This is a genomic window from Sinorhizobium sp. 7-81 (genome assembly GCF_030124405.1).
GTDB classification, from domain to species: Bacteria; Pseudomonadota; Alphaproteobacteria; order Rhizobiales; family Rhizobiaceae; genus Sinorhizobium; species Sinorhizobium psoraleae.
The window spans coordinates 57,672-101,481 of sequence record NZ_JASKLT010000014.1 but is presented as its reverse complement, the minus strand read 5'-3'; the positions used below and the strand labels follow the sequence as shown (position 1 = coordinate 101,481).

General features: G+C 57.5%; 33 protein-coding genes and 6 pseudogenes (1 of these 39 running past the window's edge). 17 read left to right on the top strand and 22 right to left on the bottom strand.

From position 1 onward, the window contains the following. Positions 1-162 precede the first annotated feature (162 nt). A pseudogene (locus tag QN224_RS28395) lies at positions 163-294 on the bottom strand (IS6 family transposase); the annotation flags it as partial. 921 nt (positions 295-1,215) lie between these two features. After that, the gene (locus tag QN224_RS28390) at positions 1,216-1,506 is read right to left on the bottom strand and encodes a hypothetical protein (protein WP_283979362.1); all 291 of its coding nucleotides are present in this window, start codon (positions 1,504-1,506) and stop codon (positions 1,216-1,218) included. Between the two features lie 897 nt (positions 1,507-2,403). Between QN224_RS28390 and QN224_RS28385 the strand changes: the two genes are divergently transcribed. Continuing rightward, entirely contained in the window at positions 2,404-3,666 is a 1,263-nt protein-coding gene (locus QN224_RS28385) for a Gfo/Idh/MocA family oxidoreductase (protein ID WP_283979361.1), read from the top strand. A 323-nt stretch (positions 3,667-3,989) separates the two neighbouring features. Here the strand turns inward: QN224_RS28385 and QN224_RS28380 are convergent, their stop codons facing one another. Next, positions 3,990-4,439, bottom strand: a complete 450-nt coding sequence (locus QN224_RS28380) for a hypothetical protein (RefSeq protein WP_283979360.1) — start codon at positions 4,437-4,439, stop codon at positions 3,990-3,992. A gap of 587 nt (positions 4,440-5,026) precedes the next feature. Here QN224_RS28380 and QN224_RS28375 point away from each other — a divergent pair. The 4 genes from QN224_RS28375 (at position 5,027) to QN224_RS34115 (ending at position 9,236) form a co-directional block, all read left to right on the top strand. Continuing rightward, on the top strand, positions 5,027-5,407 hold the full coding sequence (locus tag QN224_RS28375; RefSeq protein ID WP_283979359.1) for a DUF2867 domain-containing protein: 381 nt from the start codon (positions 5,027-5,029) through the stop codon (positions 5,405-5,407). A 452-nt stretch (positions 5,408-5,859) separates the two neighbouring features. After that, a complete protein-coding gene (gene hisC, locus QN224_RS28370; protein WP_283979358.1) occupies positions 5,860-6,966 on the top strand; it encodes a histidinol-phosphate transaminase in 1,107 nt (368 codons plus the stop codon). A 399-nt stretch (positions 6,967-7,365) separates the two neighbouring features. Further along, positions 7,366-8,394 carry an LLM class flavin-dependent oxidoreductase gene (locus QN224_RS28365; protein ID WP_283979357.1) on the top strand — a complete coding sequence of 343 codons (1,029 nt, stop codon included), beginning with the start codon at positions 7,366-7,368 and terminating at the stop codon, positions 8,392-8,394. A gap of 707 nt (positions 8,395-9,101) precedes the next feature. Then, positions 9,102-9,236 carry a hypothetical protein gene (locus QN224_RS34115; RefSeq protein WP_369292617.1) on the top strand — a complete coding sequence of 45 codons (135 nt, stop codon included), beginning with the start codon at positions 9,102-9,104 and terminating at the stop codon, positions 9,234-9,236. 24 nt (positions 9,237-9,260) lie between these two features. Here QN224_RS34115 and QN224_RS28355 read toward each other — a convergent pair whose 3' ends face one another. The 6 genes from QN224_RS28355 to QN224_RS28330 all read right to left on the bottom strand — a co-directional run bounded on the left by QN224_RS28355 (position 9,261) and on the right by QN224_RS28330 (position 14,277). Next, on the bottom strand, positions 9,261-10,304 hold the full coding sequence (locus QN224_RS28355; protein ID WP_283979356.1) for an AbrB family transcriptional regulator: 1,044 nt from the start codon (positions 10,302-10,304) through the stop codon (positions 9,261-9,263). 698 nt (positions 10,305-11,002) lie between these two features. After that, the gene (gene nifT, locus QN224_RS28350) at positions 11,003-11,245 is read right to left on the bottom strand and encodes a putative nitrogen fixation protein NifT (RefSeq protein ID WP_283979355.1); all 243 of its coding nucleotides are present in this window, start codon (positions 11,243-11,245) and stop codon (positions 11,003-11,005) included. Then, a complete protein-coding gene (locus QN224_RS28345) occupies positions 11,242-11,568 on the bottom strand; it encodes a nitrogen fixation protein NifZ (RefSeq protein ID WP_283979354.1) in 327 nt (108 codons plus the stop codon). Before QN224_RS28345 ends, nifT begins: the two co-directional genes overlap by 4 nt. Positions 11,569-11,650: 82 nt before the next feature. Continuing rightward, a complete protein-coding gene (locus tag QN224_RS28340; protein ID WP_283979353.1) occupies positions 11,651-11,845 on the bottom strand; it encodes a 4Fe-4S dicluster domain-containing protein in 195 nt (64 codons plus the stop codon). A gap of 34 nt (positions 11,846-11,879) precedes the next feature. Next, positions 11,880-13,361 (bottom strand): nitrogenase cofactor biosynthesis protein NifB, encoded by a 1,482-nt coding sequence (gene nifB / locus QN224_RS28335; RefSeq protein WP_283979352.1) that lies wholly within the window; start codon positions 13,359-13,361, stop codon positions 11,880-11,882. 772 nt (positions 13,362-14,133) lie between these two features. Further along, on the bottom strand, positions 14,134-14,277 hold the full coding sequence (locus QN224_RS28330; protein ID WP_283979351.1) for a hypothetical protein: 144 nt from the start codon (positions 14,275-14,277) through the stop codon (positions 14,134-14,136). Positions 14,278-14,815: 538 nt separating this feature from the next. Between QN224_RS28330 and QN224_RS28325 the strand changes: the two genes are divergently transcribed. Continuing rightward, positions 14,816-15,949 carry an MFS transporter gene (locus QN224_RS28325; RefSeq protein ID WP_283979350.1) on the top strand — a complete coding sequence of 378 codons (1,134 nt, stop codon included), beginning with the start codon at positions 14,816-14,818 and terminating at the stop codon, positions 15,947-15,949. Between the two features lie 552 nt (positions 15,950-16,501). Here QN224_RS28325 and QN224_RS28320 read toward each other — a convergent pair. Both QN224_RS28320 and QN224_RS28315 read right to left on the bottom strand, forming a co-directional pair. Continuing rightward, positions 16,502-16,606 (bottom strand): annotated as a pseudogene (locus QN224_RS28320) (IS481 family transposase); the annotation flags it as partial. Positions 16,607-16,664: 58 nt separating this feature from the next. Continuing rightward, positions 16,665-17,078 carry a helix-turn-helix domain-containing protein gene (locus tag QN224_RS28315; protein ID WP_283979349.1) on the bottom strand — a complete coding sequence of 138 codons (414 nt, stop codon included), beginning with the start codon at positions 17,076-17,078 and terminating at the stop codon, positions 16,665-16,667. Between the two features lie 158 nt (positions 17,079-17,236). Here QN224_RS28315 and QN224_RS28310 point away from each other — a divergent pair. The 7 genes and pseudogenes from QN224_RS28310 to QN224_RS28280 all read left to right on the top strand — a co-directional run. Further along, positions 17,237-17,687: pseudogene (locus QN224_RS28310) on the top strand (transposase); the annotation flags it as partial. A 748-nt stretch (positions 17,688-18,435) separates the two neighbouring features. Further along, positions 18,436-19,070, top strand: a pseudogene (gene nodS / locus QN224_RS28305) (nodulation methyltransferase NodS). Positions 19,071-19,105: 35 nt separating this feature from the next. Continuing rightward, positions 19,106-20,845: a nodulation protein NodU gene (gene nodU / locus QN224_RS28300; RefSeq protein WP_283979347.1), complete on the top strand. Its 1,740-nt coding sequence runs from the start codon at positions 19,106-19,108 to the stop codon at positions 20,843-20,845. Between the two features lie 346 nt (positions 20,846-21,191). After that, positions 21,192-22,214 carry an ABC transporter substrate-binding protein gene (locus tag QN224_RS28295; RefSeq protein ID WP_283979346.1) on the top strand — a complete coding sequence of 341 codons (1,023 nt, stop codon included), beginning with the start codon at positions 21,192-21,194 and terminating at the stop codon, positions 22,212-22,214. A gap of 85 nt (positions 22,215-22,299) precedes the next feature. Further along, positions 22,300-23,127 carry an ABC transporter permease gene (locus QN224_RS28290; RefSeq protein WP_283979345.1) on the top strand — a complete coding sequence of 276 codons (828 nt, stop codon included), beginning with the start codon at positions 22,300-22,302 and terminating at the stop codon, positions 23,125-23,127. Further along, complete coding sequence (locus tag QN224_RS28285; RefSeq protein WP_283979344.1) at positions 23,124-23,903, top strand: ABC transporter permease; 780 nt, start codon at positions 23,124-23,126, stop codon at positions 23,901-23,903. The genes QN224_RS28290 and QN224_RS28285 overlap by 4 nt, the downstream gene beginning before the upstream one ends. Continuing rightward, the gene (locus QN224_RS28280) at positions 23,896-24,924 is read left to right on the top strand and encodes an ABC transporter ATP-binding protein (RefSeq protein ID WP_283979343.1); all 1,029 of its coding nucleotides are present in this window, start codon (positions 23,896-23,898) and stop codon (positions 24,922-24,924) included. The genes QN224_RS28285 and QN224_RS28280 overlap by 8 nt, the downstream gene beginning before the upstream one ends. Positions 24,925-25,121: 197 nt before the next feature. Here the strand turns inward: QN224_RS28280 and QN224_RS28275 are convergent, their stop codons facing one another. The 8 genes and pseudogenes from QN224_RS28275 to QN224_RS28240 all read right to left on the bottom strand — a co-directional run bounded on the left by QN224_RS28275 (position 25,122) and on the right by QN224_RS28240 (position 34,054). Then, positions 25,122-25,610 carry a MaoC family dehydratase gene (locus QN224_RS28275; RefSeq protein WP_283979342.1) on the bottom strand — a complete coding sequence of 163 codons (489 nt, stop codon included), beginning with the start codon at positions 25,608-25,610 and terminating at the stop codon, positions 25,122-25,124. 942 nt (positions 25,611-26,552) lie between these two features. After that, positions 26,553-28,223 (bottom strand): nif-specific transcriptional activator NifA, encoded by a 1,671-nt coding sequence (gene nifA, locus QN224_RS28270; RefSeq protein WP_283979341.1) that lies wholly within the window; start codon positions 28,221-28,223, stop codon positions 26,553-26,555. Positions 28,224-28,438: 215 nt separating this feature from the next. Then, entirely contained in the window at positions 28,439-28,732 is a 294-nt protein-coding gene (locus QN224_RS28265; RefSeq protein ID WP_283979340.1) for a ferredoxin family protein, read from the bottom strand. A 14-nt stretch (positions 28,733-28,746) separates the two neighbouring features. After that, complete coding sequence (locus tag QN224_RS28260) at positions 28,747-30,054, bottom strand: FAD-binding protein (RefSeq protein ID WP_283979339.1); 1,308 nt, start codon at positions 30,052-30,054, stop codon at positions 28,747-28,749. Between the two features lie 10 nt (positions 30,055-30,064). Beyond that, complete coding sequence (locus tag QN224_RS28255; RefSeq protein ID WP_283979338.1) at positions 30,065-31,174, bottom strand: electron transfer flavoprotein subunit alpha/FixB family protein; 1,110 nt, start codon at positions 31,172-31,174, stop codon at positions 30,065-30,067. A 17-nt stretch (positions 31,175-31,191) separates the two neighbouring features. After that, on the bottom strand, positions 31,192-32,043 hold the full coding sequence (locus tag QN224_RS28250) for an electron transfer flavoprotein subunit beta/FixA family protein (RefSeq protein WP_283979337.1): 852 nt from the start codon (positions 32,041-32,043) through the stop codon (positions 31,192-31,194). 197 nt (positions 32,044-32,240) lie between these two features. Continuing rightward, positions 32,241-32,609, bottom strand: a pseudogene (gene nifW, locus QN224_RS28245) (nitrogenase stabilizing/protective protein NifW); the annotation flags it as partial. A gap of 482 nt (positions 32,610-33,091) precedes the next feature. Continuing rightward, positions 33,092-34,054, bottom strand: a complete 963-nt coding sequence (locus QN224_RS28240; RefSeq protein ID WP_283979336.1) for a glycoside hydrolase — start codon at positions 34,052-34,054, stop codon at positions 33,092-33,094. Positions 34,055-35,181: 1,127 nt separating this feature from the next. On the opposite strand from QN224_RS28240, the gene QN224_RS28235 reads away from it, so the two are divergent. After that, a complete protein-coding gene (locus QN224_RS28235) occupies positions 35,182-35,727 on the top strand; it encodes a hypothetical protein (RefSeq protein ID WP_283979335.1) in 546 nt (181 codons plus the stop codon). A gap of 311 nt (positions 35,728-36,038) precedes the next feature. Here QN224_RS28235 and nifS read toward each other — a convergent pair whose 3' ends face one another. After that, positions 36,039-37,202 carry a cysteine desulfurase NifS gene (gene nifS, locus QN224_RS28230; RefSeq protein WP_283979334.1) on the bottom strand — a complete coding sequence of 388 codons (1,164 nt, stop codon included), beginning with the start codon at positions 37,200-37,202 and terminating at the stop codon, positions 36,039-36,041. A gap of 121 nt (positions 37,203-37,323) precedes the next feature. Continuing rightward, positions 37,324-37,644: an iron-sulfur cluster assembly accessory protein gene (locus tag QN224_RS28225; RefSeq protein ID WP_283979333.1), complete on the bottom strand. Its 321-nt coding sequence runs from the start codon at positions 37,642-37,644 to the stop codon at positions 37,324-37,326. Between the two features lie 537 nt (positions 37,645-38,181). Here QN224_RS28225 and QN224_RS28220 point away from each other — a divergent pair. Both QN224_RS28220 and QN224_RS34110 read left to right on the top strand, forming a co-directional pair. Continuing rightward, positions 38,182-39,132, top strand: a complete 951-nt coding sequence (locus QN224_RS28220; RefSeq protein ID WP_336621131.1) for a DMT family transporter — start codon at positions 38,182-38,184, stop codon at positions 39,130-39,132. 279 nt (positions 39,133-39,411) lie between these two features. Continuing rightward, a pseudogene (locus tag QN224_RS34110) lies at positions 39,412-39,600 on the top strand (dihydroxy-acid dehydratase); the annotation flags it as partial. 600 nt (positions 39,601-40,200) lie between these two features. On the opposite strand, the gene QN224_RS28210 reads toward QN224_RS34110, so the two are convergent. Beyond that, complete coding sequence (locus tag QN224_RS28210) at positions 40,201-42,555, bottom strand: S9 family peptidase (RefSeq protein ID WP_283979332.1); 2,355 nt, start codon at positions 42,553-42,555, stop codon at positions 40,201-40,203. Between the two features lie 642 nt (positions 42,556-43,197). Here QN224_RS28210 and QN224_RS28205 point away from each other — a divergent pair. Next, on the top strand, positions 43,198-43,810 hold the 5' portion of the coding sequence (locus QN224_RS28205; protein WP_283979331.1) for a cytochrome-c peroxidase. Its footprint extends 485 nt past the window's final position; only the first 613 of its 1,098 coding nucleotides appear in the window; it begins with the start codon at positions 43,198-43,200; the stop codon falls past the right edge of the window.

Sequence of the window (43,810 nt, the reverse complement as noted above, 5' to 3'; positions counted from 1 at the left end):
ACACCGTTGGCGACATCGTCAAGCTCTTCGAGCCGCAAGAGTGTGCGAACTACTTCGCAGCAGCAGGATATGACCCGGATTAAAGTGGACGTGCTCTAGCGCAACCCTCCTCATGCTGAGCGGGAAACTCCAAGCTGTCGTTTGGCTGCTCCGTATGCAGGGCAGCTTGCCGGTCACGACTACGCTCGGAGCACGCCCCTGCTTCCTCAGCAGGACACGCATCAGCTTCAGAGCGACCTGATCCCGTCCGGGCTCAACGAGAATATCGAAGATCTCACCCTCGCTTTCGACCGCTCAGTGCCGCTGAACGCAGCTTCAGACGGAAGCGACACTCCGGCCATGTCGAATGAGGAAAGAAGGATCATCTTCGTCGCATGGACCATCGCGGAATATGCGGTGACTTCTATACGCTCCGCCGTCCAGACGACGCTGATGGGCGCCGCCGTCCTCATCCGCAAACTGGGGTCGGACCGGTTGCACGGCCAGTCGATGAAAGAGGGCGTCGCGGCTCGCAAGCGGGCAGAACCAACAACGCGTAGCCGCGAACTATTGCAGACTCCCGAGGGCCGCAGTTTCTATAACAGTTCATCCGTATTAAATCTGAAGCATCGAAGCTTGCCCCCATGTTCTCCACCTCGAACCGTTCTTGTCGACTATGGCGGAAGCTGTAGCTACAAATGCCAGGGTCAAAGGAATTCCCAAAAATGCCGCAATGCCAAAAAATGGAAATCCTGAGGCTTTGGCAGTGAAATCGGCGGTGTGAACCTCTGAAAGGAGCGCCATTGACGGTTGCAGCTGGCCAGCTGGAACCGCTGCAGCTCTCATGCGCCCGAGTTTGCTTGTGGGATGCGGGACAGCGAAGACCGACTCGTTAATGTGCACCATGGCTGTTCGATGGGATTGTGGCGCGCGCGCTCCCTTCAGCGAGGAGAAGATCATGCCTGGTCGTAGGCGCTCGTTGCTGGTGCACAAGACCTTCCCCTCGCGGCAAGTAACAGATGAGGAGAGCGCCCCCTGGGGTGGCGGGGTCCGGCTCCATGCGCGTTTTTGGGGAACTGGAGATGCCATCAGGTAGTCGGCGCTACGTTTCAATTCTCGCTACTTGCCCCGGAGTGACGGCGGAGCCGCTGCAACAACTGAGCTTACTGCCGCCTTGAAGCACACAAATGCAATGGCCACGATCGGCTTAAGTTCGAGATCAGTGGCGTGAGCAACTCACTCAGTCCGGTCCAACACAATCTTTAATGACCTCAGGACGTCAGCTGCGTCGACGAGAGCGTCCCTGACTTGTTCCGCGGACAGGTCCTGAACGCGCTCTGACGATAGCCGGAGATCAACCAGAACGTCCCGCACACTGTGGATACCTGCGTCGCCAGTGTGCCTGCGCATGTCCCGGATGGTATCGATCGAGCGGTCTAAGAGGCGGCTTACCTCATAGTGCGTGAGTTTTTCAATGTCGTTTACCGCCCTAATCAGCTCTGCAATGAAATCCGTCGTTGTGCTCATGGTTCGATCCTGCAGGCTCGTTTTTGAACAGTGACTGCCTGATGATGACTTCTATGCCGATTCGTGCCACGCCGCGGTTTCCTTCGGCTACACGCCAGCTGTAGTTTTGACATTAAGGCCGAGTGGTCAAGTTCGTTATCCGCATGGGACAATCCGCGCTCTGCATAAATCGTGCCATGAGTTCAGGCGGGGATGACTTGGCCTTATCGCACATGTTGAGTTATCGAATACCGCTCCCATCCGCGCAACTATAAGTACGTCAATATGAAAACAATCATAGCTATGGTCCCCGCAGTGGCCGGTCTGCTTTAGCCCCGCAGAGCCGGAATACAGAGAGGGAGCACGTGCCTCACGTATCCAAATGCGATTGCTTCGGCGCCCACCGCAATTGCCACATTCGTGCACTAACATGATAAGCGCGCCTATATCAGAGGTTCTCCGCTCTAAATAGCCAGCGCGACCCCACCTGTGACCATACTAGCGCCAGAGGGTCCCACGTAGACTTTTCAGCAACCTCATAGTGCAGGGTTTCCAATTCCATGCCGTAATTCGCCACACGCACTTTGGTGCGATGGCCTTCCGCGGCCTCATTCAGCCGCCCAGCATCGATTGCACACGACGTGTCGGATGTCGGATCCGGCGATGTCCAACATCCGACATGGCATATTAGAGCTACTCCATTGTTTTAAAAGAACCTTCTCCTTTGGCACGGTGCATGCTTCCAATCCCGCAAACTCGCAAACACATGAGCAGGAGCAATGCTAGATCAAAACCGCCAAGAAGCTCTGAGCCGTGATGACAGCACCTTCGCGAGCCGCCGAGGTGTTCGACGCGGCTCTGGGGCGGCACCAAGAAGCAACGAGCGACTTACAAGCGGCATCGTAGTTGAGAGGAGTGGTGAAGCTCTCGGTCTGGCGCAGAAGCATGCCGCTATTGATTTCGTTGAAGACACACTATGGAGAACATTCAATGACCTCTGTCGGAAAATGCAATTTAAAGAACCCGCTGCTCGGTCGGCGATTGCGACTGGGCTTCGTCGGCGGCGGAAGAGGCGGGCTTGTTGGACAATGGCACTCCGCTGGCGCGAGGCTGTCGAACCACTGGGAAGTCATTGCGGGAGCTCTATCATCAGACCCCGAAAACGCACACGCATCAGCCGCAGAATGGATGATTGCACCCAACCGCTCGTACAGTGACTGGAACGAAATGGCAGAAGCGGAAGCGGAGCGCGACGACGGTATAGAAGCCGTCTCAATCGTCACGCCAAACTGGACACACCATCGGATCGCGGCGGCCTTTCTCAAGGCCGGTATCGACGTAATACTGGACAAGCCTATGACCACGACGGTTTCCGATGCTCGAGAACTTCTGGAGCTTCAAAGGGCTACGGGTCGCGTGGTCGTCATGACTTACCCCCATGCACACCACGCAATGGTTCGTCAGGCTAAGCACATGATCCGAAACGGAGCCGTTGGGACCATCCGGCAGGCACACGTGGAGTATGCTCAGGAGTGGGCGACAGGTCCAGTTCCCGATCGTGGGAAGGGTGCCATTTGGCGGCGGGATCCGGAGAAGGTCGGCCGCGCGTCAACGACCGCGGATGTTGGTACGCATGCCTATCATCTTCTGCATACGATGACGGGACAGGATATAGCCAGTGTCAGGGCTGAGTTTCACAACTGCGGAGCTCCACAGCCGATGGAAGACACGGCCTTTGTCAATTTCCGTCTCGAGAACGGTGCCCCTGGCATTCTTTGGGTGACGCAGGCTGCGCCGGGCCAATATTGCGGTCTCCGCATTCGTGTGTGGGGCGACAAGGGCGGGCTAGACTGGGATCAGGAAAAACCGGAAGTGCTGCGTTATGTACCCCTAGGCGAGCAGGAGCAGATTTTCATCCGCGGTCGTGGCAATGGCATCTTACCCGAGGCGGAACGCCTGACACATCTTCCGCGAGGGCACGGTGAAGCTGCAGTGGATGCATGGGCAAATCTCTATGCCGAAGCTGGCGTTGCAATCGCCTCGCGCCGCGCGGGATATGCTCTCCCGGAAGGTAGCGTCGAGCTTTCCGGAGCCGAAGATGGGCTTAAAGGTATGCTATTCATTGACGCTTGTGCCGACAGCCACGAATCCGGTGGCTCTTGGGTTGCGTTGAAGCAGTGAATTCGTTTCCAGGTTCCTCTCGTCCGCGGCTTCGTCGGGGCGGCAACTGGGGATGAGTTCGACACTCGTGGTCTCGTCATCGAGTACGTCCGCCGACGCCGTCCTTTCTTGTGTGCTGACGGCAGTCCCCTGTATCATCAGGTTCCGTTGGTTCGAGGCTGACGAGACAAAGCGGAGCCGTCGATCCTGGTCGTGGAAACCCGACCGGCCTCGTCTCCTCGAAGATGAATCATTGTTGGAAAGTCAATCCTGATCGTTTCGCCGGAACTTTCCGGCGAACGTCCCTGTGATAATATCGAGATTCTTAATTCCGAAATTGAATCTCAGGCGCTTCCATGCACGGGAATTGGGGGGCGCCTCTCGATCCGCACTTTCAAATCCGCCAAAGCGCCTGCCAGTATAAGGCCCTTTGACTGCACATCATGAGGCGTAACAAGAACCGGATCAATTACCGGTCGGCAGCACTGGAAATGTGCGGCAGCGTCCTCAATTGTTATCGATGGGGAATGATAATACTCGCTTCCGTCACCTCGGGCGAGAACAATTTTCCCCCCGAGAGGCTGTGGGTAGCGATCAAAGAAGGTGAAGGCGGTTAGGCCATCCCGTAGTCCTTCTTCATTTAGGAACAGCCAATGCAACTCGTCAAAGCGGACCATCTGAGTAAGCTTACAACCGAGCAAGTCACTGATCGATGCAGGGCCGATGTCTCCGGCAACCTCAACAGCCCGAAAGAGTGCTGCTTCCGGATCCAATAGGTACACGACATTCTCCATCTTACTCCTTTCCATCACTAAAGCGGTCTCACGCCCTGTCGATCCGATCAAGCTGGTTGTGATCGGTGAACGTCCGCTGCTTGGCTATGCAGCATTCGGTGAAATTGGCAAAATGCAATTGTTCTATGGCAACCATCCGCGAAATGGATGTGCCACAAGTTTCCCGCCGCTTGCGAAGGTGGACTTCGGGCTTTAGCGCCTCCAGTTTGGGTGGGCTGCTCCTCAACGCAACAGGTCTGACGTGGACTGCAGTCCGCTACAAAGGCAGTGCACTGCTTTTCACGGATTAGCTCCTAAGGCCCCTGCAGGACGTACAAACACGATTGCTGGCGCTGTTTCCGCCCGCGCCTGCCCCTGTGCGACAAATGTCCCTGAACTGCGGCAACCGGTCCCCTACCTCGCAGCGCTTTCCTGAGCAAATATGTGAAGGCCGAAAGCAACAGTAACCGCACTGATCGGCGGACAAGGTAAAGAGTGAAAGGTAAGCGCTCGTGAAACCACGACGGGTTGTTGTAAGACTGCCGAATGCTTGGCTTCCAGGAGCGGATTGGGCTGATCGCTACGAAGTCCTCATCTTGGTCGAGCCAATGACAGCGGCTGAGGCGGCGCGGCGAGCGCTTGGGAGCGCACCCCGCTGGGTGCGAAACCTTGTGAGTTTTCGAAACCGTCTCGCGCCTTTGGTCGGTCTGAACGCGACCGCGGACCCGGGACATGCGGACAACCTGGTCGCCAGCTTGCCGCTATTGCACAGCGACGATCGCCAAACAATATTCGGCTATGATGACCGTCACCTGCTTTTTCGTATGGTCGTGGATGTCAGGGACGGACCGGCTGATGGCCAGATTGTCGGAATGACCACCCTGGTGCGGCGCAGGAGTCTTGTGGGCTGGCTCTATCTTGCCGCCGCCATTCCCTTTCATAAGGCGGTTATCCCGTCCTTGCTGACAGCGGTTGATCGACCCGGCTAAACACTTCACGGACGAAGTGATACTGGCGACGGAGGAACATCGCCCAGCGGGAAAGCGAGGCGAGATTCCGAACAAGCTCTCAAAGGTGCCCGCCTTGCTCGGCCGGTCGAAGCGCCTCCACAAGCTGCCGCAGGGGTAGCCCTCGTTCAGGCTCTAAATCGCGCCGCCCAAGACCCCTATCGGCGTTGAGACGAGAACTCCCAATTCACTGGCTCGAGCGCACCGGCCCGGGCGCCACTCAAGAAGAGCCACGGCAGTCTTCGAGCCCCACAGAGATGCCTAGATCAATAGCATCGATGGGTGCTATGCAAAGAAACAATTTCACTGAAGTAACAGGACTCGAATAGAAGAAAGTCCACCGAGTCGCAGCCAGTAAATGCACGTTAACTGGTAATGGACCCCGTCGTCTGTCGGACAAAGCGAGGATCCTATGTGACTGAAGGAGAAGAGCTATGTCTGATAATAAATTGCAAAGCGTACTTTCGTCTCTTTCGCAAGTGTACAGACAGCTGAATTGCCTACCGTCCAGTCCAACGCCGGATGCTAGTTGTGTCAAACTAAACACAAATGAGAATCCATTTGCATTGCCGGCAGCGGTAATGCAAAGCGCTGTTGCTGCTCTCGAGCGGCAGTATTTATATCCAGAGGACGACAACATCAGCTTGAGGGAAGCGGCTGCCGCGTCCTACAGCCTGTCGACGGATCAGGTTATCGCTGGTAACGGATCATCTGAACTTCTTTCGCTCATCTACAAAGCATTTCTTGACCCGGGTGACAGTGTGGCAATGGTGTCGCCCGGTTTCGCGTACAACCGCAAACTGGCCCTGTTGCAAGGCGCTCAATTGCTCGAAATCGGATGGGGCGAATCTGGCTCATTGCCGATAAAGGAACTGCTTTTCGGTCCCGCAAAAGAAGCCAAGTTCATTCTCTTGGCTAATCCGAATAACCCGACCGGAACATTTGTCCCGATTGCCGATATTGAAAGCCTCGTAGCACGATCTGACCGGTTGATCGTGCTAGATGAAGCCTATGTGGACTTTGCGCCTGATAGCGCTCTGCGTCTCGTCAATCGGTATTCGAACCTTCTGGTCTTAAGAACATTTTCGAAGAGCTATGCGGTCGCCGGAATTCGCGTTGGCTTCGGTTACGGGCATCCTGAGGTGGTAGGGAGACTGCGCAATATCCAGAATCTCTTCAACATGAACGTGATCGGCCATGCGGTTGGCGTCAGCGTCCTCGCCCATCGCGCCGCCTATAATGAGAATCACAGACATATCAAGTATGAGCGAGCGCGAGTGAGTTTCGCACTGTCGCAACTTGGTTTCTCTGTGACACCCTCCCACGCAAACTTCTTGCTGGCCCGTGTGCCAGCAGGACGAGACGGGACCTGGTGGCAAGCCTGCTTGGAACGAAAAAGGATACTCGTGGCCGTCATCCCTGAGAAAGGTCTGGAAGATTGCATTCGTGTTAGCATCGGGACAACACCGCAAATGGACGCGTTTCTTGCAGCTGCCGAAGATATTTTGGGAGCTGATACGTCTCAAAGATCGGCCGTATAGCAGCTTCAGTCTCTGCTATTTTGCGTCCGTAACAGGACAGAGGGGAACGATTCTCCCGAGAGCTTTGACCGTCCTGCCGCTCCCGTGGGGATGAAGCCAAGCAGCATAGCCCCGCCGGTTGCACGTGTTTAGTTCACGGCGTCCCTCCATCCAACTGCAAACCCTGGACAATGCCGCTGAGACCAGGAAGCTTTCGCCGGCAGGAACCTGTGAGCTCTTCAGCGATCAGCCGAGTGTGCAAGAACGTGTGCGCGCAATGGCGATAAGCTTCGATAATCGGGCTCCCGCGGCCACCTGATGGCAGATTCACCGCGATCAGTGACGTTCAGCCAAGAAACACCCCAGTCTTAATTCGCTTGATCAAGATCCGGCTCCCGGACGAAAGTTGGAGACAGTTGAATGAGAAAAACCTTTCCCTCCAAGCTAGCTTTCGGCATCTTCGATCATTTGGACGAGGACGGTAGCGCCATTGGACGACAATACGCAGATCGCCTCAGGCTGGCAGAAGCCTGTGATCGGCTCGGTTTTTATGCTTATCACCTGGCGGAGCACCATTGTTCTCCGCACGGGAGAGGCCCATCGCCGAATCTGTTCTTATCGAGCGTCGCACAGCGCACCCGGGAACTTCGTATTGGCCCCCTAGTCATGCTGCTTAGCCTTTGTCATCCGCTACGTGCGTTTGAGGAGATCTGCATGCTTGACCACTTGAGCGGTGGTAGGGTCGAGTTTGGTATAGGGCGTGGCTCTCTTCCGATCGAGCTAACTTACTTCGGGATAGATGCCGACGCGGTGCCAGAACGCTATCTCGAAGCCAGCGAAATTCTAATGGAGGCGATGAGGGGCGGCACCCTTTTCTATCAGGGTCACCATTTTCAGCTAGACAATGTCCCTTTGACACTGAGGCCTCATCAACGTCCGCACCCGCCGACATGGATCGCCACCAACCGACCAGAGTCTGCGCGCTGGGCCGCTGCAAACGGCGCAAACATCGCATGTGTGGGACCCGCGTCGTTTGTTCGCAAGATTACTGACGCATACCGTGCCGAGGGAGGACACAACATGCACACGGACGACCAAGTGTCACTTCTCGGATTGCTTCGCATGATTGTGGTCGGGCAGTCTGCAAGCCATGCATACTCGCTCGCGGCTCCTGCTTTCGAACGATGGCTTGAAAGCTTCAAATTCCTGTACGACCTCAATGCAATCCCAGTTCCACCAAATCTGCCCCTGACCTTCGATGCAGCAGTCGAGAGTGAATTGTGCGTGGTAGGGACGGCGCCTTTTGTGCGACGGACTCTGCTTGATCAACTGGAAGAGGCGGGTGCCAACTATCTCCTTTGTCAGGTCGCGTTTGGAGATCTGCCTCTGGACGCTTCGCTGTACACCGCAACGATCATTCAATCCGAATTGATGGATCGACTTGCCTAACTGCGATAATTCCCGACGAAGTCAGCTACGTGGAAAGACGACGTCTCCGCTGCCAGCGCGTACCGCCGCCCTGACCTAGGTCGAGATCGAGGCCCTTAATGCGCAAACTCTAACATCCACTACGTTGAATGGGTGGAATCTAAAGTTTTTGTTATCTTTCCGAATCCCGCATTTAAGGTGCGAATTTGACCAGGAGAAGTGTAGGAGGCCGGGAGCTCATCTCGCTACCTAAACAGCGAGAATGTTGATGGGGCCGTACCCCAACCGAGGACGAAAAATCCACGGTGGCGGAAAGCATTGCCGGGTCGAACGCGTCGCCTGCCTCCTTCTTCGGCGCATTTATTGCGTTTTCCATTAACCTGCTAAGCCGAGTTCGCGGGGATTGCTTGTGCATCATACCTTCGGCGAACTCTGCCAGGTCCAACTCGACGGGAGAAGAGCAATGACCAGATCGCGCTTGGACGCCATGAGCGAACCCTCGAGCTCACCGGCCGCCTTGTCGCGGCTTATCTGATCCCAAGGAGGAGCGTGTCGTCGAAGAGCGGCGGCCCGCAGTGCCGGTTAGGAAGTCCGTCACCGAGGATTTCATCATCTGCTTCCGCCGCAGCAACTTGAACTTTTTTGCCGTCTTCCACACCTGATGGCGAAACTCGGCCTCACGCCCGAACAAATATCGCCGTAAATGGAGACTCCCGGCCGATTACCCGATGATCGCCCCGAGCTATGCCCGTCAGCGCTCCGAGCTTGCTCGCGCGTCCAGGTTGGGGAGGACACCGGCGACGGCGGCGCCCACCCTCGACCCGCAAGGCCCGTCCCTTCAGCTACCACTGGAGTCTATATAGTCCTGCCAGGAGATTTCAGAATCTTTAGCGCTTTACCCACCGAAACACGGCCGCCGCCCCTACCATCACGAGAATGAGACGAACGATGTGATGGAGGACAACGAAGGGAACCTCGACACCGAGCGACAAAGCAATGAGGCTCATCTCGGCAACACCCCCCGGTGAATAGGCAAGCACGAGAGCGGTGAACGGGTCTCCTGTGAGGTAGGAAAGAACGCCCGCGAAGGATAGCGTCATGGACAGAAGCAGGCCTGTCGAACCGAACGACAGGCCAACGACTTCCATGATCTTCCTTGGCGGCGCCATTGCGAAACGGCAGCCGATGGTTGCTCCGATGACGATCTGCGCCGCGGCGCTCGCCGAACTCGGCAGCTGGAAGTGCGTCAATCCCATAACATGCATGATGGCACTTGCCGACATGGGACCGAGCAGGTAGCGCGCTGGCAGGCGCAGCAGTATTCCGGCACCCGCTCCGATGAAAACAGCCAGGGAGAACCATAGAAGATCATTGGCGCCGATGCTCGCGAGCGGAACAAAACCGGCCGCCGTGCGATCCAGCGCGACGCCGGTAAAGCTCTGAATGAGGAACGGCAGCGACAGTGCCACCAGGAAGATCCGCACGGCATGGACGAGTGCGATCATCTTCTCGTCGCCGCCCTCTTCGATGCCGAGTGTCACCATATCGACGAGACCTCCCGGCATTGCCGAGAAGTAGGCCGTGGCGTGATCGAAACCCGCCACACGCCGGAAATAGATGTAGAACAGTGCGCCTGCGGCCGCGATAAACACCGCCAGACCGCCGAGCGACAACAGCCATGAACCCGTGTGCTCGAACATCGCAGGCGAGAACGACGTTCCGAGCATTGCACCAAGAGCAGCGGTCATTGGCGGTCGAGCGAAGGGAGGCATCGCCACTGGCAGTCTTAACAGCCCGCCGACGCCGGTCGCGATGATTGCGCCGGCGAGCCACGCAAGCGGCATATCGAAATGCCACATTGCCCAGCCGCCAAGCGCTCCCAGCGCGAGAGTCAGGGCAAATTCGACAACGGGCGCACCCGTCTTACGCATTATCGGCCACGGAAACCGCCCTCGTTATGTTACGTTTGGCGACACCGTTGAAGTAGATACGTTTCGATTCCATCGTTGATGAAGCGGTGCGGCAGGTTCGGCGGGATCGAGGCCGCATCATTTGGGACAAGTTCGCATTGGATCCCGTCGATCCGTAAGATCGCATGGCGTCAAGAACCGTCACGCTGTCTTCGCAATTAGTCTTGTTCAGGCCAATTGGAACGCCGAGAGCGAACACAGTGATTCTTTCGAACAGCCGGTCAAACCTTCGCGCGTGACAAGGGGCGTCGGCGCGCCGCTGCGTTTCTCGGACCCCGTTTCCCTGGGGCGCAGGATAGCTGCCTTTGCAGTCGTCATGGTGAACTCCTTCACTGGCGGGCTTTGGGCGCCGTGGGGGCTCTCGTGCGACTGATTGGGCCGACGGCTCGGAAGGTCTCTCCGGCAAGCGTTATTGCCCCTCGATCGCCTGGGCGCGACCGCGGCAAGTCGTTATGCTTGAGAATCGCCCACGCAGCCTTCAATGATCGGGGGCGAAGGCGAACGGTTGCTCCACGGCACGATGCCAAGAACGACGCCCAGCAGATCGGAGGCGACAGCGCGATCCGACACATTCGAGCCACAGGTTCGTACGCGGCAGGTCAAGCCACTTTCGGCATGGCTGTTCCGAACGACAGCGCGCTTGGAAGTCAGTGTCGTATTCATGATGTTTCTCTTTGCACCGCGATACCAGCTCCATCAGTCATTATCTTCTTTGCCTCGACGGTGACCGGCAGGCAGGTGTCCTTCGGAAGGTCGGGCAGTTGGAGCCACCAGCCGTTCCTGAGTACTACAAAGCCGCCCCACAGGCTTTCATGCTCAACCTGGATGATCGGCTCTTCGAGATCCTTCTTGGGAACATAGGCTGACAAGACGCTGCCGCTCCTGCGGATCGTTACTTTCATCTGGCTTTTCCTTCGTTGAGACTAGTGGCGCATTCAGTAGTTTTCAAAGTTGGGGCCTCGTCGAGACTCATCAGTTCACGCGTCCGCATCCCAACAACGGTACCGCGATCAACCCATTCGACGGCATAGATGTAGAACTGCTGCAGAAAGGTCCCTACGTCGCGCACAAAACCCGCGTCGCCCTTCCTAACGAGGCTTTCTCCGATTTCCTTGCCGGGATAGGTGCCGTCATTTCTTATGTGGCGTGTGGCACAGACCCGCTCACCCGGCATAAATCGTGGGGGATTGTTGATTTCGACTTCCTCTTCGCGTCCAAGACCCATCGAAATTCCTATTTCATCGTTGGGGTTACAGAGGGGGAACTCAGGCCTGCAGCGGCTGAAAGCCCGACGAGTTGAATGGAGGTTAATCCGGCACGCAGGTGTTCGGCATCGGGCATACCGAGGCGCATTGCTGAAGCTCGAAAACTCCCTGGCATTCGGTACATATGTTAGGATCGATCACGTAGTTGTCACCCTTGAACCCGATCGCGCCGGAAGGGCATTCGAACTCGCAGGCGCCGCACTGAGTGCATTGGGATGCGATGATTTTGAAGGCCATTATTCAACTCCTGATTCGTTAGGGCTGAGCCGGCTCAGGCCGTCGCCTGCAATAGGTCGATGCCATGCTCGGCGGCGTAAAGAGCGCTGATCGCGGTCTCGATGTAGTCATAACCAAAAGCATCAGTTGCTCGGATCCCAGCCTCGATCAGCTGGTCCCGGGGGCAATCTCCAATCTTGGCGCACAGGACGATGTCTATGCCTTCGAGTGCAGAAATGATGTCAACGAGCGTGGCGTCCTCTCCCCAGCCGCCATGGCAATACTGCTCGACCTTGCGATGCCCCACAAATTTGATTCCGGTTTGCGAGGCTTCATAAATCTGGAACTCCTTCGCATGGCCGAAGTGTTGGTTGACGCGTCCCCCGCCCTTAGTCGCAACAGCCACTTGAAGCGACCCGCGGATGCTCGCTGATGCGACCATTGCGATCGCCTCGTTCTTGGCCGCTAAATGGTCTTCGCGCATACGCGCGACCACCTCCCGATAGGCATGACGCTTGCTAGCGTCGTAGGCAACATCGGCCGGAATCTGATTTACCGTGAAGTCCTGGCCACGATCAGTACCGAGCAGACCGACTGCATCGGCGCGGCACTGTCGACAGTGACGCATCAGCTTGGCACCGCCTTCGAGGCGATCCTGAAGCGCCTTCAGTTCGAACGCGGTTGGGCCGCGCTGTCCCGTCAGGCCAAAACAGGTGCCGTGTGCCGGGTCGGAAATCAGCGGCATGACGTTGTGCATAAACGCACCCCGCTTCTTGACCCATTTGCTGACTTCGATCAGGTGCTGGTCATTGACGCCGGGGATCATCACCGAATTAATCTTGGTGAGGATGCCGCGTTCGGTCAGCATCTCAAGACCCAACATCTGCCGCTCGTGCAGGATCTTGGCAGCATCGATGCCGGTGTAGCGGCGGTGACCATAGTAGATCCACGGGTAGATCTTTTCGCCGACTGCTGGGTCAACCATGTTGATGGTGATTGTGACGTGGCTGACGTTCATTTCGGCGAGCTCGTCGACATGCTCCGGCAGGGCGAGTCCATTGGTGGAGATGCACAGCTTGATGTCTGGGACCTCCTTCGCGACGCGTTCGAAAGTCGCCCTTGTCTTCTTCCAGTCGTAACAGGCATCGCCCGGCCCTGCGATGCCGAGCACGGAAAGCTGCGGCACGTCGTTGGCGACCGCAATCACCTTCCGCAGCGCCTCGTCCGGTGTCAGCTTTTCCGAGACAACGCCGGGCCGACTTTCGTTGGCGCAATCATATTTGCGATTGCAGTAATTGCATTGGATATTGCACGCTGGTGCGACTGCGACGTGCATACGCGCGAAATAGTGGTGCGCTTCCTCTGAAAAGCAAGGATGATCGTTAATCTTCTCCCAGGTGGCCTCATCCATGTCGGTTGGTCGCGAGGACAAGCCGCAGGACGAGGATACGCCGCCACCGGATCTCGCGGTTCTCAGCAACTGGCCAGAGGATGTCGCGTTGGTCAGGCTTTCAAGAGAAACTATCGGTGCGCTCATCAAACGGCTCCCAGTGGGTGGTCAGGTCGCCGTCCAGAAAGCAAGCGCTATGCCAGCCGAATAAACTAAGCCATTTCAACGCGCTGGGTTTTCGTGTTTGATTCAAACCAATCGCTCCGACGCACTTTTGTCGAATTTGCAACAAGAACCGTCCAGATTGGACGATCACCCACCCAAGGGAAAGGGTTGTGAGCGGCAATGCCGGCGATGAGCTGGCTCGCCGAGTTTTAAATTTTTCGCCTGTATACGATGCTGGCGCAAAGCACAGCCGACTTGTCTCGGCGTACGGCCGAGGGGTCCGAGCTGCCTTGGCCGAACGGAGCCGGCAGGATGGTTAGGGTTAACGACGCTGCGCGGTAATCCCGCCGACAAATTCCCCGTAGCCAACCCATGGATCGCATGGCCACCAAGCGGACGATCAGCGTTCTAAACAGTTGATCGCTGATCGGGGCCGGTTGCTCCGTTCCAACCGCGTTCCCATTCTCTGGGCTGCACGTCCGCGGCTCTCCTCCTTTCAACGAGGATCGCGAAGGCCGCGTATCTCCTCCTGGTAATGTTTGGCAACGTCGGATGCAGCAGGGGAGGCGGATCCTTTGTCGTTTCGACCTTAGACGTCAGCTCTTTCCTCCGCATCTCAAAAGCGACCATCTTCCATTGATCGTGAAGGTGACACCACTCCTAATGACGTGCCCCCCGGCTGTCGGCGTATGTGGATGCCATGATTCAGTCCAAGGTGACCCCCCAGACCTGATGCAGGCCTGCCTTACTCGGCTCACATCACTTTCCCGATCGAGCGGTCATCGATGCGGCCATGATCTGCATCAATTGAACGGTACAGCGCTTTTGCTAACTTGCATGGATCTTTATTTGCCGGACCACAATCGAAATTGGGAGAGAGTGATGGTTGATAGCTCATTACACCGTCTTCACCGGCTGGAGACGCGAGAGCAGCGGAGACTAGGCCCAGATCTCCGCGTCACCTATTCAAAGAGCTCCGGATGGGAAATCGAGATCGTCTCACGACAAGCTTATGATTGGGCGCAGAGGCACGCCGATTCGTTCCCTTTCGATAAGGATGGCAACCGTATCAGAACCAACCGGACCGGCGTTAATCTTCTCGTACATGATGCGAGATCCAACGGGTTGGAGACCGAATATATCGGACCCCGTCGAGTCCTCACATTTTGATCGCGCACCCTTTGGGAAACGGCACTGTCGCCGACGCATACTGCATTGCCGGCAGCGCTTCAGCAGGGGAGGGATTGGCCATGCAAACAGCACGCTGCAGCGAAGGCCGGGCTACGAATGCCGTTGTAGCCTGCCGCGAATGAGGGAGCGCCGACCGGATATTAAGAAGTAATCCGAATCCCGCTGCGCGCGATCTGCATAAGGGGGAGCCGGAAGACCGGGCCTAAAATCAACGGCGTCAGGAGCCATCGGATGTTGGAGAAAAAATGCGCACATTGCTTACTCCCTGGCGCAGTGTCGCTGCGGGCTTTCTGTTGAACGGCGTCCTTTTGGGGACCTGGGCCTCTCGCGTTCCCGCCGTGATGGCTCATTTTCATTTTGACAAGGCGAGCTTCGGGGTGTTGCTGGTGCTTTTAGGGCTGGGGGCATTGATTTCTTTTCCGGTTGCCGGCCGGTTGTCCGATAGCTTGGGTGCCGCGCGGGTCGCCCGAGCGATCGCTATCCCATTCCTGATTTCAATCGTCTTGGTAGGGCTGGCCCCGACAGTACCGTTGTTGGCGATCGCGCTCTTCCTCTTTGGGGCGTGCCATGGTTCGATGGACGTAGCGATGAACAGCTGGGCGAGCGAGGTGGAAAAATACGCGAGGCGGCCAGTGATGTCGTCGATTCATGCGATGTGGAGCCTTGGCGCCGTTTTGGGCGCAGCAAGCGGTTATGTTGCCGTCGCCTTTCAGGCTCCAGAATACATCCATTTCCTTCTCACAGCCGTGATGACCGGTGGGATTCTCGGACCGTTCCTTCTGCTCGATTGGCAATCAACCATCCGGACGAATGACAAGGGTGCAGTAGGATTGGCGTTACCTCGTAGTGCTCTTTTGCTTGTGGGCCTCATTGCTCTCGCCTCTGGATTAGGCGAGGGCACAGCTCTCGATTGGAGCGCCGTATATTTGCGTGATGTAGTCGGGACCGTGCCGGCGGATGCGACCCTTGGCTACGCGGGCTTTTCTGCCGCCATGGTGATCATGAGGCTCAGCGCGGATTTCCTGGTCATGCGACTGGGATCAGCAACTGTTACACGCCTGAGCGGGTCCTCGGCCGCACTTGGCGCCTTACTGATTGTTTCGAGTGATAGTTTGCCCTTGGTCGTGGTGGGCTTCGTGCTGATGGGGTTTGGTTATGCAGCCATTCTGCCCCTAGCCGTTAGTCGGGCAGCGGCGGATCTTGTAGTGCCAGCCGGCCAAGGTATCGCTTATGTTGCAACCTTCGCATATGGCGCAATGACGGTAGGTCCTTTTGCAATTGGACTGCTCGCACAAGCAACCACAATGCGCGTCTGCTTTTTTATGGTCGGGCTATTCGCAGTCTTGATTGCAGTTTTGGCCCCAGTTTTGGAGCAATAGCTCCTGGGGGCATGCGGAGAGTTTCGGCGACCTGACAGTTGCAGGCGAGAGTCGCCATGCCTTTGGCGAGCCTTGGGTCAAACGAAACATGGAGCATCGGTTCACTTCCAACCACACCAGCGAGTTCTGCTTCGGCGGGCTCGTTCGTTTTGGATTGCTTCGATTTGGCGGTTTTCAAGTAGGTTGGCGCTTTTTTTGGATTTCCGTAGGTTTGGGCGTAGCTACCGGCGGATCGTCGCACGATATCTGACCCGCCCCGAGGCTGCAATCATTGGTCTGCACCGCGAACTGTGCGGTCAGACTGCGGCGCGCATGCTTCGATGTTGCGCAGGAGCGTTGAGTCGGCGGACCGCCAGTCTGCGCAGGCGCTCCTAGCCCGTGTTCTCGCGACAGGCCGCCGACCGCAAGAGCTCGAACGGCCTTTACCGCCTCGACTGTCGTCCTTCGAGGAGGACTTGGCGTTCGACCAGCGCGACGCACAGAGGTTCATCATGCTGAACACGCTGCGCTGGCTCCTGGAACACAACCCCGGCAAGGAGCGGAAAAGGAAAGCGCATGGAGCCTCGACAGGTTGTCTTCAGTCAGGCCAAGTCGGCTGATGGGTGGTTTTGAACCGATACTGCCATGAGGCCGATGCCAGTTGCAGCGGTGAAGCCACTTTGGCAGCTCGGCGGTGTGTTCTGCGGGTTTCGGTAATTCGCGGACAGCGATTCCATTAAATCGCGGACAGCGTTTTTGGTAAATCCGGGACAGCGGTTGACTGCGCCACGATATCGCCCGGTGATGCGGTGCCCCACGCAGCCGATCCGACCGAGCTTCTTGATGTCGAGATGAGCTCGCCTGGGTGCTGACGGTCATAGCGCCGGATCGGTTCGGCGGGCTCCAGGGCGCTGATCTTGTTCAAGCCCAACCGACGGAGAACCCGGCTGACCGTGGCCGGGGATATACCGGTTTCGGCAGCGATCTGCTTGCCCGCCCAGCGCTGGCGCCGCAGCCGCTCAATTGCCGCGACAACCGTCTGAGGCGTCGGCCGGCGCAAGCGATGCGGCCGGGAAGAGCGATCCCGCAATCCCGCCAATCCTTCGCATCGATAGCGATCAACCCATTTTCCACCGTGCGCGGGAGACATGGTGCAGTCTTTCGGCGAGCAACTGTCCGGCGTCGCCGATCATATGGTCTCCAGCCTGTCTTCGCTCTGGGAACATGTGAATCTGACCGGCGAATGCCTTTGGGAAGACAAGCCCGCTGTCGATGAAAATGGCTTTCGCCCCATCCCCTTCGCTCTTTGCTCGTGTGGCGCTCGCCATGTTGGCTGATACTCTGCGATCGCTGGAGGACCGGATCAGGCGACCTGACCACGAGATCGCACGTCGCGCCCGGGAAGACGCGGACGCTCGGCGGCCTGCGACGATCCCCGGTGTTGGCCCGATAACAACAACGGCATTGATAATTTGGCTCAAGCGGCGTCGACCTTCAAAAAAGGAAGTGATTTTGCCGCCTGGCTCGGCCTGACGCCACTTCAGCGATCTGCCGGTGCGGCTCCTTATTCTCGGGGCCAGCTCCGTGGTCCGGCAAGCCGCTCATCGTGGTCTGCCAGAGGGATCGTGGCTCGCGCCTATGCTCGTCCGTAAGCCATGCATACTTGTGACCGTGGGCCCTTGCCGACAAGCTTGCGCGCATCGTTTGGGCGCTGTTGGCGAAAGGCGGGGTCTATGGAGCTCCAGTAGCGGCCGGATAAACTGGCCGCGAACAGGAGGCGTCGAAGGTGTAGGAGGGTCGAAGGGAGGCACGGTCGATAAGAGACGGGATCGGAAAACCAGGCCTGAACGGAGTGCCCAGAGCACGCTTTAATGATTTGGCACCGATCCGCGAACTCCCATATGGGCCCGCGGCATCCAGATGGTCGCAACAGAGGACCGGACAGGTGTCAGCACCCGATTACGCGCAAAGTACCATGCCTGAAACCTCTTGCACTGACGGGGGTGGCCACAGATGTTCAGGGGTCACAATCGTTGCGATACCTTTGTTAGATCGGAAAATCGTCGATCGCTCACAGGAGACAATTAAGCAGCAAGCTTCCGCCTCGCGTAACCGCGCCCACTAAAGCATGTAGTTATACTTCAATGACGCGAAATGTCTTTACCGCTATCAAGAACCTCATATGCAAGAATTGCACCTTTCGGCCGCAAATCTACGCATCTACAACACAGATGATGACCATCCAAACAATCGATTTTACCGATCAGGTCTAATGCTGCACAGCAAAAAACACGTGACGTTCACCGATCGCGCTACGGCATCAATCGCATGAGAGTGCCTCAAACGCGGCCGTAATAAGAGAAAGACCTCGCATGACGTCTATGGTGCGCTGGAAACTGTGCTGGGCAAATAGGTCGCTACTCAGATCATCTGGAGAAATGCGGCCAAGATTCTCGCAGGTTCGACCTTGCCCAGGAGGTTCGTGGCACTTGGCGGCACTTGCAGCCATGAGTGATAGTTGATTCGCCTGGGGACGAGTTTGGCACATAACCGAAGTTATCAACTGCTGAATCGGGAACTGGCCGCCGACGATCCGTGGCGGCTTGACGGCAATCCGTTCGAGCGGCAGCGCCACATTCAAATGCTACGGCTTTCGCTTTCCCAAGGTTTAATCATTAATGCACTCGAAGTCGGGTGCGCGGCCGGCGCATTCACGGAGAAGCTCGCGCCCTGCTGCCAACGGCTCACGGTGATTGACGCGATGCCGCAAGCGATAGCTCGAGCGCGCCGACGCTTGAAAGAGCCGCCACATGTCAGCTGGATAGTATCCGACGTTCGACAGTTTTCGACTGAGGAGTTGTTTGATCTGATCGTTGTGGCGGAAGTGCTCTATTACGTCGGAGACGTAGCCGAGATGCGCGCGGCCGTTCGCAACATCGTACGCGTGCTTGCGCCAGGCGGGCATCTGGTATTCGGATCGGCGCGCGATGCCTGTTGCCGCCGCTGGGGCCATGCAGCTGGCGCTGAGACGGTCCTCACGGTGCTGAACGAGACGTTGATCGAGGTGGAGCGTCACGATTGCCAGGGTGACTCGGCCAACGAAGACTGCTTGCTCGCCCGTTTTCGGAATTCCGCCCCCTAATAAATCGAATTCTCGGCGCTAGACAAGGACACACTATGCGCATCTGCGGCATCAAGCTAACCCATGACGGGGCGATCGCCCTTGTCGAGGATGGACGGCTCGTCTTCTGTATTGAGCAGGAGAAGCGAGACAACAATCCCAGATATCAAACAATTGAAAATCTCGACACAGTTCTCGCCGCTTTGGCGGCCCACGGTTTCGCCGCGCGGGATGTTGATCAGTTTGTTATCGACGGTTGGGATGGTGAAGTCGAGTCGCGGTTCCAAGTCCTCAGTGGGTCGGCTCCGGTCACTCTCAAAGGGGCGCCCTATGTTGAACGCCATGCCGAGGGTCTTCTTGACTCGCTCGACGGCTCCGGCCTGGCACTCGGTGACGGAGTCTTTGCCTACAAGAGCTATCCGCATGTGACGGGCCACGTGGCCTCCGCATACTGCACCAGTCCCTTTGCCAAGGCGGGACAACCTGCGTTTTGTTTGGTGTGGGACGGCAGCATCTTTCCGCGCCTCTATTATGTAGAAGCACGCGGAGCCCGGTTCCTCAAGTGTCTGTTCCCGCTGATAGGTCAAGCCTACGCCGCTGCGGGCCATTACTTCGGGCCCTATAAGCAGGCGAGCCATGGTGGCTGGGATCTGGGTGTAGCCGGCAAGCTGATGGCCTATATCGCACTGGGGTCGGTTGATGAAGGCATCGTTGAGGTGTTTCAAAAGCTGTACCAGGAGCGATTTGCGGGCGACACCGATCGTGCCTGTCATTACCGTGCAAACATTAACAATGCGGACACGACGCTTGCGGCTGTGCAAGATTTCTTCGTTGTCAGCGCGCTCCGATTGCGGGCTGAAGCGCCTGAAGACGTGCTTGCATCATTTCATTTTTTCCTCGAGCGTCTCCTCGTTAACGAAATGGCTCTTGCCATGCAGGACCATTCGTTTGGAGGACCGCGCAATTTGTGCATAGCAGGCGGCTGCGGCCTCAATATCAAATGGAACAGTGCCTTGCGTGAGACTGGTCTGTTCGAGGCTGTCTGGATACCGCCCTTTCCGAATGACAGCGGTTCGGCAATTGGGGCAGCTTGCTGTGAAATGGTGTCGCAGCAAGGCTTCGTGCCTCTGGAATGGTCGGTCTACAGTGGGCCCACCCTGCAAAGCAGCAATGTGCAACCCGGATGGGACGCTACGGCATGTAGCTTGGCAGAACTTGCCACCATCCTCGCCAGTAACAAGCCCGTGGTTTTCCTTTCCGGGCGCGCCGAGATCGGGCCACGGGCATTGGGGGGCAGGAGCCTTCTCGCAGCCGCTACCTCACCGGAAATGAAGGATTATCTGAACGACGTCAAATTTCGTGAACACTTCCGGCCAGTGGCACCGATTTGCCTGGAAGATCGCGCGCCAGAAATATTCAGCCCTGGAACGCCGGATCCTTACATGTTGTTCGATCACCAGACACGGGCAGAATGGCGGGAGAGGATCTCCGCGGTTGTACATCTCGACGGATCAGCGCGACTGCAGACCGTTTCCAGGACCTCTGGGCACAAAATCTCGGAGCTTCTCGTCGAGTATGAAAAACTTACAGGTATTCCACTGCTTTGCAATACCAGCGCCAACTACCATGGGCGGGGCTTTTTTCCCAGTGCCGCGGCAGCCTGCCAATGGGGACGAGTCGAGCACGTATGGTGCGATGGTTTGCTGCTGACGAATGTCAATCAAGTTACGCACATGGTTGCGAGCCTCCCGCAAGTGAACCTGCGAACGCTCACTACACGAAACAGCGGCGTGTAAAAATGCAAGAAAGTAAAACGCCTGCTCTCCTGATCGGGGAGCCGATCGCAGAGTCATCTCTCGAAGTTGACGTGGCGGCCATGTGTCAGGATAGGTGGTGGAGCTCGCTTCAAGCAATCTCTTCTACAACGAACCCTCGTATCCCTGCACCAGGACATTGCTCTTCTTTGTCGCGGTGCCGGATCGCAAGTCGAGCGCACGCGCCGGCACTTGATGGTGAAGCGTGTTTTTGGACCCGGACCGTTTGGCCGTGGAGTGCTCGTCAAGGCGCCTCGGAAAAGGCCCCGTGCAGCTCGTCTTCCAAGTCCACAGTATCGACCTCTTGTCATGAAGGAGAACCGCAGCCATGAAGAAAATCCTGCTCGCCTCGAGCGCACTCCTCTTGATCGGCACCCATGCCGCTTCAGCCGAGGAGAAGACCCTGACCATTTCCGTCTACGGCTTTGCCCAGGACGCGTTCAAGGAACTGGTCTACGATCCGTTCGAAGCCAAATGCGGCTGTAAGCTCGTCGTCGAAACCGGCAACAGCGTCGAGCGGCTTGCCAAGATGGAGGCCAACAAGGCCAACCCGGTCGTGGATATGGCCGTCGTTTCCATGGCGGACGCGCTTTCTGCAGGACGCTCCGGCCTGATCGACAAGATCGACACCTCGAAGCTCAGCAACTTCAACAAGCTCTATGACGTCGCCAAGGACCCGAATGGCGACGGCATGAGCGTCGGCTATACGTTCTACGCCACCTCGATCGTCTATCGTTCCGACAAGGTGGAAGTCACGTCCTGGGCCGATCTCCTGGGTGACAAGCTCGCCGGCCACGTGGCTCTCCCCAACGTGACGACCAACCAGGGCCCTCCGACACTCTACATGATCGGTGAAGCGATCGGCCAGAATACGCCGGACCTCAAGGGCGCGATCACCGCGGTCGGCGAGAAGAAGGACGATATCGTCACCTTTTACGTCAAATCTTCACAGCTCGTGCAGTTGATGCAGCAGGAGGAAATCTGGGCGGCACCGATCGGGCGGTTTTCGTGGGAAGGCTTTACCAAGATGGATCTGCCCATCAAGTGGGCGACCCCGAAGGAAGGCCAGACCGGCGGCATGAATGTCATGGTTCTGACCAAGGGCTCGAAGAACCAGGACCTGGCGCTCCAATTCATGGACTACTGGCTCTCGACCGAAATCCAGACGGCGCTTGCCGAAAAGCTAGTCGACAGCCCGGCCAACAAGGAAGTCAAGGTCTCGCCGGAGATCGCCGAGAACCTCACCTACGGCGAAGAAACCGTCAGAAGCCTGAAGCTTATCCCGTCTGCGGTGGCGCTCGACAATCGCGAAGCGTGGCTTTCGGAGTGGAACGCCAAGGTCGGTCAGTAAGCCGACCCTTCTGTCGCGCGACGCCTGACCTTGCCGGCGTCGCGCCTTGTCAACAACGGCGGGCCGTCCGCGGAAAGGTGTCGAGATGTTTCACAGCCGGGCCGAGGCGCTGGCACTTGCCTTGCCGGCGGCAGTGTTCGCCGCCGTCGTCTTCCTTGCGCCGGTGGTCATCCTGCTTTCGGAGGGCTTCCGCAATGCCGACAGTTGGACGATCTCCGCCTATACCGGCTTCCTCTCCGATCCGCTCAATCGGACAGTGTTCCTGCGCACGCTCAAGCTCGGCGCGATGGTGACCGCGGTCGCCGCAGTCATCGGCTATGCCGCCGCCTTTGCCATCCTCAATCTCCCGGCGAAAGGCAAGGGCCGCATGATTGGACTTGTCGTGCTGCCGCTGATGATATCGCCGGTTGCGCGCACCTATGCGTGGATCGTGATCCTGGGGCGGACCGGGATCGTCAATCAGGCATTGACGATCATAGGCCTGACGGACGAGCCGGTGCGTTTCCTGTTCACCGAGACGGCGGTGTTCGTCGGGCTCCTTCAGCTCTTCTTGCCTTTGATGATCCTGGCGCTGATTAGCGCGCTCGAAAACATGCCGAAGGATGCCATTCCCGCCGCACGTGTACTCGGCGCCAATTGGTTTCAGGTATTCTGGAGGGTAATCCTGCCGCTCACCAGGGAAGGCCTGGTGATTGGCGGGACACTCGTCTTCACCGGTTCGCTGACCGCCTATATCACGCCGGCGATCCTCGGCGGCTCCAAGATCCTGATGCTGGAGACGCTACTCTATCAGCGTGTGACCGTTGCCAACGACTTCGTCTCTGCCAGCGTCATCGCCTTCATCCTGATCATCATGAGCTTCGCAGCCAATCTTCTCTTGAAGCGGCTCGCCACCGCGAGGAGCAAGCGATGAATCCGCGTCTATTTTCGGCCCCGGTGCTGTTTCTGGTAGCGGCCTTCCTGATCGGTCCCTTTATCATTATCGTCGCGGCATCGCTGTCAGCTGGCGAGACGCTGGCCTTTCCGCCGCAAGGCTTCTCGCTGAAATGGGTGGCAAAGGTCTTCGAGGTCGAGAGTTTCCGCGAGAGTTTCGCCATGTCGATGTTGCTTGCCGTCGGAGGGACAGCGGCAGCTCTCACCCTCGGAATCCCGGCATCCTACGCGCTGTCGCGCTACCATCTGCCCTTCGGCGAGGCAGTTCGCACTGTCGTCGCCCTGCCGATCATCGTGCCGGGTATCATCGTTGGGCTGGCGCTGCTGCGCTATCTGGTCGTTCCGTTCAATTTCAACATCACCCTGGCGCTCTTCCTTGCGCACACGGCGCTCGTGTTGCCGTACTCGGTGCGCGTCGTCTCAGCGAGCCTCAACAACCTGCGCTCCGACATCGAGGAGGCCGCAGTGCTGCTTGGCTCGTCACGCGCCGGCGCCTTCTTTCGGGTGGTGATGCCGAATATCCGCAGCGGCATTCTTGCCGCCTTCATTCTCGGCTTCGTCACCAGCTTCAATCAGGTGCCGGTGTCCCTCTTCCTCTCGGGTCCGGGCGTGCGCACGCTGCCGATCGATATGCTCTCCTACATGGAGATCACCTATGATCCGTCGGTTGCGGCACTGTCGGCGTTGCTCGCTTTCATGTCCATCGGCATCGTTTTCCTCGCCGAGCGTTTCCTAGGATTCTCCCGCTATGTCTGACTCCGCCTTTCTCAGCCTCGAAAAACTGACGCTCGCCTATGGCGACACCGTCGCGGTGAAAGATCTCGATCTTTCGATCCAAAAGGGCGAGCTGGTGGCGTTCCTCGGGCCGTCGGGTTGCGGCAAGACCACGACCATGCGCTCCATCGCCGGCCTGTTGAAGCCGAAATCGGGTCGCATCCGCCTCGAGGGCGTCGACATTACCCGCGTTTCCGCGAACAAGCGCTCCGTCGGTCTGGTCTTCCAATCCTACGCGCTTTTCCCGCATCTGACCGTCTTCGAGAACGTCGCGTTCGGCCTGCGGCTGAAGGGCATCTCTGGCGCGGAGCTCGAAATGCGCGTGGTGAGCGGACTGAACTCTGTAGGACTGACGAAGTTCGCAAACCGCAAGCCGGCCGAGCTCTCCGGCGGCCAACAGCAGCGCGTTGCGCTCGCCCGAGCCATGGTGATGGAGCCGAAGGTGCTTCTCCTCGACGAACCGCTTTCGAATCTCGACGCGCGGCTGAGACTTGAAATGCGCGCCGAATTGCAGCGGGTCCAGAGGGACACCGGCGTGACGATGGTCTTCGTCACCCATGACCAGGGCGAGGCGCTGTCGCTGGCCGACCGCATCGTCGTAATGCTGAATGGTGCTATCGAGCAGATCGGCACGCCGGAGGACATTTATAACAGCCCCGCCTCCGCCTTCGTGGCCGATTTCGTCGGCTTCGAGAACATCTTCCCCATCGAGAACGGCAGACTGAAGGCTGGAAACGGCCCGATAGAGCTTGCCGGGCCCCTCCCACGCGATGCGGCGGGACTTGCCTGGCGTCCGCGCATGTTGACCCTGGGTTCAGGTCCTTTCCAGGGCACCGTGCGCGGAGCCTCTTTTTCCGGCAGCGCGCGGGAATACCTGCTCGACACGCCGTTCGGAACTCTCAAGGCCGAAGTGGATGCGGCGCTACCGGCCCATTGTGCCGGCGCCGCACTTGCTTTCGATCTGCCGATCGAGAAGGCTGCGAAGTTGAAGAGGTTCAACTGATCCGCCATGGGCATCTGGATCGACACGGATATGGGTTTTCGATGACATCACGGCGATGCTCGTGTTCCCGCACGTCGGCGAGGCCCGCGACGGCGTCTCCCCAGGTCTTCGACAACCCTCCGCTTGAACAGGTGAAGCGCAGCGCTGTCAAAGGCGCAGCTTCGTGATCAGCCCGCCGACTTCACCGGAATGCGCACTCAAACATCAGCCGGCCGGTCCTTTGGGTCGAATTGGATGATAGTCTGCCAGGTAGCGCTGAGCGCCAACTTGGCTTGGCCTTCGATCTCCACCGTAGTGTCATAGGTGATCATCAGCATGCCGGCGCCGCGGAAACGGGCGTCGGCCACCGTGAAGCGGCCGCGCACCCGTGCACCGCTCTTGACCGGCGCCATGAAGCGCACCTTATCGAAGCCGTAATTGATGCCGACCGTCAGCTCGCGAATTTTCGGCAGGCAATTGTAGTTCATCGCCGAAAGCAGCGAAAGCGACAAGAAACCATGTGCGATCGTCCCGCCAAAGGGCGTCTCCGCCGCCGCGCGCACCGGGTCGACATGGATGAACTGGAAGTCGCCCGTAGCCTTGGCAAAGCTGTCGATCGTCTTCTGCGTCACGGTGATCCAGTCAGAGACGCCGATCTCCTTGCCGACCAGGGCCTTTACATCGGAAAGTGAAATTTCTTGCAGCATATAGTCGTCCAGACGAGAGCGCGGCCTGTTGGGCAGACCCTCGAGAGTGGTGGTACAATTATCGGGCCTTGGCCAATGTCGACGGAGAGGTAGCCGTCCACGACGCCATTCCGCTCGAGGGAGGCTGCTGTGCGTGGCTGCGCTTGATAACGCAACCTTTTCAAAGCGTCGATGTAGCTCGTGCACCGTGCCTGCCGGGGGCGAACGGAGCGATGTCTACATACCGGATGGCTCTCATAGGCCCCATCAGTGCTGAGGGCAGCTAAGACCTCCCTTCTTCTTTGCTTTCTCTAATACATTCGACAACATCGATAAAATCAATCTTTTGGATTGACCCTATTCGCAGTATGGATGGATGCGACTTCGGGGACTTGATCTGAATGTCCTCTTTGCGCTCGACGCCCTCGTGACCGAACAGCCGCGGCACACCGCTGCGGTCTTGGGCTTTGCATTTCTTGGCAGCTTTCTGTACCCCATTTCCGGCTCTGCCGTTCAACGATTGAAAATGTCGCACACTTGCGGCCCACGCGGGGATGGGCAATCTCGCACGCCTTCTCAACGAATCGAAACCGGCCCCTCGTTCCGCCATCGTGTGACGGCGTCTGCGATCGAGTCTCGGCCAGGTTCAGGCCGGCTTGTTCCATTGTGGGTGTGTGGCATCGGATGACGAGGCCGTGTAGGTCAGGTGGACATTGAACGCTTCACTTGGGCCGAGCGCTGTCGATCATCAGCAACGTCTCGCCGATCAGGTTCCCGATAGAGCTGCGCGGATCGCATGATCATGATTCTCGCGGCGAGATGCTGCAGGCGGCAGGAGCGCCGGTCGTCCAACGCAGTCTTGTCGAATTTGCAACAAGAACCGGCCAGATTGGACGACCGACCCGTCGTGGAAGAATGAGGGTTTGTGAGCGGCAATGCCGACGATGAGTGGGCTCGCCGAGTTTAGATCTTTTTAACCTGTATATGATGCCGGCGCAAAGCATAGCCGACTTGCCGCGGTGTGAGGCCCAGGAGCCGAGCTGCCTTGGCCTGAACCCAGCCGGCCTTCTCCATCGCGCTGATTAGCAGCTCGCGGTCCGTTAGATGCGGTGCCACCACTAAGGCGCCAGGATCGTTGGGGTAGCCGAGGCTGACCGGCGGTCCGACCGACAAACTCTTATCCATAGCCAATCGACTGCTGGCATGACCACCAACCGGACGGCCAGCGCTTTTCCAGAGCGTTGAAGAAAAGCACTGGTCGTTCTGGCAGGCGAAGTCTGCTGGAACGATCGTCCTTGAACGCGCGAGAGTGGCGGTCCTCCGGACGCAATTTTCAAGCTCTCGGACGTTGCCGGGGAAGTCGCATTTTGACATGAGATCGAGCGCAGCCGGCGCGAAGGCGAGGTCGCAATCGTTTTCCCTGTTGAAACGATCGAGGAAAACCCTCGCAAGGCGGGGGATATCTCCATTTCGCTCCCTGAGTGGCGGCAAAATAATAGGCACCACATTGATGCGGTAATAAAGGTCGGCCCTGAACTCCCCACTCGCGACTGCCGTCTCGAGGTCTTTGTTAGTGGCGCAGATGAGTCGAACGTCCACTTTGAGTGTTTTGGTGCCCCCGACTCGTTCAAGCTCACCTTCCTGCAAGACGCGCAACAGTTTCGCTTGAAATGCCGGCGAGATCTCGCCAATCTCATCAAGCAGCAACGTTCCGCCATCCGCCAATTCGAAACGACCTGCGCGCTGGGAGATGGCCCCCGTGAAGGCGCCTTTTTCATGTCCAAACAGTTCCGATTCCAGGACGCCGGCGGACAGTGCGGCGCAGTTCAACTTGACGAAGGACTTCTTTCTGCGAGGTGAAAGCTCGTGGATGGCCCTTGCAAAGAATTCCTTGCCAGTGCCGCTTTCTCCCCTGAGCAGCACCGTAGAATTTGTCCTTGCAACGACCTCGATGCTTTCAATCACCTGCCTGAGTGCAGGACTTTCCCCCACGATCCAATCGATTCTTGCAGGCCTTTGTCGCACCGGTTCGGGCAATTCCTTGTCGCCTGAACTATTCTTGCGATCTGCTTCCTCGCCCACCACCTGCTGACCATCGCGACTATGGTCGCGATCCAGCCGAATAGCCCCGGCTACAAGATTGCCGACCATGGACAGAAAACGTACCTCTTCCTCATATTGCGTCCTGGTGCTACCATCCTTCGCGCGGTCTATCCATAATGTTCCAAGTGTTTCCTGATTAACTTTCATCGGAACACCAATGAAGGTGACTTGGCCAGTGCCGCTCGAAAAGGTCTCGATCTCGGCCTGGAACAATTCCGACTTGTAAGTGTCCGGCACGACCAGCGGCGCGCCTTTTGTGACGATTCTCTCAATCGCAGCCTTCGCCGGCATGTAGCGAACGCCTGACGACGTATGCTCAATCCCGGACGTTGCAGTTATCTCTAGCTGCCCTTCAGCGCTCACGCCAACGATTGCGCCGCGCCGCATTGGCAGAATTGCAGGGAGGGTGTTGATGACATTGGCAAGCTTGATCTCAAGACTGGCCGGAGCGATTAAGACCTTCGATATCCGGTAGAGACCGCTGCACCCCAAGTCCCGTTTGTGCATGGTTTTGACGGATAGTTCAGTCATACTCTCATCGAGCCAGTTGTGCAGCATTTGAGCGATGAAACACCCATAGTCTCGTTGGGCGCTCCTGGCACCCAACGCGAAATGCCGCTGTTATAATATTATCAAGTGCTTCGTTTGCGCTTGTGAGCGCTGGAATGTAGCCGTCTTGCTATACAAAAGCGAGATACTTTTCGCCTTTGCCGATCTAAAGCGTGCCGATCAGAGCTGAGTGCCCTTCATCCGAATTTGAAGAGCACACCGAATCCACCTCGCGGATAGCTCCAATCGATGTCACCGTTCTCTTCGCACAGTACTCTACATGTACCGCACTCCATGCATCCGTCGGCAGTAACCTCCACTTGGCCATGTTCATTCACCCCATAGCAATTGGCTGGGCAGACAAGGGTCAGCGCGAGAAGGTTTGAGCTCGGAGACTGATGCTGTCGCACCTTAATGTGCGGCCGCCCTGCGTCTACCAGATAGCGGTTCTGGTAAAGCTTGTCCTCGATGCGAACGACTGAAGTTGTCATCTCATTTCTCCCCTCTAGCGCCAAGCCAGTGCCAAGCGGACTGCGTCGCTGAGCAGTCCCCATCGCGAACGCGCCTTTATAAAGGCGGCCGACGTCGCTCTTTCCTTGACGATCTTGGGTGTGCCGTCGACGCGCACGAAGTTTTGCGCCGCCTGCGACAGGAGCTGCGGGTAGGTCATGAAAAAATTGCGTGAATTCGTATGGATGAGGGCGGGCATGTCCTTGTACTTTCTAAGGTCTTTCAAAACGAAGGATTTGTCCAGCATGGCCTTATAAAGGGATAGGTTCTCCCTGGTCATCGGGCGCCTTTGGCTCTTGATTGCAAAGATCGCCTCACCGGCGATGCGCCCCGATGTCATGGCGAGGTTCGAGCCCTCGCGGTGCACGGCATTGTTAAGCTGCGCCGCGTCCCCAACGACAACCCAGCCGCTCCCAAAGAGTTGCGGAATTGCCTTGAACCCACCCTCCGGAATGAGGTGCGCTGCGTATTCCTTAATCTCCGAGCCTGCAAGTAGCGGCCTGATTGATGGATGCTCCTTGAAGGCGTCGAGAAGGGCATACGGTCTTTCCAGGGTCTCGGCGAGATCAGAGACAAGGCAGCCGATACCGAGCGAGATTGATTCCTTGTTGGTGTAAAGGAAACCGAGTCCGGCCATTCCACGCGAGATTGTCCCAGCCGCTTCGATAACGCAGCCTTGATCGCCGGTGAGCCCGAAGCGCTCGGCGATGACCTCTTCCGGCACGAAATGCATTTCCTTGACGGCGAGTGCCACAGTTTCGGGTTTTGGTACCTTACGAAACCCGGCTCGCGTCCCGAGGAGGCCGTTGACGCCTTCGGCGAGAACGACCACTTCCGCATGGATGATGTCGCCAGCACGATCGGTGCGGACGCCTACCACCCTACCATTGGCATTGAGGACCAGTTCCGTCGCTGTCGTCTCACACAAAACTGTCGCGCCCGCCTCGCGGACTTTGCGCGAAAACCACTTGTCGAACTGGGCGCGAATGATTGTGTAGCGGTTTGGCGTCGGCTCATTGAAGTCATCCGACCGGTAGTGCATTCCGGTGTGTGACGTGTCGTCCATTACCCAGAATCGCTGCTCGACGAGATGCCGCTCGAGAGGTGCGTCATCCCGGAAATCCGGAATGATTGTCTCCAGCATGTTGGCGTAGAGTATGGCGCCTTGGACGTTCTTGGAGCCTGGGTATTCTCCGCGCTCCAACTGCAACACGTTTAGACCGCGACTTGCCATCGTGTAGGCAGCCGCGTTTCCTGCCATGCCGGCACCGACGACTATGGCGTCGAATTTTTCCTCGGTCATAGATATCACCTCAGTTCACGAGCCTCATACGATTGCGCGGCGCCAACCGTCTGATGAAAACGTCCGTTAATGCCGGTAGAAAACTGACCGCATCGGCCACAACACCGATATTGGCGAAATCGAAGATCGGCGCGTTCGGATCGGTATTGATGGCAACAATGAGATCAGCTCCCTCGACGCCAACGCGATGCTGGACCGCGCCTGATATGCCAGCTGCTATATAGAGCTTCGGACGGATCGTTTTGCCAGTTTGTCCAATTTGCCGATCAACCGGCATCCAACCCTTTTGCACTAGCGGCCGAGAACAGCCATAATCACCGCCGATCGTCCGCGCGAGATTCTTCAAGAGCTCCAGGTTCTCCGCAGCCCCGAGTCCAAGACCGCCGGCAACCACCACGTCCGCATAGGCGAGATTAGCGTTCTCCGACTGGCCATCGGAAAGGAAACCAACAACCTTGGTGACGATCTCTTGCTCGCACATCGCCAAGTCGTGCTGGATTACCCGCCCGATCGGCTTAGTTGATCGCTCTGGCATGCGCATGACCCTTGGCCGCACAGTTGCCATTTGGGGACGGCAATTGAGCGTATAGATCGTGCAAAGCAAGGAGCCACCGAACGTGGGCCGGGTAGCTGCGAGGGAACCATCCGCATCAACATCAAGTCCGGTGCAGTCGGCTGTGAGCCCCGTCAGCAGTGTCGTCGCGACGGAACCAGCGAGGTCACGGCCCAGCGTCGTCGCCCCGAGAAGCAGAATCTCGGGTTTATAGGTAAGGACCAGATCTGTTAGTGCTTTGGTGAAAGGCTCGTTTCTATAATCGGTGAGCAGCGACTTCTCGACAAGGTAGACCAGGTCCGCATCATAGGCGAAGGCCTCAGCTACGGCATGCATGGTAGAATCTCCCGGCGGCCCGAGAACAACACCTGCGAGCTGAACGCCCAGTTGGTCAGCTAGTCTGCGGCCTTCGCCGAGAAGTTCGAACGAGACGGGATGGACCTGACCGCGTTCCAGCTCCATGAAAACCCAGACGTGCCGGTAGTCCCTGAAATGCTCAGGTAGTTCCTTCTTCGTGCCGGCACGGCCGAGGGTGGGTGGCGGTGCTTTACATTTACGAGTTCCCATAATCTGCTCCTGTGTGCTCACGCGCTACCAGTAGAGGAGAGCTCGTGTCTCAGCGCCGGCTGGTGGGCGAAAATGGAAACGACCAGTTCGTCAGCTACGTCGCGCTCCGCCTTTTCGGTGGTGTCGATTTGCGACGCTTTTTGCGCTCGCGGGGTAGGGGCGAAAACGCGCTTAACGACTGTCGGTGAGCCGCGCAGACCACATTTGGTGATGTCTTCAATGCCCGCTTCCGCCGCATTCCACTTGACGATCTGGCTGCGCGCGGCACGCAAAGCGTCATCGAGTGAGCCACGGCGAATGGCAGTGGTGCTTTCCAGCATGGTGATGAGGCAAGGCAATGCGCTATTGAGGACGTGCGTGCCGCCTTCTGAGCGACGCTCGACCGTGATCGTACGCGCGCCGAGATCAATGGAGGTGATTTTTGCGATATAGGTCAACTGCACGAGGTTCAGGCGCTTGGCTATACCGGGGCCGACCTGGGCGGTATCGCCGTCAATTGTCTGCTTCCCTGTGAAGACAATATCGGGCGTGCCAAAGCTGTTGCCAATCTTCGAGATAGCCTGAGAAAGAGCGAATGAAGTCGCCAACGTGTCGGAGCCGGCAAAGTGACGGTCAGTCAGGAGTATCGCGCGGTCTGCGCCATAAGTGAGCGCCTTTCGCAGTGCTTCCTCAGCCATGGGCGGACCCATGGTGAGTACAGTGACCTCGCCGCCATAGTAGTCGCGCACTTTGAGGGCCTCTTCGAGAGCAAAGAGGTCGTAAGGGTTGATAATCGTCGGCACGCCTTGGCGCATGATCGTGTTCGTCACCGGATGGACGCGTATTTGCGCTGAGTCCGGTACCTGCTTCATACAGACTACGATGTGCATGAGGTCTCTTTAGCTCCGATAGCATATGTTGGGCATGACGTTTTTGTCTCGATAACCACGCACCAATCGTGCCAAACACATGAGTTTCAATAGGCCTTTGGAAGGACAGCATTATTTGTTTCGGAGCATTCGGACGCCGTGACAGTTTTGTCGGGTTGGAGACATTGAAGTGTCGCAAACCCGCCGGCGTTGTTGCTGCCGAATGGCAAGATGGAGTCCAATGGTACAAAGGTGCGACCTGGCGCGGTAGGTTTAGCCGGGTCGCCTTCCTCAAGCACCCGGAACACCCGATGTGAAAGTGGCGAAGATGTTGCAAAGTCCCCATAGGCGCGTTCGAGCGCAGCGCGCGCATTGGCGGGCCCCCCTTTAGCGCGGCGATCGGAAAAGCCCTCCTCGGCCAGGTACTGTCCCATGCGCTTCATAATGTGGAGCCGGGAGACGTTGAGCACCCTCGGCTCATAGGAGACGCCAAGTGCCTCGAAGAATTCCTCGGCAGCGGACAAGCCCTTTAGCCGCACGACAATGTCAGTGACATCCGTGGGGACGGCCTCGTCATCACAAGTCATTTGCACTCTCCTAATAACTGTACACTAGGTTGGTTTCCGCTCCGCGAGTCGGCAGATCGAGAACGACACGCGGCGTGTGACTGCGAACGCGCTCTCTCTCTCTCTCTCTCTCTCTCTCTCTCTCTCTAATCGAACGACACCACCCGGCGCCCGTCTCCGGAATACACGCGGGGTCTCGGTGCTTATCGCAATACTCTGCCACGACGGGATGCCCGTGAGGGGCCCCATGCAGGAAACGCTTCTGGGTCCACGAAGATACGCGCACCGTTGCGCTGCGCATCATGCTCAGACCTTTGTTGCGCGCCGCGGCGTCTTTCAAGATCTTAGGAAGCGTACTGCCCTTGATTTATTTGTTGCAGTATTTCTGGGACCCGAATTTAGCACTGATGTGCTCGTTCTTGACATTTCTCGGCTGACTTCATGAAGTGATCGGGGCGGGGCGGGCACGGCATTAGGTTCGCGTCGCCTCTTCGCTTTTGCCTTCAGCAGTTGTGTTCGGGGTCGATCGGCCTTACCTGTAACTGTGCCGGGTGCTGGTAAAAGGCGTCCGCCAGAATGTGGTGATCATGGCGATAGACTTCAGCCATGATATCGTAGAGTTCTGGATCGTGAGCCTTGAAGTCGTCTGATGTCGCAACGGTGGTGTCGTCACGGCGGTAGGCCAAATTCGTATTGAACCAAAACCGCGTGCCTTCGGCCCAATACTCGTCGACGTTGTGTTCCATGTACGAACACACCCACAAGCCCTTTTGGTAGGCATGGGTGTAGGCTTGCTCGACCCGTGCAACGATCTCAGGATCCACCGTGCGAAGCGTGTTGAAAACATTATGTGAGAATTCGTGAACAAGGATGTTGCCTCCGTAATACGGCGTTCCTGGTACGCCCATCAAATTCTCGACGGCCCCCGTCGTGTAGAGCCCGCCCATGCCTCGCGCCCTTTTTGCCCAGTACTCTCGGTCCGTCATCTTGCCGATCGTCTCGGCGTAATTGCGCCGTTCGTCAGGGGTGAGGCGCGGGTCATCGGGGGCCGGCTTCTTCCAATCCCGCTGCTCGGGAATGTCAGTGGTCGATTCATCGGTCGCCATGATCCCCACCCGCGCCCCAGCACGGATCATCGCATCGCGGACATCCACCCGTTCAGACAACATGTAAAGGACGATGTCACGGGCAATCAGAAGTGCCGTGTCTGGGACCTTTTCGGACCCGATAACAGGTATACCTGCTGCGTCAGCATATTTAGCATAGAACGGATCCAAGCCGAGCGATTTTGGCGGACTGCGCACGACGAAAGTATCGAAATTGGGAATATCAGCCGCTGGTACCGGCCACACAGATGGTGCATTGTCGCCGCCACCTGGGCCGATTGCGGACACAGCCACAAGGCCACTGACACCAAGCCCTATCGCTATCGTGCACGCGTACATTATGGTCGAGGTTTCATACATTTGCTGTCGCTCCTACGTCTCGCCACAGGAGGCAGCAAAAAACGTGCCAATCCTAAGAGACGAGCCGCAAGTGTGTTTCTGAAAGGGTTATTTGAAAGCGTGTGCGGTTAAGGGCGTGAACATTTCAGGTCGCGAACTCGACAGTTGTCGGAAAGTCTTTGCAATGACTCGAGGATATGGAAGATCAGGGCGGCACCGAAACGTGGCGAAAACACGGGCCTTCAAACTGAAGATCACCGCTGCGGATCAGCTCCGGTTTCCGCTCGACGGATTGTGTTTGTTGCTCTTCGCAAACGCCTCCGGCTGATTGCCGGCGTTCAGAGACGTCCGACTTTGCAAACTCGCAGATTTCACCTGCGACCTGTGTGGCCTTCGCCGCGTCTAGTGCAAGGCATCGTACCACCGGTCAATTCATGCTTTTGGCGGCGATCGGCGGATACTGCCTGTCGTACCGAGCCGATACATGGATCGTATTTCACAAGTCCAGGCCACCTCATCTCAACACTACAACAGCGGTAAGCGAGATTGAAGCAGTGCTCATCCTCACACAGCCACGACGCCAACCGGCATTTCACGCATGCGATGAAGATGCCTCTTGCCCTAGGACGCTTACGCAGCCTCAGCCCGACCTTCCATCGCCGAGAGTCTGCCACTCAAAGCAGGGGCGGGTCGGGTGATGGCCGCACTTGCTGCCAGCTGACTGTGACTGATGTCGCGTGCCGCAACCGAGAGATTCGTTTGGGGTGGTCAGCGCGTCGAGCGCAACAGGAGATTGAGCTCGGGCCTTGTCGTGTGTCTGGATAATGATGGTATGGATTGCTCTCATCCAAACAATCAATTTGTCCGATCTTCTCAAATGCTCTTGGAAGAAGACGATTAGCCGCATGACGTTTGAGGTTGCCGCAGGATCGTGTCTCGCTGACCAGTATGCCAAGACGATTCATCAGACGTTATGCAGGTGCCGGGCAACCGGAAGAGTGCGAAGCGCCATCTAGCACATCCGCATATTTGGCATGGCGTTTGCAGGTGATGCCGTGAAGGCAAGCGTCAGGGCCTCCTTGGGGCTACTTGCGCGACAGTCAACATCTATAAGACTGAATGAAGTCGACATGAGGAGCAGCCAATCGATGACGTGCATTGTCGGTCTCATCAACAACGGGTCAGTTCACATCGGGGGCGATAGCGCTGGTGTGGCCGGATTTTCGCTTACCGTTAGGGCCGATCGCAAGGTCTTCCGCAACCAGAACTTCATCTTCGGCTTTACGAGTTCGTTTAGAATGGGCCAACTGTTGGCGCACTCCTTCAATCCGCCAAAAAGGCATCCGGAAACAGACGTCTACGCTTTCATGGTGACGGAGTTCGTCGACGCGCTGCGCCAATGTCTGAAGGATGGCGGCTACGCCCAGCGACAGTACGAAGCCGAACGCGGTGGCACCTTCCTCGTCGGCTATGCCGGACGGCTCTTCAAAATCTGCGGGGACTATCAGGTTGCGGAGCCGGTCGATTGCTTCGACGCCTGTGGATGCGGCGACCGGATAGCGCTGGGCGCGCTGTTCGCATCGGCGGATTCTCCGCCTCGCGAAAGGCTAGAGGTAGCTCTCAATGCGGCTGAGCGTTTTTCTGCCGGCGTACGCGGCCCATTTCACTTTGAGACGCTGGACGCAGCCGAGTGAAGGAGATCGATGCCCGCAGCCGCCCCCGTGCGGCGGTTTAATGTGGCGAGTTCCACAAGGGCCTGCGTCAACGCACCCCCTCAGCGAACTCGCAACGGTGGACGACGACCGAGAGCGCCGCTTTGTGGCCCATCGCTCGCAAGTGCCGGGGGCCGTCGGGGCAGCGAGCGGCGCCAAGACGCGGTACGAAGGCAGTGAAGCTCTTCGGCAACCTTAGTGAATGCTTCGAACGGCCTTCGCCAAGCGTGTTCTGTTCATTGAAAAAGAAGCGGCGGGCGCCGCCGCGGATTATCTATCCTCAGCATTTCGCCTTAACCCACAGGAACTGGAAACGAGCCATCCAGTTTCGTCACGATTGCGGGTATCACCTGGAGCACATGATCAACATCTTCCTCGCAATTAAAGCGTGAAAAGGAGAAACGAACTGCCCCGAGTGCCGCAGTGTGCGGGATGTTCATCGCCTCTAGTACATGGCTCGGTGTGAAGAAGCCAGAGTTGCAGGCGGAGCCAGAGGAGCAAGCGATGCCGTGACGATTGAGCAGCAACTGTATGGCTTCGCCGACAGTGCGGTCGAAGGTCACGCTTGTGGTATTTGGCAACCGCGCCAGCGTATCCCCATTGACGAAGGTCTTGGGGATACGCTCAAGGAGTCCTTTCTCCAAACGGTCGCGGAGCGATTTCACCCGTGTGTTTTCCTCATCCATGCACTTCAAGGCAAGTTCGGCCGCCTTGCCCAAGCCTACTATCCCCGGCATGTTCTCTGTACCCGCGCGTCGGTCGCGCTCTTGGTGGCCCCCCTTGATGAGTGCGTGAAAGGGCAGGCCGCGCCTTATGTAGAGTGCGCCGACGCCTTTTGGACCGTGTAACTTGTGGCCGGAGAGCGACAACATATCGATTGCGGTCGATTTCAGGTCCATCGGAAGCTTGCCGACAGCCTGCACTGCGTCGGTGTGGAAAATTGCGTCGGCTTTCTTAGCCATCTCAGCAAGCTTGGCCACAGGGAAAATCGTTCCGGTCTCGTTGTTCGCCCACATAATTGAGACGATTGCCACACGAGGGGTCAGGGCGGTTCGGTAGGCGTCAAGGTCAAGTCGGCCATGTTGATCCACCGGGATCCTGTGCACCTTGATACCACTTGTCTTCTGAAGGTGGCCGCAGAGCGTCAGCACCGCCGGATGTTCCACCGCTGACGTGACGATCTCTGCTCGCTCAGGCATTACCTGCAGTGCAGACAGGATCGCCGCATTGTTGCTTTCGGTCCCGCCCGAGGTGAAAATGATCTCATGTTCGAACTTGGCGCCGATCAGCGCCTGCAGTTGCTGCCGCGCTGTCTTCATCGCTGTGCCGGCAGCGGCGCCAAAGGCATGCATCGACGAAGGGTTGCCGAACTGCTCCGTAAAGTACGGCAGCATCGCCTGGAGAACTTCGGAATCGACGCGTGTCGTTGCGTTGTTGTCGAGATAGACGGGCCTCACGGACGCCGCCCTCCGCCTACTGACAAGACGCCAATGGCCGGCTGCGACACCAGCACTGAAGTAGCGTTTCCTGATTCTTCTTGTAAAGACCTCGCATTCTCGCTCTCCCTGTCTCTGGCGATCAGTCGAAGGACTTACCGCAGGCGCAATTCTCTCGCGCGTTGGGATTGTCGAAGATGAATCCGGGGGAATTTAGCCCCGTGGCGAAATCCACGGTCATGCCGCCGACATGAGATTGAGACTCTGAGTCTACGAATATCTTAACCCCACCCGTGTCAATGACAGCGTCGCCCTCGCGCGACGCGCTGTCCAAACCCAGGTGGTACCTGAGCCCGGCGCAGCCGCCCGCTTGAACCGTGATGCGCAAGCCATTGGCCGGCTCGGGAGTCTGGGAAAGCGCAAACTTCACTGCGGCAATGGCACTTTCGGTGAGCGTTATCATAGTGTCGTTTTCCTGGTTCCGAGTTGAGCTTGCGAACGACTATGCACGTAGCGTGCCAACATAAAAAGCATTCTAAAACAACAGGAAGTTCAAACATGGCTGTGTCGTATGTACGACATCCGTTGGAGTTTAGACATTGGTTGAGAATCCGTGTGAGGTGTTCTTGGAATCACAGGGGGAACCGAGTTCTGGCTTGGCGGAATCCGACACCACGGTGTTCGGCTCGTTCTCCTGAACCTAGAGGTATCGCCGAGCAAACCGTAAGCGGGTGCGTTCTCGGTCGGCGCCCTCAATGGCATTCGACGAAGATGTCGCCTTTGCCGCTTTTGAGGACACAGACTTGCTTCATGCGATGCTTTCATATTTATGGCTAAGCAGCTGTAAAACGGCACAAACACCAAGTCCTTGGTGCCGTCAGCGAAATTGGCATGAAGTTTGAACTCTTCCCTTGTAGGCGGCGGAAACCGATGCGGCCCACCCTTTGTCGGTGCTTTTGGGTCGCTTAGATCCAGCAGACACAGCGGTCATGAGGTCAAGGTGGCCATTTCCCTTCTGGCAGTACCAGATTCCGCCCTCGACGGCGTTAAGACCGGAGTGAGTTCAACCATGCAGGACAAAACGTCGGGCTATCTCCATGTGCTCTTGGCCGTGATAGTTTTTGCCGGTCAGGACGGATTCTCCAGATTACTTGGTGAGAAGTATCCACCGATCATGGTGACCATGATTCGCTTTTGGGCGTTTGCGGTGTTCGTAATGGTTCTTGCTGCATTCTCTCCAATAGGCCTGCGCGGTGCCTTATTTACGAAGCGACTCGTTCTGCAGTTACTGCGAGGTGTTCTTCTGGTGAGCCAAATCGCGGCCGTCGTCTTCGCCTACACGACCGCCGGTCTAGCGATGAGCCAGGCGATACTTCAAGCGACACCTCTGATGGTCACCATTCTGTCGGTGCCATTACTCGGCGAAAAGGTCTGTTGGCGCCGTCGCGTCGCTGTCGTTGTCGGCTTGGCTGGCGTTCTGGTGCTTCTAAACCCCGTGAATGTCTATTTCGATATCCGCCTGCTGCCTCCCCTAGCCGCAAGTCTTTTGTACGCCCTGTATGCGATCGCTACGCGTGCGGTCAGCCAGTATGACTCCGCTGTGACAAGCGTCTTATATGCAGGGGTCGCAGGAGCCGTGGCCATAACATTTGTCGGGCCGTTCTATTGGACACCCATACATATGACGGACTGGCCCGCAATGACCGCACTGAGCGTTTGCGGTGCTCTCAGTCACTACTTTCTCATCAAGGCTTACGGGCTGCTCAGTGCAGTTGAAGTTCAGCCCCTCACATACCTCCAACTCTTCTTGAGCGTCGTTGTTGCGACGGTCTTTTTCGGTGAGAGTGTGACGTGGAACATGGCAGCCGGCGCAGTGATTGTGGTCGGAGCTGGTCTGTTTACTGTTTGGCGAGAATACCGCTTGGGAATGCGAGGAACGAAGTCGATGTGACAACGATGCCAAATCGTAGGGCTGAACTACAAGAAAACCAAAGATCTGAAAGGTTCACATGATGGCTGACGAGCCAAGACATAAAGCAGGGACTAGCGCATTACGGCGATGCCGGCTTCCCCCTGTTCCTGCGAAAAGCTTTCATCAAAGCGCTGGGCTATTCGGATGGATCGCGTGATCGGCCCGTCATAGACATCCCAATACATTTTCCAGCTACAACGCGTGTAACCGCTCTGTGCCGGACATTTTAGAAGCGATCAAACGTGGCAAAATGCTGGTCCAAAGGGCGCATCCGGCATGCCTGAGACGGGTTATATGCCCATTCCCAGAAAGCTTGCTGCCGCCGGCGTCAAGGACATGGTGCTAATTTCGGACGCTGGCCTGAGCGGCACAGCATTTGGAGCAATTGTTCCTCATGTTCCTCCGGGAAGCTACCGTGGGCGGGCCGTTAGCGCTTGTTCGCGATAGTGACTTGATCCGTCTTGATGTGGAGGAAGGCCTGCTAGCACTAGACTAATGATCGACGACAGCGAACTCGTACGCCGCCGATCTGAATGGACGGCTCCTTCCCATATCGTTGTTCACCGTGGATACGCCAAACTGTACTTCGATGAAGTGCTTCAAGCTGAAGACGGTTGCGATTTCAATTTTCTACGCGCAAAGCCGAGGAGGTAGCGCGCGGTTGATGCCGCGCGCTACCGTTTTTCAGTTTCAGATCGATCCAATCCGCCGGTATCTGAGATACTGCCATGCGAAGATAGTTCCGGCGCCACTCGTTGAAGAAATTCTCTCACCAGCATGGACACGATCCCTGTGCCTCCACGTCGAGGCAGCAGAAGTTCTCTTGCCGCGAATGCGAGAAGGTCACCCAGACCCTTCCATGTGACGCCCCGTGGCTTTGCTGGGCCGAACCTCTCAGCAATGATCCTTTGAGAAGTTTGCCCAGCGAATCAAGAGGTGCGAGCGTATGCCCCAGGGCATAGATCTTACATTTCGAAGCTCGCGAGCGCGTCGAGGGTGTGCCGCGGCGCTGAAGCCGCTGCACACGGCGGAGGGAATTGGCGGTGGTTAGAAGCTGCTGGCGCCGGCATGGTGCCGACTTGTCGTTTGGGAACCGGTGGGTATGGCGTTCCAATTGGGTGGGGTTTGGCCGAGAATGTTGCGAACGAAGAAGTCCAGGAGTTTGCGGTCGCGGAAAGTGCCTGGCGTACCGTGATCGGCACCAGGCACATAGACCATTTCGAAATCTTTTCCCGCCTTTATGAGCCGGTCGGCAAGCTGGAAGGTGGAGGACGGATCGACATTGTGGTCCATTTCGCCGACGACGAGCATCAGCTTGCCAAGCAGCCGATAAGCATTGTCGGTATCCGAGGATTGCGAATATTCAATGCCGACCGGCCATCCCATCCACTGTTCGTTCCACCAGATCTTGTCCATCCGGTTGTCGTAGCAACCGCTGTTGGCGACCGCGACCTTGTAGAAATCGGGGTGGAAGAGCAGCGCGCCGACCGCGCTCTGGCCCCCGGCCGACGTGCCGAAAATGCCGACATTGGAGATGTCGTACCACGGAAACTTCGCGGCGGCCGCCTTGTGCCACAGGATGCGATCGGGAAAGCCCGCGTCCTTTAGGTTTTTCCAGGCGACATCATGGAAGGCGCGCGAGCGGTTGTTAGTGCCCATGCCATCGATCTGCACGACGATGAAACCTAATTGCGTGAGCGGCTCTATGCGCGTCGAGAAAGATTTAGGCACGAAGGAGCCCTGCGGCCCGGCACAGATGTCCTCCACCACTGGGTAGCTCTTCTTCGGGTCGAAGTGGGCTGGCAGATGAATGACGCCCCAGATATCGGTCTTGCCGTCCCGCCCCTTGGCATGGAAGCTGACCGGCGGGCGCCAGCCGGCGGCGACGAGCTCGGAAATGTCGGCGGTCTCGACATCCATCAGTTCGGCATTGTCGCTGGCGCGGTAGAGCACCATTCTTGGCGACAGATCGACGCGTGACGAGAGGTCGACATAATAGCGGCCGTCGGGAGAGAACTCGATGTGGTGGTTGGCGCGCTCGGGCGTCAACTCAGTCAATCCCTTGCCGTCGAAGCCGATGCGGTAGGCGTGGATGAAATAGGGATCCTCGTCAGGGTTCATCCCGCTCGCCTCAAACCAGATCTGGCGCTTGACCGGGTCGATGTAGTCGACCGCGCGCACTACCCAATTACCGTGGGTGATCTGGTTTTCAAGCGCGCCCGTTCGTCCGTTGAAGAGGTAAAGATGCTCGTACCCGTCGCGCTCGGATGCCCAGATGATCTCCTTTCCGTCATCGACATCGTAGCGGAAGGTTTTCCCGGTATTCTTCTGATTCACTGCCAGCGGCCGGTAATCGACGAAGGTATCGCTGGGCTCGTCAATCAGCGAGCGGGCGCGGCCGGTGGAGGCGTCCACCTCGACTAGACGATAAAGCTGATGCCCGCGCTGGTTATATTCGAAGGTAAAGCCGCGCGCGTCCTTCCACCACTGGATGGGCGAAACGTCGAAGGGATTCGGGAAGAGGGAGTTGTCGATAGCGATCTCGTGCCGGCCGGCAATGTCGAATAGCACCGGTTGGCGAAGCGGAAGGACGTCACCCGCTTTGCGATAGACCTTAGTCAGATATTTGGGTTGAAGCTGGTCCGTTGGCGACGATTCAAGATAGTGCACCTCCCGCTTATAGCCGGGGCGAATGCGATAAGCCGCGAGGTGGCGCGAGTCGGGAGACCAGCTCAGCGTCGATAACGCATAGTAGTTGCCTTCCGATCCGTCCCAGCTCAGCGGGACATCCAAGCCGTCCTTGCTGCGCAGGAAGACATTGTAGTTCTTGATATAGGCGATCCATTCGCCGTCCGGCGACGCGCTCCACTTGTGGGGGTCATTCTTCGTTGGCGGCGTGTCGTCGTAGACCTCCTCCTGATAGTCCGAGTCGCTCGGATGCAACCTGGTGCCTGTGCAGGAGTAGATCGCAAGGTCGCAGCTCCACAGCCCATTCCTGCTGCGGAATTTGAGGTTGCCACCATCGTCGGTCAGTTCGAAACGGTGGAACGGAAGGTCTTCGGGCTGAAAGTCGTGTTGGGTCACCTCGTTCAGCGCCGCCGCGAGGCGGACATGATCGAAGGCCACTCGTTTCTCGCCCGTTTCTGCATTCACCAGTATGAATTCGTGCCCGTCGCGGGTAGTCCGGCGGTAGACGAAGGCGTCGCCCTTAATTTGCCAGAAGGGCATTTCGGGGATATTGACAGCGAGTCGGCCATAGCGATCGTTCATCGTCAGCGCCCGCTCAAAATCGGCCGGTGTCAGCGGCGCATTCACAACGGCAGAACCGTTCGCCACCGCCTGGGCAGCTACCACTACCCCCTGAACAAACAACGCGAGCGTTAAAGCAACGACTTTGTACATGGTTGTTGACCTCTTCCTTTGGTTATCGGGTACCGCATTACGGGTGTCGCTTCTCAAATGACGGGTGCGGGCAGCGTTGAGCGCCTTCCGCCAGCACGCGGCGTGCCCGTCCCAGGAACTGGCCAAGCCCCGCTCCTTGAAGAGTTGCCGCCCCCGCCGACGACAGCCGCGGCAAGGGAGGTTCCGTATCTGAAATCTCATGCTGTAGGCGCCCCGGCAGGAGGCAGTGTGCTGTCATTCGACTTTCTCCGCGCAAGTGGTCGCGCCGTGACTTTCAGATGACCCTAAAGCACGACGCGTGCCAGAAAAAAACATTTTGAAACAAAGCAGTACATCGAGCCGGTGTGTCGCATGTGCAACATCGTCCTACATCGGACAACGCCATTGTGACATTGACGCGTTGCACGCCGTGGTCGGCAGAAGTGGGCCGACAAACCGTTCCTTGATGACGCCCGGTGTAACGAGAAACATCTTCGCGGTCCCGGGTATAACCTTGCCAGAAAAGGACAGAACGAGACCATCATCGGTTGAGCGATTGATGCTGGCCCGCAGAAAAATCTGAATGAGGGAAATGTTGCTCGCTTGGCATGTTTATTGCTGGGCGGTGGCAGAGCCAGTTGCGATCAAAAGAAGGGGAATGCAATGTCGATGTCTTCTACGTCGTCTGTGAAAACAGGTCTTGCCGCTCATCTCTGCTCGTCGATAGGGTGGACCTTTCGAGCTACTGCAATCGGATCCTGTTTCCTCGCTTCTACGACGGTGGCGCAAGACAATCTGCTGGACGAGGCGAGATTGTTATTCAGCCCCATTCCCAAGGTCCCGCCGGCCCTGGACGGCAAGCCGGCGACACCCGAGGAGATCGAGCTGGGCAAGATGCTGTATTTCGAACCGCGACTTTCGAAAACGCACAACATCAGTTGCAACAGCTGCCATCAGATCGGACGCGGCGGCGCCGACGGAAGACCCACCTCCATCGGCTATAACGGGCAGCGCGGCGGCCGCAACGCGCCGACTGTACTCAACTCCGTCTTTGGTACTGCTCAGTTTTGGGACGGCAGGGCGGCTGACTTGAAGGAGCAGGCCGGCGGACCAATTGCCAACCCGATCGAGATGGGGACGCCCCCTGCGCACGCTGTCGAGGAGATCAAAGGCATTCCCGGCTATGTCGAGGCGTTCGTCAAAGCCTTCCCGGATGAAGTAAATCCAGTCACTTACAACAACATCGAGAAGGCCATCGCCGTGTTCGAGGGGACAC

Coding starts and splice junctions, on each gene's coding strand:
- QN224_RS28210 (WP_283979332.1), bottom strand. CDS start 42,555: ATGTACAAAGTCGTTGCTTTAACGCTCGCGTTGTTTGTTCAGGGGGTA.
- QN224_RS28255 (WP_283979338.1), bottom strand. CDS start 31,174: ATGGGAACTCGTAAATGTAAAGCACCGCCACCCACCCTCGGCCGTGCC.
- QN224_RS28295 (WP_283979346.1), top strand. CDS start 21,192: ATGAAGAAAATCCTGCTCGCCTCGAGCGCACTCCTCTTGATCGGCACC.
- QN224_RS28265 (WP_283979340.1), bottom strand. CDS start 28,732: ATGACAACTTCAGTCGTTCGCATCGAGGACAAGCTTTACCAGAACCGC.
- QN224_RS28355 (WP_283979356.1), bottom strand. CDS start 10,304: ATGCGTAAGACGGGTGCGCCCGTTGTCGAATTTGCCCTGACTCTCGCG.
- QN224_RS28225 (WP_283979333.1), bottom strand. CDS start 37,644: ATGATAACGCTCACCGAAAGTGCCATTGCCGCAGTGAAGTTTGCGCTT.
- QN224_RS28280 (WP_283979343.1), top strand. CDS start 23,896: ATGTCTGACTCCGCCTTTCTCAGCCTCGAAAAACTGACGCTCGCCTAT.
- QN224_RS28325 (WP_283979350.1), top strand. CDS start 14,816: ATGCGCACATTGCTTACTCCCTGGCGCAGTGTCGCTGCGGGCTTTCTG.
- nifT (WP_283979355.1), bottom strand. CDS start 11,245: ATGAAAGTAACGATCCGCAGGAGCGGCAGCGTCTTGTCAGCCTATGTT.
- QN224_RS28250 (WP_283979337.1), bottom strand. CDS start 32,043: ATGCACATCGTAGTCTGTATGAAGCAGGTACCGGACTCAGCGCAAATA.
- QN224_RS28340 (WP_283979353.1), bottom strand. CDS start 11,845: ATGGCCTTCAAAATCATCGCATCCCAATGCACTCAGTGCGGCGCCTGC.
- QN224_RS28365 (WP_283979357.1), top strand. CDS start 7,366: ATGAGAAAAACCTTTCCCTCCAAGCTAGCTTTCGGCATCTTCGATCAT.
- QN224_RS34115 (WP_369292617.1), top strand. CDS start 9,102: ATGATCGCCCCGAGCTATGCCCGTCAGCGCTCCGAGCTTGCTCGCGCG.
- QN224_RS28235 (WP_283979335.1), top strand. CDS start 35,182: ATGACGTGCATTGTCGGTCTCATCAACAACGGGTCAGTTCACATCGGG.
- nifB (WP_283979352.1), bottom strand. CDS start 13,361: ATGAGCGCACCGATAGTTTCTCTTGAAAGCCTGACCAACGCGACATCC.
- nifA (WP_283979341.1), bottom strand. CDS start 28,223: ATGACTGAACTATCCGTCAAAACCATGCACAAACGGGACTTGGGGTGC.
- QN224_RS28375 (WP_283979359.1), top strand. CDS start 5,027: ATGACAGCGGCTGAGGCGGCGCGGCGAGCGCTTGGGAGCGCACCCCGC.
- QN224_RS28285 (WP_283979344.1), top strand. CDS start 23,124: ATGAATCCGCGTCTATTTTCGGCCCCGGTGCTGTTTCTGGTAGCGGCC.
- QN224_RS28290 (WP_283979345.1), top strand. CDS start 22,300: ATGTTTCACAGCCGGGCCGAGGCGCTGGCACTTGCCTTGCCGGCGGCA.
- QN224_RS28275 (WP_283979342.1), bottom strand. CDS start 25,610: ATGCTGCAAGAAATTTCACTTTCCGATGTAAAGGCCCTGGTCGGCAAG.
- QN224_RS28380 (WP_283979360.1), bottom strand. CDS start 4,439: ATGGAGAATGTCGTGTACCTATTGGATCCGGAAGCAGCACTCTTTCGG.
- QN224_RS28260 (WP_283979339.1), bottom strand. CDS start 30,054: ATGACCGAGGAAAAATTCGACGCCATAGTCGTCGGTGCCGGCATGGCA.
- QN224_RS28315 (WP_283979349.1), bottom strand. CDS start 17,078: ATGTCTCCCGCGCACGGTGGAAAATGGGTTGATCGCTATCGATGCGAA.
- QN224_RS28390 (WP_283979362.1), bottom strand. CDS start 1,506: ATGAGCACAACGACGGATTTCATTGCAGAGCTGATTAGGGCGGTAAAC.
- QN224_RS28330 (WP_283979351.1), bottom strand. CDS start 14,277: ATGAGCTATCAACCATCACTCTCTCCCAATTTCGATTGTGGTCCGGCA.
- QN224_RS28345 (WP_283979354.1), bottom strand. CDS start 11,568: ATGGGTCTTGGACGCGAAGAGGAAGTCGAAATCAACAATCCCCCACGA.
- hisC (WP_283979358.1), top strand. CDS start 5,860: ATGTCTGATAATAAATTGCAAAGCGTACTTTCGTCTCTTTCGCAAGTG.
- QN224_RS28240 (WP_283979336.1), bottom strand. CDS start 34,054: ATGTATGAAACCTCGACCATAATGTACGCGTGCACGATAGCGATAGGG.
- nodU (WP_283979347.1), top strand. CDS start 19,106: ATGCGCATCTGCGGCATCAAGCTAACCCATGACGGGGCGATCGCCCTT.